The 53,239-nt window shown below is 60.0% G+C and carries 62 protein-coding genes and 3 tRNA genes (1 of these 65 cut by a window edge); 43 read left to right on the top strand and 22 right to left on the bottom strand.

Annotated features, from left to right (window positions below):
* From aac(6') to ACZM8Y_RS07585, 9 genes are all read right to left on the bottom strand, one after another.
* Positions 1–360 carry the 5' portion of an aminoglycoside 6'-N-acetyltransferase gene (gene aac(6') / locus ACZM8Y_RS07625; protein ID WP_337431080.1) on the bottom strand. 96 nt of this gene lie to the left of the window's left edge, so 360 of the gene's 456 nt are visible here — the first part of the coding sequence; it begins with the start codon at positions 358–360; its stop codon lies beyond the left edge, outside the window.
* 86 nt (positions 361–446) lie between these two features.
* Positions 447–1,082, bottom strand: a complete 636-nt coding sequence (locus ACZM8Y_RS07620; protein ID WP_302551298.1) for a tetratricopeptide repeat protein — start codon at positions 1,080–1,082, stop codon at positions 447–449.
* The gene (locus ACZM8Y_RS07615) at positions 1,075–1,212 is read right to left on the bottom strand and encodes a CcmD family protein (RefSeq protein ID WP_302551297.1); all 138 of its coding nucleotides are present in this window, start codon (positions 1,210–1,212) and stop codon (positions 1,075–1,077) included. The genes ACZM8Y_RS07620 and ACZM8Y_RS07615 overlap by 8 nt, the downstream gene beginning before the upstream one ends.
* A 279-nt stretch (positions 1,213–1,491) precedes the next feature.
* The gene (locus tag ACZM8Y_RS07610) at positions 1,492–1,950 is read right to left on the bottom strand and encodes a hypothetical protein (protein WP_487479893.1); all 459 of its coding nucleotides are present in this window, start codon (positions 1,948–1,950) and stop codon (positions 1,492–1,494) included.
* Positions 1,951–2,006: 56 nt separating this feature from the next.
* Positions 2,007–2,681 (bottom strand): cytochrome c biogenesis protein, encoded by a 675-nt coding sequence (locus ACZM8Y_RS07605; RefSeq protein WP_302551296.1) that lies wholly within the window; start codon positions 2,679–2,681, stop codon positions 2,007–2,009.
* A 4-nt stretch (positions 2,682–2,685) separates the two neighbouring features.
* The gene (locus ACZM8Y_RS07600; protein WP_482330535.1) at positions 2,686–3,363 is read right to left on the bottom strand and encodes a heme exporter protein CcmB; all 678 of its coding nucleotides are present in this window, start codon (positions 3,361–3,363) and stop codon (positions 2,686–2,688) included.
* Positions 3,357–4,016, bottom strand: coding sequence for an ABC transporter ATP-binding protein (locus tag ACZM8Y_RS07595; protein ID WP_302551294.1), 660 nt, complete (start codon positions 4,014–4,016; stop codon positions 3,357–3,359). The genes ACZM8Y_RS07600 and ACZM8Y_RS07595 overlap by 7 nt, the downstream gene beginning before the upstream one ends.
* A gap of 1 nt (position 4,017) precedes the next feature.
* On the bottom strand, positions 4,018–6,003 hold the full coding sequence (locus ACZM8Y_RS07590; protein ID WP_482330536.1) for a heme lyase CcmF/NrfE family subunit: 1,986 nt from the start codon (positions 6,001–6,003) through the stop codon (positions 4,018–4,020).
* Positions 6,004–6,150: 147 nt separating this feature from the next.
* Positions 6,151–6,561, bottom strand: coding sequence for a cytochrome c maturation protein CcmE (locus ACZM8Y_RS07585; protein ID WP_308770526.1), 411 nt, complete (start codon positions 6,559–6,561; stop codon positions 6,151–6,153).
* 483 nt (positions 6,562–7,044) lie between these two features.
* Between ACZM8Y_RS07585 and ACZM8Y_RS07580 the strand changes: the two genes are divergently transcribed.
* Positions 7,045–8,412 carry an MFS transporter gene (locus tag ACZM8Y_RS07580; protein ID WP_302551291.1) on the top strand — a complete coding sequence of 456 codons (1,368 nt, stop codon included), beginning with the start codon at positions 7,045–7,047 and terminating at the stop codon, positions 8,410–8,412.
* A 732-nt stretch (positions 8,413–9,144) separates the two neighbouring features.
* On the opposite strand, the gene ACZM8Y_RS07575 is transcribed toward ACZM8Y_RS07580, so the two are convergent.
* Positions 9,145–10,227 (bottom strand): hemolysin family protein, encoded by a 1,083-nt coding sequence (locus ACZM8Y_RS07575; RefSeq protein ID WP_308770527.1) that lies wholly within the window; start codon positions 10,225–10,227, stop codon positions 9,145–9,147.
* Between the two features lie 789 nt (positions 10,228–11,016).
* Between ACZM8Y_RS07575 and rpsJ the strand changes: the two genes are divergently transcribed.
* The 30 genes from rpsJ (at position 11,017) to ACZM8Y_RS07425 (ending at position 25,712) form a co-directional block, all read left to right on the top strand.
* Positions 11,017–11,334, top strand: a complete 318-nt coding sequence (gene rpsJ, locus ACZM8Y_RS07570; RefSeq protein ID WP_005027826.1) for a 30S ribosomal protein S10 — start codon at positions 11,017–11,019, stop codon at positions 11,332–11,334.
* Positions 11,335–11,345: 11 nt separating this feature from the next.
* Positions 11,346–11,975, top strand: coding sequence for a 50S ribosomal protein L3 (rplC, locus tag ACZM8Y_RS07565; RefSeq protein ID WP_302551289.1), 630 nt, complete (start codon positions 11,346–11,348; stop codon positions 11,973–11,975).
* Positions 11,976–11,990: 15 nt separating this feature from the next.
* Positions 11,991–12,611: a 50S ribosomal protein L4 gene (gene rplD, locus ACZM8Y_RS07560; protein WP_302551288.1), complete on the top strand. Its 621-nt coding sequence runs from the start codon at positions 11,991–11,993 to the stop codon at positions 12,609–12,611.
* 10 nt (positions 12,612–12,621) lie between these two features.
* A complete protein-coding gene (gene rplW, locus ACZM8Y_RS07555) occupies positions 12,622–12,909 on the top strand; it encodes a 50S ribosomal protein L23 (protein WP_005027822.1) in 288 nt (95 codons plus the stop codon).
* A gap of 2 nt (positions 12,910–12,911) precedes the next feature.
* On the top strand, positions 12,912–13,742 hold the full coding sequence (rplB, locus tag ACZM8Y_RS07550) for a 50S ribosomal protein L2 (RefSeq protein WP_005027821.1): 831 nt from the start codon (positions 12,912–12,914) through the stop codon (positions 13,740–13,742).
* 8 nt (positions 13,743–13,750) lie between these two features.
* Entirely contained in the window at positions 13,751–14,032 is a 282-nt protein-coding gene (rpsS, locus tag ACZM8Y_RS07545; protein WP_005027819.1) for a 30S ribosomal protein S19, read from the top strand.
* A 12-nt stretch (positions 14,033–14,044) separates the two neighbouring features.
* The gene (rplV, locus tag ACZM8Y_RS07540; protein ID WP_294512106.1) at positions 14,045–14,383 is read left to right on the top strand and encodes a 50S ribosomal protein L22; all 339 of its coding nucleotides are present in this window, start codon (positions 14,045–14,047) and stop codon (positions 14,381–14,383) included.
* 3 nt (positions 14,384–14,386) lie between these two features.
* Complete coding sequence (rpsC, locus tag ACZM8Y_RS07535; protein WP_005027817.1) at positions 14,387–15,028, top strand: 30S ribosomal protein S3; 642 nt, start codon at positions 14,387–14,389, stop codon at positions 15,026–15,028.
* On the top strand, positions 15,028–15,441 hold the full coding sequence (gene rplP / locus ACZM8Y_RS07530; RefSeq protein ID WP_302551287.1) for a 50S ribosomal protein L16: 414 nt from the start codon (positions 15,028–15,030) through the stop codon (positions 15,439–15,441). Before rpsC ends, rplP begins: the two co-directional genes overlap by 1 nt.
* Before the next feature lies 1 nt (position 15,442).
* Positions 15,443–15,628 carry a 50S ribosomal protein L29 gene (gene rpmC, locus ACZM8Y_RS07525; protein WP_005027815.1) on the top strand — a complete coding sequence of 62 codons (186 nt, stop codon included), beginning with the start codon at positions 15,443–15,445 and terminating at the stop codon, positions 15,626–15,628.
* A gap of 4 nt (positions 15,629–15,632) precedes the next feature.
* Positions 15,633–15,899 carry a 30S ribosomal protein S17 gene (gene rpsQ / locus ACZM8Y_RS07520; RefSeq protein WP_005027813.1) on the top strand — a complete coding sequence of 89 codons (267 nt, stop codon included), beginning with the start codon at positions 15,633–15,635 and terminating at the stop codon, positions 15,897–15,899.
* A 10-nt stretch (positions 15,900–15,909) separates the two neighbouring features.
* Entirely contained in the window at positions 15,910–16,278 is a 369-nt protein-coding gene (gene rplN, locus ACZM8Y_RS07515; protein ID WP_302551286.1) for a 50S ribosomal protein L14, read from the top strand.
* Positions 16,279–16,289: 11 nt separating this feature from the next.
* The gene (gene rplX, locus ACZM8Y_RS07510; protein ID WP_005027811.1) at positions 16,290–16,610 is read left to right on the top strand and encodes a 50S ribosomal protein L24; all 321 of its coding nucleotides are present in this window, start codon (positions 16,290–16,292) and stop codon (positions 16,608–16,610) included.
* 10 nt (positions 16,611–16,620) lie between these two features.
* Positions 16,621–17,160 (top strand): 50S ribosomal protein L5, encoded by a 540-nt coding sequence (gene rplE / locus ACZM8Y_RS07505; RefSeq protein ID WP_302551285.1) that lies wholly within the window; start codon positions 16,621–16,623, stop codon positions 17,158–17,160.
* A gap of 12 nt (positions 17,161–17,172) precedes the next feature.
* Positions 17,173–17,358, top strand: a complete 186-nt coding sequence (locus ACZM8Y_RS07500) for a type Z 30S ribosomal protein S14 (RefSeq protein WP_005027809.1) — start codon at positions 17,173–17,175, stop codon at positions 17,356–17,358.
* A gap of 28 nt (positions 17,359–17,386) precedes the next feature.
* Complete coding sequence (gene rpsH, locus ACZM8Y_RS07495) at positions 17,387–17,767, top strand: 30S ribosomal protein S8 (protein WP_005027808.1); 381 nt, start codon at positions 17,387–17,389, stop codon at positions 17,765–17,767.
* Positions 17,768–17,778: 11 nt separating this feature from the next.
* Entirely contained in the window at positions 17,779–18,321 is a 543-nt protein-coding gene (gene rplF, locus ACZM8Y_RS07490) for a 50S ribosomal protein L6 (protein ID WP_302551284.1), read from the top strand.
* Positions 18,322–18,333: 12 nt separating this feature from the next.
* Entirely contained in the window at positions 18,334–18,696 is a 363-nt protein-coding gene (gene rplR, locus ACZM8Y_RS07485; protein WP_308770528.1) for a 50S ribosomal protein L18, read from the top strand.
* A gap of 21 nt (positions 18,697–18,717) precedes the next feature.
* Positions 18,718–19,209: a 30S ribosomal protein S5 gene (gene rpsE, locus ACZM8Y_RS07480; protein WP_302551282.1), complete on the top strand. Its 492-nt coding sequence runs from the start codon at positions 18,718–18,720 to the stop codon at positions 19,207–19,209.
* A gap of 4 nt (positions 19,210–19,213) precedes the next feature.
* Positions 19,214–19,396 (top strand): 50S ribosomal protein L30, encoded by a 183-nt coding sequence (gene rpmD / locus ACZM8Y_RS07475; RefSeq protein WP_302551281.1) that lies wholly within the window; start codon positions 19,214–19,216, stop codon positions 19,394–19,396.
* Positions 19,393–19,848, top strand: a complete 456-nt coding sequence (rplO, locus tag ACZM8Y_RS07470) for a 50S ribosomal protein L15 (RefSeq protein ID WP_302551280.1) — start codon at positions 19,393–19,395, stop codon at positions 19,846–19,848. The genes rpmD and rplO overlap by 4 nt, the downstream gene beginning before the upstream one ends.
* Before the next feature lie 7 nt (positions 19,849–19,855).
* The gene (gene secY / locus ACZM8Y_RS07465) at positions 19,856–21,169 is read left to right on the top strand and encodes a preprotein translocase subunit SecY (protein WP_302551279.1); all 1,314 of its coding nucleotides are present in this window, start codon (positions 19,856–19,858) and stop codon (positions 21,167–21,169) included.
* Between the two features lie 2 nt (positions 21,170–21,171).
* Positions 21,172–21,939, top strand: a complete 768-nt coding sequence (gene map, locus ACZM8Y_RS07460; RefSeq protein ID WP_308770529.1) for a type I methionyl aminopeptidase — start codon at positions 21,172–21,174, stop codon at positions 21,937–21,939.
* Between the two features lie 101 nt (positions 21,940–22,040).
* Positions 22,041–22,154 (top strand): 50S ribosomal protein L36, encoded by a 114-nt coding sequence (gene rpmJ / locus ACZM8Y_RS07455; RefSeq protein ID WP_005027799.1) that lies wholly within the window; start codon positions 22,041–22,043, stop codon positions 22,152–22,154.
* Between the two features lie 17 nt (positions 22,155–22,171).
* Positions 22,172–22,540 carry a 30S ribosomal protein S13 gene (gene rpsM / locus ACZM8Y_RS07450; protein WP_294512053.1) on the top strand — a complete coding sequence of 123 codons (369 nt, stop codon included), beginning with the start codon at positions 22,172–22,174 and terminating at the stop codon, positions 22,538–22,540.
* A gap of 95 nt (positions 22,541–22,635) precedes the next feature.
* Positions 22,636–23,025 carry a 30S ribosomal protein S11 gene (gene rpsK / locus ACZM8Y_RS07445; RefSeq protein ID WP_302551277.1) on the top strand — a complete coding sequence of 130 codons (390 nt, stop codon included), beginning with the start codon at positions 22,636–22,638 and terminating at the stop codon, positions 23,023–23,025.
* A 24-nt stretch (positions 23,026–23,049) separates the two neighbouring features.
* Entirely contained in the window at positions 23,050–23,676 is a 627-nt protein-coding gene (rpsD, locus tag ACZM8Y_RS07440; protein WP_302551276.1) for a 30S ribosomal protein S4, read from the top strand.
* A gap of 12 nt (positions 23,677–23,688) precedes the next feature.
* Complete coding sequence (locus tag ACZM8Y_RS07435) at positions 23,689–24,732, top strand: DNA-directed RNA polymerase subunit alpha (RefSeq protein ID WP_302551275.1); 1,044 nt, start codon at positions 23,689–23,691, stop codon at positions 24,730–24,732.
* The gene (gene rplQ, locus ACZM8Y_RS07430; RefSeq protein ID WP_302551274.1) at positions 24,722–25,105 is read left to right on the top strand and encodes a 50S ribosomal protein L17; all 384 of its coding nucleotides are present in this window, start codon (positions 24,722–24,724) and stop codon (positions 25,103–25,105) included. The genes ACZM8Y_RS07435 and rplQ overlap by 11 nt, the downstream gene beginning before the upstream one ends.
* A gap of 280 nt (positions 25,106–25,385) precedes the next feature.
* Positions 25,386–25,712, top strand: a complete 327-nt coding sequence (locus ACZM8Y_RS07425) for a hypothetical protein (protein WP_479858383.1) — start codon at positions 25,386–25,388, stop codon at positions 25,710–25,712.
* Positions 25,713–26,433: 721 nt separating this feature from the next.
* Here the strand turns inward: ACZM8Y_RS07425 and gap are convergent.
* From gap to ACZM8Y_RS07400, 5 genes are all read right to left on the bottom strand, one after another.
* A complete protein-coding gene (gap, locus tag ACZM8Y_RS07420; RefSeq protein WP_302551272.1) occupies positions 26,434–27,450 on the bottom strand; it encodes a type I glyceraldehyde-3-phosphate dehydrogenase in 1,017 nt (338 codons plus the stop codon).
* A gap of 10 nt (positions 27,451–27,460) precedes the next feature.
* Positions 27,461–28,018: a GAF domain-containing protein gene (locus ACZM8Y_RS07415; protein WP_302551271.1), complete on the bottom strand. Its 558-nt coding sequence runs from the start codon at positions 28,016–28,018 to the stop codon at positions 27,461–27,463.
* 296 nt (positions 28,019–28,314) lie between these two features.
* Positions 28,315–29,115: a pyrroline-5-carboxylate reductase gene (gene proC, locus ACZM8Y_RS07410; RefSeq protein WP_482330538.1), complete on the bottom strand. Its 801-nt coding sequence runs from the start codon at positions 29,113–29,115 to the stop codon at positions 28,315–28,317.
* Between the two features lie 142 nt (positions 29,116–29,257).
* Positions 29,258–30,811: a divergent polysaccharide deacetylase family protein gene (locus ACZM8Y_RS07405; protein ID WP_482330539.1), complete on the bottom strand. Its 1,554-nt coding sequence runs from the start codon at positions 30,809–30,811 to the stop codon at positions 29,258–29,260.
* Between the two features lie 95 nt (positions 30,812–30,906).
* Entirely contained in the window at positions 30,907–32,238 is a 1,332-nt protein-coding gene (locus ACZM8Y_RS07400) for a S41 family peptidase (protein ID WP_302551268.1), read from the bottom strand.
* 328 nt (positions 32,239–32,566) lie between these two features.
* Here ACZM8Y_RS07400 and ACZM8Y_RS07395 point away from each other — a divergent pair.
* The 4 genes from ACZM8Y_RS07395 to ACZM8Y_RS07380 all read left to right on the top strand — a co-directional run bounded on the left by ACZM8Y_RS07395 (position 32,567) and on the right by ACZM8Y_RS07380 (position 33,785).
* Positions 32,567–32,642, top strand: a tRNA-Val gene (locus ACZM8Y_RS07395).
* Between the two features lie 5 nt (positions 32,643–32,647).
* Positions 32,648–32,724, top strand: a tRNA-Asp gene (locus tag ACZM8Y_RS07390).
* Between the two features lie 90 nt (positions 32,725–32,814).
* A tRNA-Asp gene (locus ACZM8Y_RS07385) sits at positions 32,815–32,891 on the top strand.
* 330 nt (positions 32,892–33,221) lie between these two features.
* Positions 33,222–33,785: an AAA family ATPase gene (locus tag ACZM8Y_RS07380; protein WP_482330540.1), complete on the top strand. Its 564-nt coding sequence runs from the start codon at positions 33,222–33,224 to the stop codon at positions 33,783–33,785.
* A gap of 110 nt (positions 33,786–33,895) precedes the next feature.
* Here ACZM8Y_RS07380 and ACZM8Y_RS07375 read toward each other — a convergent pair whose 3' ends face one another.
* Positions 33,896–35,206: a malic enzyme-like NAD(P)-binding protein gene (locus tag ACZM8Y_RS07375; protein ID WP_486850544.1), complete on the bottom strand. Its 1,311-nt coding sequence runs from the start codon at positions 35,204–35,206 to the stop codon at positions 33,896–33,898.
* A 190-nt stretch (positions 35,207–35,396) separates the two neighbouring features.
* On the opposite strand from ACZM8Y_RS07375, the gene ACZM8Y_RS07370 reads away from it, so the two are divergent.
* From ACZM8Y_RS07370 to ACZM8Y_RS07355, 4 genes are all read left to right on the top strand, one after another.
* Positions 35,397–36,125 carry an amino acid ABC transporter ATP-binding protein gene (locus ACZM8Y_RS07370; protein WP_302551265.1) on the top strand — a complete coding sequence of 243 codons (729 nt, stop codon included), beginning with the start codon at positions 35,397–35,399 and terminating at the stop codon, positions 36,123–36,125.
* Between the two features lie 9 nt (positions 36,126–36,134).
* Positions 36,135–36,986 (top strand): 50S ribosomal protein L11 methyltransferase, encoded by an 852-nt coding sequence (locus ACZM8Y_RS07365; protein WP_302551264.1) that lies wholly within the window; start codon positions 36,135–36,137, stop codon positions 36,984–36,986.
* A gap of 112 nt (positions 36,987–37,098) precedes the next feature.
* Positions 37,099–37,851, top strand: coding sequence for a helix-turn-helix domain-containing protein (locus tag ACZM8Y_RS07360; RefSeq protein WP_302551263.1), 753 nt, complete (start codon positions 37,099–37,101; stop codon positions 37,849–37,851).
* Positions 37,852–37,861: 10 nt separating this feature from the next.
* Positions 37,862–38,068, top strand: coding sequence for a DUF6485 family protein (locus ACZM8Y_RS07355; RefSeq protein ID WP_302551262.1), 207 nt, complete (start codon positions 37,862–37,864; stop codon positions 38,066–38,068).
* Positions 38,069–38,388: 320 nt separating this feature from the next.
* On the opposite strand, the gene ACZM8Y_RS07350 is transcribed toward ACZM8Y_RS07355, so the two are convergent.
* The 4 genes from ACZM8Y_RS07350 to ACZM8Y_RS07335 form a co-directional block, all read right to left on the bottom strand.
* Positions 38,389–39,279, bottom strand: a complete 891-nt coding sequence (locus ACZM8Y_RS07350) for a DUF2156 domain-containing protein (protein ID WP_302551261.1) — start codon at positions 39,277–39,279, stop codon at positions 38,389–38,391.
* Positions 39,280–39,291: 12 nt separating this feature from the next.
* Complete coding sequence (locus ACZM8Y_RS07345; RefSeq protein WP_479858979.1) at positions 39,292–40,665, bottom strand: MATE family efflux transporter; 1,374 nt, start codon at positions 40,663–40,665, stop codon at positions 39,292–39,294.
* Between the two features lie 697 nt (positions 40,666–41,362).
* The gene (locus tag ACZM8Y_RS07340; protein WP_302551258.1) at positions 41,363–41,818 is read right to left on the bottom strand and encodes a tRNA (cytidine(34)-2'-O)-methyltransferase; all 456 of its coding nucleotides are present in this window, start codon (positions 41,816–41,818) and stop codon (positions 41,363–41,365) included.
* Positions 41,819–41,889: 71 nt separating this feature from the next.
* Positions 41,890–42,084: a heavy-metal-associated domain-containing protein gene (locus tag ACZM8Y_RS07335; protein ID WP_308770620.1), complete on the bottom strand. Its 195-nt coding sequence runs from the start codon at positions 42,082–42,084 to the stop codon at positions 41,890–41,892.
* 107 nt (positions 42,085–42,191) lie between these two features.
* Here ACZM8Y_RS07335 and ACZM8Y_RS07330 point away from each other — a divergent pair, with 107 nt between their 5' ends.
* Both ACZM8Y_RS07330 and ACZM8Y_RS07325 read left to right on the top strand, forming a co-directional pair.
* Positions 42,192–44,531 (top strand): heavy metal translocating P-type ATPase, encoded by a 2,340-nt coding sequence (locus tag ACZM8Y_RS07330; RefSeq protein ID WP_479858980.1) that lies wholly within the window; start codon positions 42,192–42,194, stop codon positions 44,529–44,531.
* A gap of 350 nt (positions 44,532–44,881) precedes the next feature.
* Positions 44,882–45,049: a hypothetical protein gene (locus tag ACZM8Y_RS07325; protein WP_489501694.1), complete on the top strand. Its 168-nt coding sequence runs from the start codon at positions 44,882–44,884 to the stop codon at positions 45,047–45,049.
* 375 nt (positions 45,050–45,424) lie between these two features.
* Here ACZM8Y_RS07325 and lysA read toward each other — a convergent pair whose 3' ends face one another.
* Positions 45,425–46,699 carry a diaminopimelate decarboxylase gene (gene lysA / locus ACZM8Y_RS07320; protein ID WP_479859876.1) on the bottom strand — a complete coding sequence of 425 codons (1,275 nt, stop codon included), beginning with the start codon at positions 46,697–46,699 and terminating at the stop codon, positions 45,425–45,427.
* Between the two features lie 224 nt (positions 46,700–46,923).
* Here lysA and ACZM8Y_RS07315 point away from each other — a divergent pair, with 224 nt between their 5' ends.
* The gene (locus ACZM8Y_RS07315; protein ID WP_302551252.1) at positions 46,924–47,346 is read left to right on the top strand and encodes an FKBP-type peptidyl-prolyl cis-trans isomerase; all 423 of its coding nucleotides are present in this window, start codon (positions 46,924–46,926) and stop codon (positions 47,344–47,346) included.
* A 133-nt stretch (positions 47,347–47,479) separates the two neighbouring features.
* Positions 47,480–48,061: a hypothetical protein gene (locus ACZM8Y_RS07310; protein ID WP_302551251.1), complete on the top strand. Its 582-nt coding sequence runs from the start codon at positions 47,480–47,482 to the stop codon at positions 48,059–48,061.
* 484 nt (positions 48,062–48,545) lie between these two features.
* Here ACZM8Y_RS07310 and ACZM8Y_RS07305 read toward each other — a convergent pair whose 3' ends face one another.
* A complete protein-coding gene (locus tag ACZM8Y_RS07305) occupies positions 48,546–52,922 on the bottom strand; it encodes a molecular chaperone Hsp90 (RefSeq protein WP_489501692.1) in 4,377 nt (1,458 codons plus the stop codon).
* Positions 52,923–53,239: the final 317 nt, after the last annotated feature.

Genomic DNA, 53,239 nt, shown 5'->3' with positions numbered 1-53,239 from the left:
GTCGCTGGCGAACTCCGCACATCCTTTTTCTTTGGCCCACGCTTCACAGCGCCGCAGCAGCCCGGCCGCCGCGCCGCACCGCCGGAATGCCGCAGCGACAAAAATCCCTTCGAGGTAGCCTGCCGGGGATTGTTCCGTCCCCTCGACGTATTCCCACCGCAGGGCACAGGCGGCGAACCCCACGGGTACGCCGTCCGCGGAGGCGAGGAAAGCGGCGGCATCTTCGCGGGTACAAAAGGCTTCCATCTCCTGCCGCAGGGATTCCCTGCCGTGTCCCGGCCAGAGGAGCAGGGCGAGATCCGTTACGGTATCCGTGTCCCGCGGCGTTGCCTGCCGCAGAGTTATTTCTTTCTTCATCATGGATTGCCGTTCCATCCTTTCTTTTGCAAGCAAAAAGGCCGGATCCCCTTTTTTAGAGGAGCCCCGGCCTTTGGGTTCGGTGGATATTACTGTGCCTGCTGGGGCGTGTGGTTTTTGTGTTCCTTGATTTTTGTGACCTCCTCGGCCACCGCCTTCTTGAGATCCGCCGGGGTGTTCGGGTCATCGAGCGCCTTTTGGAGCTGTTCGAGGCCCTTGTCCGGCTGATCGAGGTAGTAGGCGTAGAGGATGCCGAGGCTGTAGCGCACGGAAGGATCTTCCTTGGCGGCGACGACCTTTTCGAGGCTGGCGGCGGCTTCGGCGTTGCGGTTCTGGCTGTGCTGGATGATGCCGAGCATGTAGAGGGGCTGCGTTTCGTTGGGCGCGGCGACCACGGCGCGCAGGGCGAACGTCTCGGCCCGCTGCCAGTCCTGCGTGTGCATAAAGTGCTCGGTCAGGCCGATGAGGGCTTCGAGGTCCGTGGGGTTTTTCTGGAGTTTCTGCATCAGGGCCATGATACCCTGCTGCGTGGCTTCGTCCATGCCCGCGCTTGTGGGCATCTGCTGCCCGGACGGGGCCGCGGCCTGTGTGCCGGTAGTCGTGTGGGAAACCAGTCCGGGGTTGTCCGAGAAGTAGGACAGTGTGGACGCGAGCATAAGCACCAGCCCCGCCGTGATGAGCAGCAGGATGGAGCGGCGGTTTTTTCCGAAAGTCTGATCAGTCATTGCGCAGGGTCTCCAACTGGGTAAGGCGGCGGTTGAGGGCTATCTGGTTGCGGATCAGGAACGCAAGGTAGGCGCCGAGCCCGATCCATACGGCGATATTCGCATACATGAGCCAATCCATATCGGTCATGAGGGGACTCCTTGATTTGTGGTTGGTTTGATGGCGGAGGAGGTTTTTGCAAAAGCCTCTGCCGCAGGATTTTGTTGATATGTTTACACTATATTGACTATACAGATTGTTATGCCGCTTTCATTGAAGGCTGTGCCATAGGAAATGGTTGGTACTTTCTTTTTGGCTGTGTTATAGAAAATGGTTGATGCCTTTTCCTTGAAACTCCAAAGGGATAACCGGAAAAATGCCTTAGCCGTGTATCCCGTCAAGGGGAAAGCGGGAAAAAGGCTGTCTTTTTCACCGCACTGTGGAGATGAAACAACCACATATTATAACAGAGCCTTCTTTTTTGAAGTTCCACCGGGATAACCGATACAATGCCTCAGCCATGAAGCCCGCCAATGGGAAAACTGAAAAAGGCGGTATGGTTACCAATCTGTGGAGCTGAAACAGCCACATCCTATGACAGCGCCCTGCAAAAAGCCCTCTCACCAAGCCTCCTTCCGAAAAATTCCGGCTGGTGGTGAGGTTACGCTCAGGAACCCCTGCAAATGAGGCCCCCCTATATAACCCCCGGAATCCAAAAGGCGAAAGTTCTTGGAGGAGTTTTTTCAAAGGCTGTGTCATATGGTTGATGCCTTTTTCCTTGAAGTTCGGAGGGAACAACCGATACAATGTTTCAGCCATAAAGTCCGCCAAGGGAAAACCGGAGAAAAAGGCTGTATTTTCACCGTGCTGTGGGGATGAAACAGCCACGTACCATGACAGAGCCTTCAAAAAGGCCCCTCCCCCGATCCTTTCCCTGTGGTTGACTACAACTCGCCGTGGACGGCGAGGCCGTCGAGACGTTCTTTCTGCTTAATCTGCAAGGTACGGAGGCCGACGAGGGCCGCCCAGACGAGCCCGAAACAGGCGACGGCGGCGATGGCGGCGATCTTCATTTCTGGTTCAAGCCCGCCGGACTTGTTGGCGAACACGGCGGGATGGATGGAGCGCCACAGCCGTGCGGACAGGAATACCAGCGGCACGTCCACAAAGGCCACGATGCCGACCACCGCGCACAGGTTCGCCTGGCGCTCGCGGGGCATGTCCATCTTGCGCAGGACGAGGTAGCCCGCATAGAGGAACCAGAGGATCAGCGTCGTGGTCAGGCGCGGGTCCCACGTCCACCAGACGCCCCACGAATGGCGCGCCCAGATGGAGCCGGAAACGAGCGCCAGCCCGCTGAGCACCACGCCCACCTCGGCGGCGGCCCCGGCCACGGCGTCCCAGTGGCGGCTGCGCGTCTTGAGGTAGGCCACCCCGGATACGCAGACGAGGAAGAAGCTCACAAATGACCACCACGCCAACGGCAGATGCGTGTAAAAGATCTTTTGCACCAGTCCCATCGTCTGCTCGACAGGCGCATACCGATAGATAAGCACCTGACAGGCCGCCATGAGCACGCCGCCGAGCACGGCGCAGGGGAGCATCCATGTGTACCGCATGAGATTATTCGTCTCCTGAAAAGACAAAGGGGAAAAGGACAAGCCCCGCCGCGAGGAACACCGCGTCGAAGGCTGCGGCAATGCCGAGCCATGACTCCACGCCTTCGGGCAGGGCTTCGCTGAGCCCCCCGGCGCAGACGCGGATACCCGCCAGCAGGATGGGGATGATCAGCGGGAAAAGCACGATGGACAGCAGCGATTCCCGCGCGGCCTGCCCTTGCGACAGCGCGCCGAGCAGGGAGCCGAGCGACGCCATGCCGACGTCGGTAAGGACGAGGGCGAGCAGGGCCAGAGGCCAGCCGTCGCCCAGCGACTGCCCAAGGAACACGATGGCCGCCGGAAGGAAAAGGAGCTGCGCCGTCAGGATGATGCACAACCCCGCCGCAGCCTTGCCGAGCAATACGGACTGGACCGGCGCGGGCAGGAGCAGCAGCCCCGCCCGTGAACCGTTGGCCTCTTCGAGCCCGTACAGCATATTAAAGGATAAGACCTGACAGAAGGCCGAGGACAGCCAGAAGATCGTGGCGGCCCCCTGCCCGCTCATGGTTTCCCCGGTTTCCCGTGACAGGCTGAACACGAAGATGAGCAGCAGGCCGAGCAGGAGCGCCTGCACGAGCCCGGCCCCGCGCGAAAGCACGAGGCGCAGATCCTTGCGGGCGATGAGGCAGGTGGCTTTCAGCATACGGCCCCCCCGGTGCGGGCACCTTCATACCCGGAGGCGGGGCCGCAGTAGCCGATGGTTCTGTTCTCGATGGCGATGATCCGGTCGGCGCGCTTGGCGTCCCCGGCTACATCGTGGGTGATCCAGACGATCCCCGCGCCCCGTTCACGGGCCACGGCGATTTCCCGGTGCAGGATGGCGAGGGAACGCACATCAAGCCCGGTGCCCGGTTCGTCGAGCAGCAGAAGCTGGGGCGACTGGAGGAGGATGCGGGCGAGGTTCAGCCGCTGTGCCATCCCGCGCGAGAAGGTTCCGGCCCGTTCTTCGGCAAAGGGGGCCAGCTCCACGCGGGCCAGCGCTTCGGAGAGCGCCGCCTTGTCCGTCGGCTTCCCGTGCATCCCGCTCCAGAACGCAAGGTTCTCAAGCGCGGTCAGGCCCGGATAGATGAACGTGGCGTGCCCAAGGTAGCCGAGCCCGCCGTCTTCGCAAAACCGTTCGACGGTGCCCACGGTGGGGCGGGCCAGCCCGGCCATGATCTTGAGCAGGGTGGTCTTGCCCGCGCCGTTCGCGCCGACCAGCAGCGTGACCGTGCCGGGATGCACCTCAAACGAAATGTTCCTGAGCACGGCGCGGGCGCCGAAGAGTTTTCCGATTCCGGCGAGCTTCAGCAGCATCTCAGCTTTCCCGGCCGTTGCGGCGCCTGAAGCTGATGAACGGCAGCAGGCACATCAGGATGCCGCCGATCCACAGCCAGTTGACCAGCGGGTTGGAGCTCAGGCGGAACACGGCCCGGTTCTGCTGATCCACCGCCATAAGGGTCGCATAGAACTCATTGCCCAGCGAAGGGATGACCGCGGCCTCCGCGAACTGCATCTGCCCCCACTTGGCGTAGACGCGGCGCTGCGGGGAGGCGATGCCGATGAGCTTGCCGTCCTTGCGGACTTCCAGCTCGCCCTCAAGGAAGATATAGCCGGCGCCTTCGCCTTCATACAGGTTCTTGAAGGTGACCTCAAACTGGCCGACCTTCACGGTCTCGCCCATAGCCATTGTGGGTTCGGATTCGATCTTGTAGGGGCCGGAAAAGGCGATGCCGAGCGCGATGAGGGCCACCCCGATGTGGATGCCGTAGGCGGAAAAGCTCGGAGCGTGGCTGTAGATGGGCCGCTCAAAGAGTTTCAGGCCCATGCTGACCAGCGCGGCGATGCTTGCCGACGCGCCGAGCACGGCGACGGGCAGGGTGTAGCCGATGGCGTACATCGCGGCGGCGGCCCCGATGAAGGTACACACCACGAGGAGGAGCTTGCGCATGTTGCGGACGCCGCCGTTCCAGCCGAGCCACGGGCAGATGCTCAGGATGGCGACCATGGCGGCGAACAGCGGCATACAGACGCGGTTGTAGAAGTCGGCGGTCAGGCCCACCGCGCCGCCGTGGTCATGCCCGGCCTCGTCAAGGACGACTTCACGGGCGAGCCCCATGACGGTCTCTTTCCAGAAGGCGGTGAACACGGGCCACATGGTTGCGACGAGGATGATCAGCGAAAGCGCCAGCAGGAGCCACGAGGTCAGGACAAGGAACCCTTCGCGGCTTTCGATCCCGGCCAGTTCGCCCGCATCGGAACGCCGCGCGAGCAGGGCGATCCAGAAGGAAAGGGCGACGGAAATGAGGATGAAGAGGAGCAGTGGGACGCCCACGCCGCCGGAACCGAAGGCATGCACGGACTGCACCACGCCGCTGCGGACAAGGTAGGTGGCGAAGAACGCCGAAACGGTGGTGAGCGCCATAAGGAAGACGTTCACGCCGTGCAGCTTGTTGCGGCGCGTCTGGATGAGCATGGTGTGCAGGGCCGCCGTAGCGATGAGCCACGGGATGAGGGAGGCGTTTTCCACCGGGTCCCATGCCCAGTAGCCGCCCCAGCCGAGTTCCATGTAGGCCCACCAGCCGCCGAGCACGATGCCCGCGGTAAGCATGGCCCACGCCGCCAGCGTGAAGGGCCGGGCCACATCCGTCCATGCCGCCTCATCGGCGTGCCTGCGGCTCAGCGTCTGGGCGAGGGCGAGACAGCCGGGGATCACGAACCCGCCATAACCGAGGAACAGCAGCGGGGGATGGAAGATCATGCCGGGGTTCTGGAGCAGGGGGTTCAGCCCGTTGCCGTCCTGCGGCACGGCATGGTTCATGAGGAAGGGGTTGTTCCAGGTCACGAGGATGAGCCCGAAGAAGCTCATGATGCCGAGGTAAAAGACCCAGTACCAGAGCCGCGTGTCGGGGGTCAGGCCCTTATAGGAGCGGGTAAGCTGGAACAGCCCGCCGCAGATGGCTACGGAGAAAGCCCAGAACAACATGGAGCCGGCCTGTCCCGCCCAGAAGGCCGTAATGCGGTAGAAGAGCGGCAGCAGCCGGTCGGTGTAGCTCGCCACATAGACCAGGGAGAAGTCGTAGCTCGCCAGCGCATATATAAGGATAGCGGACGCGATGACGTAACACCCCGTCAGGCACAGGTTGGCCTTTTCGATGAAGCCGAGGCCCGGAACGGAGGTGCGGCGCTGGGCCTTGCCCGCAGCCGGGGCCGTCCTCGGCCACAGCGATTTGACGGCCCACAGCGCCCCGGCGAGTGCGCAGAGCATGGAGAGCGCAAGAAGGACGAAAGCGAAATAATACATGGAAGCTCCAAGTTGTCCGGGATCTCTTCCCGAAAGAGTGGGCCGCGGTTACGGCTCCGGTACATACAAAAAGCCGCTCCGCCCGCATCACACGGGGCCCGCCGCGCTGGGCGGCAGGCCGGCCGAAGATTCGGGGCAGGGCGGCGTTCAGCCTCTGTTTTCCTTTTGATACTTGGAAGGGCACTTGGTCATGAGCGTTTTGGCCTGAAACGAACCGTCAGGCCGGAGCCCCCCTTCCACAATGACTTCCGCACCGGCCTTGAAGGTGTCCGGGATGGCGCCCGTGTACTCAACCCACAGCGTAGTAGCCTTGTTCTCCTGATCTTCCAGCCGGAACCTGACGTCCCGGCCGGTTTCGGAGCGCGAAAGCCCGTCCTCGGCAACGGTACCGAAGAGGCGGGCGGCCTTCAGCTTATCGGAGGGGGTGGCAAGCGCTTCGGAGACATTGAGGAAATAGACGCTGTTTTCGGAAAAGCCGGAATACGCAAGATAGCCGACGCCTCCCAAAAACAGGAGAAGCGCTACGAGATAGACGTTCTTGCCGGATTTTTTTGCCATGGTGGTTCCTGTTATGCTTTCCTCCTCACTTCCATCGTGCCGAATACCAGCGGGGAGGGCAAAAGTCAAATCACTTCCGGCTTCAACACACCTTCCCGTCTGTTGATTTTTCAGCCTTTTTTCCGCCGCAGCGCTTGTTTTTTTCAGCACATGAAGGGCGTTTCCCCGGATATTTCATAATGATGCATAAAAACAACTATCAGGAGCGTTTCTTAAAATCTAATCTCCCATTTGATGCATTTATTCATCAATATACCTTTTTTTTGTAGAACAAATGATGCAAATTTAGAACAATACCTTTTTTGCGCAAGCAGTATCGGCGCTTTTGGTACGTGCGGTAATCCATTTCCGGCACAGGAGAAAAAAACTCAAAAATGGACGGAAAACGAATGAAGGCGAGGGAATACACTAAAATGATGGCACAGATTGTGCTCTTTAGGGACAACAAACAGGGGCAACACCAAAGCATCCCAAGGAGCATTCATGAAAACCACAGAACAGATTGAACACGATAAAAACCTTCGCCGCGTCGTCGTTTCCTCACTCGTAGGGGCCGTTATAGAGTGGTATGACTTCTTCCTGTACGGCGTTGTCGCGGGGCTTATCTTCAATCATCTTTATTTCCCCGAATTTGACGACCGTATCGGAACCATGCTGGCATTCGCCACCTTCGCGGTGGGTTTTGTGGCCCGGCCTTTGGGCGGCCTCGTGTTTGGGCATTTCGGCGACAAAATCGGCCGCAAAAAGGTGTTGGTGCTTACCCTGATGATCATGGGGACGGGAACCGTAGCCATCGGGTGTATCCCTTCCTATGCCAGCATCGGGATTTGGGCCCCGATCCTGCTCATTTTGTGCCGTGTTGCGCAAGGCCTCGGGCTCGGCGGCGAATGGGGCGGCGCCGTGCTGATGTCTTTCGAGTCGGCTCCCGCGCACAAGCGCGCTTTTTATGCCAGCCTGCCGCAGATAGGGCTTTCCCTCGGCCTGCTGCTGGCTTCCGGCGTCATCGGCTTTTTCTCCGCGGTGCTTTCCAACGAATCCTTCATCAGTTGGGGGTGGCGCATCGCATTCATTATGAGCGCCGGGCTGCTGTTCGTCGGTTCCTATATCCGTTCCTCCGTGCATGAAACCAAGGACTTCTCGGAAGCCAAGGCCAAGATGCCGGAAGTGAAGTACCCCCTGCTCGACGCTTTCAAGCGTTACCCCAAGATGATGGTGGCCTGTATGGGTGCCCGTCTCATCGACGGCGTGGCCTTCAACACTTTTGCGGTGTTCTCCTTGAGCTACCTGACCCAGACCCGCGGGCTTGAGCGTTCCTCCGCGCTCGCGGTGGTCATGATCGCCTCTGTGGTCATGTCTTTCTTCATCCCCTTCTGGGGCTATGTCGCCGACCGTATCGGCAAGGCCCGCGTGTTCGGTTTTTGCGCCCTGCTGCTCGGCATCCTTGGTTTCCCGGCTTTCTGGGTGTTCCATAATTATTCCGACAACTATCTTTACGTCTGCCTCGCCCTGGCCCTGCCGTTCGGCGTAGTGTACGCCGCCGTGTTCGGGACCATGTCGAGCCTTTTCTCCGACAGCTTCGATCCCTCCGTCCGCTATTCCGCCATTTCCTTCGTCTATCAGTTCTCAGGCATTTTCGCCGCGGGCCTGACGCCGATGGTGGCGACCATGCTCGTGGCTTGGGATGGCGGCGAGCCTTGGTATCTCTGCGCCTATCTGGGCTCCGCTGGCATCATCAGCGCGGCCTGCACCCTGTGGATCCGTCACCTCAACAGAAAGGGCTTTCCTCCTGCCTCTTCCGTTGAGGATGAATCCCCCGTTTCGGAACCGCTTATGGAAGGCGAATCCGCCTAGCAGGGCAGGGAAATGGGTATGGAATCGGGGAGGGAGATCCTTCTGAGGAAGGTTGTTCTCCTCCCCTCCCCGAACTCCACCCTTTCTTAAAAAATGGGGCGGCCAGCCGCTCCCTCTCAAATAAAAAGGCATACGGAGCAGCGACGGCGCGGGAGGGGATCCCCGCAGCATCCGTTCTCCGTTTTCTCCCTAAGGGGAAGGCCTGTCCGCAGTATGCGGGCCCGCCCCAAAAAGGGCCTTTAGAAAGCCGTTCACCGGCCATTCTCAGGACACAAGAAAAGCCCCCGGCATGTTCCGGGGGCTTTTCTTGCTTCGAGCACTATCCATAAAAAAAGATACAGAATCCACCGTTCAAGCCGCTCAGCCTGCAACGAGGCGAACCACCTTTTTCCTATGGCTCTGTCATAGTATATGGTTGCTTCACCTTTACAACGCTGTGAAAATGCAAATTTTTTCTCAAAATTTCCCCTTGGCGGAATCCATAGCCAAGGCATTTTGTCGGTTATCCCTTTGGAACTTCAAGGAAAAAAGCATCAACCATTTTCTAGGACACAGCCTTTCCTATACAACGGAATTCCTGCACCGGTTTGGGCTTCGCCTCGAAGACGGCACCTTTTCTCCATATAAAAGGACTCCTGCCGCACAGCCTCCCCACCAGTCGAAGTTTTTGCGGGAGGGGGTTCGGGGGAGGGCGCTTTTTTCAAAAAGCGTCCTCCCCCGATTTTCTCCCCTCTACTCCTTCGCGGCCTCAGCGCGGGCGGCCTTGAGCGCGGCGTTCTGCTGGCTGCGGGCCTGCGCCAGGGCGCTGCGGCGCTGGCGTGCGGCTTCGCGCAGATCGGCGACGGCATCGGTCTCGTCGACAATTTCCCGGCCAAGCATCTCTTCAAGCACGTCTTCGAGGGATACCACGCCCGCCAATCCCCCATATTCGTCCAGCACGATGAAAAGATGGAGCCGCGACTCCAGAAATTCCAAAAGCAGCTTGTCCACCGTCTGGTTTTCAAGGACGAAGCGGACGGGCTGCATGATTTCAAACAGCGTCTTTTCACCCTGCCCCTGAGAAACATAGCGCCCGATGTCCTTGCGGAGCACGATGCCGACGATGTCCTCGTTGTCGTCGCCATAGACGGGGATACGGCTGTAGTGCCAGATCTGGGGGTGGTTGTAGGCTTCCTTGATCGAAACGCTTTCCTGGAGGGAAAAAACCATCGTGCGCGGGGTCATGATCTCGCGCACATGTTTGACATCCAGCGAGAGGATGTTCCTGATGGCGTTTTCTTCGTACTGCTGGATGCGGCCGGTCTGGCGGGAGAGGCTGGTGATCGCCCGGATGTCGTCCTCAGTGGCGGAGGGGCCGCTTTGGGGCGGGGCCACAAGGCGCGTCAACATGCTCGAAAACCAGATGAACGGCTTGAAGACGATGACCATGAGCTGGAGCGGCCGGGCCATGCAGCCGGCGACGCCGCAGGCATGGGCCACGCCGAGCGTCTTGGGGAGGATTTCACCGAACGCGAGGATGAGGACGGTCAGCCCCGCCGCGAACAATGCCGTGCTGTCCGCGCCGAGCACATTGGCGGCGACGGCGCCCGCTATGGCGGCCCCGGCCGTGTTCGCCACCGTATTGAGCGTGAGGACGGCGGCGATGGGCTGATCAATGTGGGAACGGAGCTGGTAGAGTATCTCGCCCGTAGTGGCCCCCTGCTTGCGCAGGTTTTCGATATAGGTCCAGGGGACGGAGTAGAGGGCCGCTTCGGTCATGGAGCAGATCGCGGAAATCAGCACCACGAGAAAGACGGTGAGCAGCAGAGTGATCATGAGCGGAACCTTGCCGGGCCACCGGCCCGTGCGGTTGGAAGGGATATGGATTATGAAAGTGTAGCCTTGACGGGGGCGGAAAGCAATGCCCTTGTTCGGCGGAAGGGGCGGCGGAACGCCCAGTCAGGGGCGCGGGAACCGTTCCGAAATGTTTTCCGAAAAGAGAAAAAAACGGGGAAGCGGCTGAAACGGGCAAGAAAACCCTTGACGCTCCAGACTTCTTTGTATAGATATGCGTTTCCCCACTTGATGTGGGTCATCCCTGTGCGGCAGGGAAGGGTGGATGCACTGTCCATCCTGCTATGTCGGTCGTCAGGCCGACTTTGACATTTGCAGGCGTCACTGATTGCCGAAAGGATGTCAAGAGCCGTTAGAGCTGCGGGAATCCCTCACGGATCCCAGCTGTAAAGGTCTTGTTAAGGGGCGAGAGCCCTTAGGTGACCCTGCGGGACTACCTGTCTTATTGGATGTTCATCCAATACAGGCCAGGCTGGCGAAACATGGGTTGACTTCATTATGGAAATGGAGAGCATCGGAGTGACGCCGGAATGGCCGTCCCTCCTCGTCCCAATCTCCCGCGTACATAATTGAAGTCTGCACGTAACCAAAAGGTTCGTGGCGACCCCATAGCCGCCGTCTGGTCTTTGCCAGGGTTGGCCGAAGCGTTCACGTACATACGCTTTGGAACCGGCCTTTTCAAAGGTCGGCTGCTGTGTGGAGGTTCGGTTCGTTTCGTTGCTCTTTATGAACGATACCGGACAATTGTTGCCAGATAACGGAGTAGACGCAATGACGACAGTGAGCAGTGATCGTATCCGCATCAAGCTCAAGGCTTACGATTACCGCATCCTTGACAAGGCTGTGGCGGAAATCGTCGATACGGCTCGGAATACGGGCGCGGGCGTGGCAGGGCCAATTCCTCTGCCCACCAATATCAATAAATTCACCGTGAACCGCTCTGTGCATGTGGACAAGAAGTCCCGTGAACAGTTTGAAATGCGGATCCATAAGCGGCTTATGGACATCCTGGAACCCACGCAGCAGACCGTGGATGCCCTCGGCAAGCTCAGCCTGCCTGCGGGTGTGGATGTGGAAATCAAGCTTTAGCGAGGAATGTCATGGCTGAGAAAATGGGAATTCTGGGTCGCAAGCTTGGCATGACCCGCATCTTCGCTGGAGACGGTTCTGCCGTGGCCGTGACGGTTGTTCAGGCTGGCCCTTGCCCTGTCACCCAGGTCAAGACCGCTGAAAACGACGGCTACGACGCTTTGCAGATCGCCTTCGAAGAAGCCAAGGAAAAGCATGTGACCAAGCCTATGAAGGGTCACTTTGCCAAAGCCGGAACGGCTCTTTACCGCAAGGTCCGCGAAATCCGCCTCGACGGCCCGGCCACTTATGAAGTGGGCGCCGTGCTGACCGCGGACGTGTTCGCCGCCGGCGACAAGATTAAAGTAACTGGTACGAGCCTCGGTAAGGGGTACCAGGGCGTCATGCGCCGCTGGAACTTCAAGGGCTCCAAGGACACGCACGGTTGTGAAAAGGTGCATCGTTCCGGTGGCTCCATCGGTAACAACACCTTCCCCGGTCACGTGTTCAAGGGCAGAAAAATGGCGGGCCACTGGGGTGCCGAACAGGTTACCGTGCAGGGCCTTGAAATCGTGGACGTGCGGGCGGAAGACAACGTCATCCTCATCCGCGGTTCCGTGCCCGGCCCCAAAAACGGCCTCGTTCTGGTGCGTAAGCAGTAGGTAGGGAGAGAAACAATGGCTGTCGTGAAAGTATACGATCAGGACAAGACGGAACAGGGCGAACTCACCCTGGCTCCCGAAGTGTTCGAGGTCGCTGTGAGGCCGGAGATTCTCCACCTCGTGGTGCGGGCTCAGCTCGCTGCCAAGCGTGCGGGCACTCACTCGACCAAGACCCGGGCGATGGTTTCCGGCGGCGGCGTGAAGCCGTGGCGCCAGAAGGGCACCGGCCGCGCCCGCGCCGGTTCCAACCGTTCCCCCGTATGGCGTGGCGGCGCGATCCTCTTCGGACCCCAGCCCCGCAAGTACGATTTTAAGGTGAACAAGAAGATCCGCAAGCTGGCCCTGCGCATGGCGCTCTCTTCGCGCCTCGCCGGTGAAAACCTGCTCGTGGTCAAGGGCTTTGACCTGCCCGAAGCGAAGACCAAGGTGTTCGCCAAGATCGCAGGCAATCTGGGCCTTTCCAAGGCTCTCATCATCGCTCCCGAAGAATCGCGCAATCTTGTGCTTTCTTCCCGGAACCTGCCCGGCATCACCCTGACCACCCCGGATCAGCTCAGTGTGTACGAGATCCTGAAGCACAAGCAGCTCGTGCTTCTGGAAGGCGCCGTGGAACCCGTTGAAACGCGGCTGAAATAAGAGGTTGGCCATGGATCATACGCAGATTCTCTTGCGGCCCGTGGTGACCGAAAAGGCGACCTTCCTGCGCGACGGCGCGAATCAGGTTGCTTTCTTCGTCCACCCCGACGCCAACAAGATTGAGATCAAGAAGGCCGTGGAAACCGCCTTCAATGTGAAAGTGACTGACGTGAACGTGGTTACCCGTAAGCCCACGGAACGCGTGCGGAACCGCAAGGTAAGCCGCGTCCCCGGATGGCGCAAGGCCTATGTGACCCTCGCGTCCGGTGAAAAGATCGAGTTCTTTGAGGGAGTGTAAACATGGCTGTGCGCAAGCTGAAACCCACCTCGGCGGGCCGTCGCTTCCAGACGGTTTCCGACTTTGAGGAAATCACCAGAACCACGCCTGAGAAATCCCTTACGGAAGGTCTCACGAAAAAGGCTGGTCGTAACAACCATGGTCGTGTCACCAGCCGCCGCCGCGGCGGTGGCGTGAAGCGCCTGTATCGCATCATCGACTTCAAGCGCAACAAGCTCGATATCCCGGCCACCGTCGCCCATATCGAGTACGACCCGAACCGTACCGCCCGCATCGCGCTGCTGCACTATGCCGACGGTGAAAAACGCTATATCCTTGCACCCTTGGGCGTGAAGCAGGGCGACGTGATCGTGTCCGGCGAAAAGGCCGACATCAAGCCCGGCAACGCGCTTCCCATGGCCCGCATCCCTGTGGGCACGGTGCTGCACAATATCGAACTGAACCCCGGTCGCGGCGGTCAGTTCTGCCGCGCCGCTGGCACCTATGCCCAGCTCGTGGCCAAGGAAGGCAAGTACGCCCTGCTGCGTATGCCCTCCGGTGAAGTCCGCAAGGTGCTGGCCACCTGCCTCGCCACCATCGGCCAGGTCGGCAACATCCAGCATGAGAACATCTCCCTGGGCAAGGCTGGCCGTAATCGCTGGCTCGGTCGTCGTCCCAAGGTTCGCGGCGTGGCCATGAACCCGGTCGACCATCCGCTCGGCGGTGGTGAAGGCAGAAGCTCCGGCGGCCGTCACCCCGTTTCCCCGTGGGGTATGCCCACCAAGGGCTACAAGACCCGCGATAAGAAGAAGCCCTCGTCGCGTCTCATCGTTAAGCGCCGCGGCCAGAAGTAGGAGCTGTTATGCCCAGATCACTGAAAAAAGGTCCCTTTGTGGACGACCATCTGATGAAAAAGGTGGAAACGGCCGTCGAAACCAACGACCGCCGTGTGGTGAAGACCTGGTCGCGCCGGTCCACCGTCCTGCCCGAAATGGTGGGGATCACCTTCGCCGTGCACAACGGCAAGAAGTTCCTGCCCGTTTTCGTCACCGAAAACATGGTGGGACACAAGCTTGGGGAATTCGCGCCGACGCGCACCTTCCACGGCCATGCCGCCGACAAGAAGACCAAGGCCAAGAAATAACGGGTGCCAATCATGGAATCGAAAGCTACTGCCAAATTCGTGCGCGTTGCTCCGCGCAAGACCAGGCTGGTCGCCCGCAACGTGAAGGGTATGCCTGTCGAGGCTGCCATGAACCTGCTGCGCTTCACGCCTAACAAGCCCGCCGGCGTTATTCTCGGTGTGGTCCGTTCGGCCCTCGCCAACGCGGAACACAACGCCAGCATGGACGTGGATGCTCTGGTCGTTAAGGAAATTCTGGTGAACGAAGGCCCCACCTGGAAGCGGTTCATGCCGCGCGCCCAGGGCCGCGCCACCAACATCCACAAGCGTACCAGTCACATTACCGTGATACTCGCAGAAGGGCAGGAATAAGTCATGGGTCAGAAAGTTCATCCGTACGGATTCCGGCTTGGGTATAACAAGAACTGGCAGTCCCGCTGGTTCAGCAAGAAAGACTACCCTGCCTTTGTGTATGAAGACCACGAAGTCCGCAAGTATGTGAAGAAGCTCCTCTACAGCGCCGGCATCTCCAAGATCGAGATCGAACGCGCCGGGGGCAAGATCCGCCTCATCCTTTCCACCGCCCGCCCCGGCATCGTCATCGGCCGCAAAGGTGTGGAAATTGAAAAGCTTCGCAATGACTTGCGCGCCAAGTTCGGACGCGAGTTCTCTCTTGAAGTGAACGAAATCCGCCGTCCTGAAGTGGATTCCCAGCTGGTGGCCGAAAACATCGCCCAGCAGCTCGAACGCCGCGTCGCTTTCCGTCGCGCCATGAAGCGCACGGTGACGATGGCCCGCAAGTTTGGTGCCGAAGGCATCAAGGTGACCTGCTCCGGCCGTCTCGCCGGTGCGGAAATCGCCCGTACCGAATGGTACCGCGACGGCCGCGTGCCGCTGCAGACCCTGCGTGCCGACATCGATTACGGCTTCGCCGAAGCGCGTACCACGTACGGCATCATCGGCGTCAAGGCGTGGATCTACAAAGGTGAAATCCTTGACAAAGAGGTTGAAAGGTAATGCTCGCTCCCAAAAGAGTTAAATTCCGCAAGTGGCAGAAAGGCCGCCTGCGTGGTCCCGCCCTCCGCGGTGCCACCATCGCCTTCGGCGATATCGGTTTGAAGACTGTGGAGCACGGAAAGCTGACCAACCAGCAGATTGAAGCCGCCCGTATCGCCATGATGCGCCACATCAAGCGCGGCGGGAAAGTGTGGATCCGCGTGTTCCCCGACCATCCGATCACCGCGAAGCCTCTCGAAACCCGTCAGGGTTCCGGTAAGGGCGCCCCGGTGGGCTGGTGCGCTCCGGTCAAGCCCGGCCGCATCCTGTACGAAATCAAGGGCGTCAGCATCGAGCTGGCCAAGGAAGCCCTCACCCGCGCCGCGCACAAGCTGCCGGTCAAGACAGTGATTGTGGTGAGAGAGGGTCTGTAGTATGAAAGCAAAAGAACTGAAAGAACTCGGCGTGGAAGAGCTCAAGGCCAAACTCGCCGAACAGCGGCAGGAACTTTTTAATCTGCGCTTCCAACATACGACCGCTCAGCTGGAAAAGACCTCGTCCATTCCCGCCGCCCGGAAGAACATCGCGCGGATTCTGACCGTCCTGAAGGAAAAGGAATAGCACCATGTCTCAAGCCATGGAAAACCGCAAGGGCCGCATGCTTATCGGTACCGTGGTCAGCGACAAGAACGACAAGACCATCGTCGTTCGCGTTGAGACCCTGGTGAAGCATCCGCTCCTGAAGAAGTTCGTGCGTCGCCGCAAGAAGTTTACCGCTCATGATCCCATGAACGAATGCGGCATCGGTGATAAAGTGAAAATCGTGGAATTCCGTCCCATGAGCCGCAACAAGCGCTGGCATCTGGTGACCATCCTCGAAAAGGCCGTGTAGGAGTTACGTCATGATCCAGGTTGAATCCACGCTTCAGGTTGCCGATAACTCCGGCGCCAAGAAAGTGGCCTGCATCAAGGTGCTGGGCGGCTCTCATCGGCGTTACGCCACCGTGGGCGATATCATCATGGTTGCCGTCAAGGAAGCCATCCCCCACAGCAAGGTGAAGAAGGGCGACGTGATGCAGGCCGTAATCGTGCGCACCGCGAAAGAAGTGCGCCGCATTGACGGTTCCTACATCAAGTTTGACTCCAATGCCGCCGTGCTGCTTTCCAAGCAGGGCGAACCCGTGGGTACCCGCATCTTCGGACCCGTGGCCCGTGAACTGCGTGCCAAGAACTTCATGAAGATCGTGTCCCTCGCGCCTGAGGTTCTGTAGGAGTCATTGCCATGAAACAGTTTCGTATCCGCAAGGATGACAAAGTTATGGTCATCGCCGGCAAGGATCAGGGCAAGATCGGCAAGGTCTTGAAGGTCCTTCACAAGCATGACTCTGTTGTGGTGGAAAAGGTCAACGTGGCCAAGCGCCATGTGAAGCCCAACCCCTATCGGCGCGAGCCCGGCGGGATCGTGGACAAGGAAATGCCCATCCACGTCTCCAACCTCATGGTCGTGTGCCCCGCCTGCGCCGCTCCCACCCGCGTGGGCTACCGCTACGCGGAGGACGGCAAGAAAATCCGCTTCTGCAAGAAGTGCAACGAAACGCTGTAGGTGAACCACCATGACCCGTCTTGAAAACGTGTACCGCGAGAAAGTGGTCCCGGTATTGCAGAAGGAGTTTGCGTACAGCTCTCCCATGCAGATTCCCGGGATTGTCAAAATTTCGCTGAACATCGGCCTCGGTTCTGCCAGCCAGAACAACAAGCTGATGGAAGAGGCCATGAACGAACTGTCCGCCATCGCCGGGCAGAAGGCCGTGATGACCCGCGCCAAGAAGTCCATCGCCGCGTTCAAGCTGCGTGAAGGCATGCCCATCGGTTGCCGCGTGACGCTCCGCAAGGAACGTATGTGGGACTTCCTGGACAAGCTCATGAACTTCGCCCTGCCCCGCGTGCGCGACTTCCGCGGCATCCCGGATCGTGGCTTCGACGGCCGTGGCAACTTCACCCTCGGGATCAAGGAACATGCGATCTTCCCTGAAATGGAAGCCGACCGCATCGAAAACCCGAAGGGCATGAATATTACCATCGTGACCACCGCCACCACGGACAAGGAAGGCAAGTTCCTGCTCGAACAGCTGGGCATGCCTTTCAGAAAGTAAGGAGTTAGGATAGTGTCGCGTACTTCTCTTGAAGTAAAGGCCGCCCGGAAACCCAAGTTTTCCAGCCGCGCCTACAACCGCTGCCCCATCTGCGGCAGACCCCACGCTTACATGCGTAAGTTTGGACTGTGCCGTATCTGCTTCCGCAATATGGCCCTCCGCGGGGATCTTCCCGGCGTTCGCAAGTCCAGCTGGTAACCGTGAAAGGGTATAAGGAGACCATTCGATGATGACTGATCCTATTGCAGATATGCTGACGCGTATCCGCAACGCGCACTTGGCCCTGCACAAGGAAGTGAGTGTGCCGAGCTCGAAGATGAAGGAAGCCATTGCTGCCATCCTCAAGCAGGAAGGGTACGTCGATGACGTAACCGTGGAAGACCGCAACATCAACATCCAGTTGAAGTACTTCAAGGGCAAACCCGCCATTGAAGGCCTGAAGCGGATGAGCAAGCCCGGCCGCCGGGTGTATGTGGGCGCCCACGAAATCCCCCGCGTGCAGAACGGCCTCGGCATCTGCATCCTGTCCACTTCGCACGGGGTGCTCGCTGGCGACAAGGCTCACCAGATGAAGGTGGGCGGCGAACTTTTGTGTGAAATCTGGTAGGCGGGTGTAGCATGTCGAGAATCGGAAAACTGCCCATCGCCATTCCCTCCGGTGTCGAGGTGAAGGTCGGGGCTGATGTCGTTGAAGTGAAGGGAGCGAAGGCTGCGCTCACCACCCCGGTGTGCGACCTTCTTTCCTATGAAGTGGCCGACGGCCACGTCACGCTGACCCGCAAGGCCGAAACGCGCGAAGCCCGCGCTCAGCACGGCCTGCGCCGCACCCTCCTTGCCAACTGCATCGAGGGCGTGACCAAAGGGTTCTCCAAGACCCTCGAAGTCATCGGCGTCGGTTACCGCGTCGCTGTGAAAGGTAATGTGATTGAACTTCAGGTGGGCTTCTCCCACCCTGTTCTCGTGGAACTGCCTGCTGGACTGTCCGCGAAGGCCGAAGGTCAGAAGCTCACCATCATGGGCGCTGACAAGGTCCTCGTGGGCGAAATGGCCGCTCGCATTCGCCGCATCCGCAAGCCTGAACCCTATAAGGGCAAGGGCATCAAGTACGAAACCGAAACCATCCTGCGCAAGGCCGGCAAGTCCGGCGGCAAGGGTAAATAATCGGGGCGCGCTATGAGCACTATGACCAAGAATGAAGCCAGACAGCGCAGAAAGATCCGCATCCGCAAAAAGATTTCCGGTACGGCCGAACGGCCTCGCCTGGTGATCTTCCGCTCCAACCTGCATATGTATGCGCAGGTCGTGGACGACCTCACCGGCGCCACGCTTGCCGCTACCTCCACCTTGGCGCTCTCCAAGGGCGGGGAAAAGGTCGGCTGCAACAAGGCCGGCGCTGAAGCGGTGGGTAAGGAAATTGCCCGTCTGGCCAAGGAGAAGAGCATCGAAAAGGTGGTCTTCGACCGTAACGGATATCTCTACCACGGCAAGATCAAGGCCGTGGCCGATGGCGCCCGCGAAGGCGGCCTCGAGTTCTAACCCGGAGAGGATAGCACTGTCATGGAACAGAATGAACTGGGTTTCATCGAGAAGATCGTCTCCCTGAACCGGGTTGCCAAAGTCGTGAAAGGCGGTCGTCGCTTCAGCTTCAGCGCCCTGATGGTCGTTGGCGACGGTAACGGGAACGTAGGATTCGGCCTCGGCAAGGCTCAGGAAGTCCCTGAAGCCCTGCGCAAGGCTACGGAACACGCTCGCAAGAACATGGTGAAGGTGCCCCTGATCGAAGGGACCCTCCCCTATGAAATCCTTGGCGAGTTCGGCGCTGGCCGCGTCATGCTCAAGCCCGCCTCCCGCGGTACCGGCATCATCGCCGGTGGCGCCGTGCGCGCTGTCATGGAAGCGGCCGGGGTGAACGATGTGCTTGCGAAGGCCATCGGGACCAACAACCCCCACAACGTGCTGCGGGCCACCATGGCCGGCCTCGCTGCCCTGCGCAGCGCGGAAGCCGTGAGCGAAATCCGCGGCATGAAACTGGAAGCCCCCAGGAAGTAGCGCCATGTCTGAAATTACGATTAAAGTCGTTAAGAGCCGCATCGGCTGCACGCCCAACCAGAAGAAGGTTCTGGACGCGCTCGGGCTGCGCCGCCGCGAAATGGTTAAGACCTTTCCGGATAACCCTGCCGTCCGCGGCATGATCGCCAAGGTGTCCCACCTGGTTGTTGAGGTTGCCAAAGCATGAATCTGAACGAACTCTATCCCTTCGCGGAAGATCGCAAGTCCCGCAAGCGCGTGGGCCGCGGTTCCGGTTCCGGCTTGGGATGTACGTCCGGCAAGGGTAACAAGGGCCAGAACGCCCGCTCCGGCGGCGGCGTCCGTCCCGGCTTTGAAGGCGGCCAGATGCCCCTTCAGCGCCGCCTGCCCAAGCGTGGTTTCAAGAACTACCTCTTCAAGGTCGAATACGAAGTGATCAACCTCGCTCGCCTCGTGGCCGCCTTTGAAGGCAAAAGCGAAATCTCCCTTGATGACATCTATGATCGCGGCCTCTGCCCCTTCGGCGCTCCGGTGAAAATCCTGGGCGAAGGGGACGTTTCCGCCGCCATCAAGGTGGAAGCGCACAAGTTCAGCCAGTCCGCTGCGGAGAAGATCCGCGCCGCTGGCGGTGAAGTCAAAGAACTGGAAGTGAAAGGGTAGGTGACTCGTGGCTCTTGGTGGTGCGGATAACCTTGCCCGTTCGCCTGAACTGCGTACAAAGCTGCTCTGGACGCTGGGCCTTCTCTGCGCGTACCGGATCGGGGTGCATATCCCGGTTCCGGGCGTCGACGGGGGGGCCCTCGCCCACTTCTTTGAAAGCGTGGCAGGCACCCTGTTTGGTCTGTTCGACATGTTCTCCGGCGGCGGCCTGCGGAATGTTTCCGTGTTCGCCCTCGGCATCATGCCGTACATTTCGGCCTCAATCATCCTTCAACTCCTGCAGGTGGTCAGCCCCGAGCTGAAGCGCATGGCCAAGGAAGAGGGTGCGGCAGGTCGCCGTAAAATCACCCAGTACACGCGCTACAGCACGGTTCTTATCACCATCATTCAGGGCTTCGGCATTGCCGTGGGCCTCGAAACCATGTACAGCCCCGGCGGCCTTCCCGTCGTCCTCGAACCGGGCTGGACTTTCCGCATCATGACCATGCTGACCCTGACCGCTGGCACCGTGCTCATCATGTGGCTCGGCGAACAGATTACGGAAAAGGGCATTGGCAACGGTATTTCCCTGATCATTTTCTCAGGTATCGTTGTGGGCATTCCCGGTGCGTTGGTGAAGTCCTTCCAGCTCATCAAGCTGGGCGACATGAGCCTGTTCATCGCCCTTGCCCTCGTGATCTTGATGGTTGCGGTGCTCGTCGGCGTTGTCTTCATGGAACGCGCCCAGCGGCGTATTCCCATCCAGTACGCCAAGCGCCAGGTCGGGCGGAAGATGTACGGCGGGCAGTCCACGCACTTGCCGCTGCGCGTGAATACGGCCGGGGTTATCCCGCCCATTTTCGCGTCGAGCTTGTTGCTGTTCCCGGCCACGATGGCGAACTTCGACATCGCGGATTGGCTGAAAACGGCGGCTTCGTGGTTTACGCCTTCTTCCATCCTGTATAATGTGATCTTCATCGCCCTGATTTTCTTCTTCTGCTTCTTCTATACGGCCATCATCTTCGATCCGAAGGATGTCGCCGAGAACCTGAAGAAGGCTGGCGGCTTCATCCCCGGCATCCGTCCCGGTGAGAAGACGCAGGAATATCTGGACGCTGTCCTGTCTCGCCTGACCCTTTGGGGCGGCGTGTATATCTCGGTTATTTCAGTGCTTCCCATGCTCCTCATTGCGGAGTTCAACGTGCCGTTCTATTTCGGCGGCACAAGCATCCTCATCCTTGTGGGTGTCGCAATGGACTTCATGTCGCAGATCGAGTCCCATCTCATCTCGCGCCAGTATGAAGGGCTGATGGGCAAGACCCGAATGAAGGGGCGGAGCTGATCGTGAAGAAGTACCGCGGCGTTTTCCTCAAAAACGAGAGGGAAATAGGCCTTCTGCGCGAAGCGAACAGAATGGTCGCGATGATTTTGGACGAGTTGGGCAGGCAGGTTCGCCCCGGCCTCCCGACCATGTACTTTGAAGAAATCGTCCAAAAGATGTGTCGCGAATTCAAGGTGAAGCCCGCGTTCCAGGGCATGTACGGTTTTCCGTACGGCCTGTGCTGCTCGGTGAACGAAGTCATCGTGCACGGGTTCCCTTCCGAAGACGTCATCCTCAAAGAAGGCGACATCGTCAGCTTTGACGTGGGGACTGTCTACGAGGGGTTCTATGGGGACGCGGCCCGTACCTTCGCCGTGGGGGAGGTTTCCCCTGAGGCGGCCCGCTTGCTGCGGGTGACGGAAGAAAGTCTCGCCTTGGCTGTGGCCGAAGCGAGATCCGGTAATGAACTCAACGACATCGCTGGCGCTGTGCAAAAGCACGCCGAAGGTGCCGGGTTCCATGTGGTAAGGCGTTTTGTTGGGCACGGCATCGGTTCGACGTTGCACGAAAAGCCCGAAGTTCCCAACTACGTTGTAACCACGAAACCGGCGTTGCCGCTTAAGACCGGCATGGTGCTGTGTATTGAGCCCATGATCACGGTGGGAACACCGGAAGTGGAGATTCTGGACGACAAGTGGTCGGCGGTGACCCGAGACAGGAGCCTCGCCGCCCATTTTGAGCATTGTGTGGCTATCCTTCCGGGTGGACCCCAGATACTGGACCTTCCTTGAAGAAAACCATGTCGTGCATTGACAGCATGTAAAAAAAGAGCTAAGGCTTCCTGTTCCGGCAGTATTTTGCACTGCCGAGGAAACCTGTGGAGAGACTTGTCATGAAAGTCAGGCCATCCGTAAAAAAGATTTGCCCGAAGTGCAAAGTCATCCGGCGTAAGGGCGTACTCAGGGTTATCTGCGAAAATCCCCGGCACAAGCAGCGCCAGGGCTAGCCTTCAGGAGAAAGACTGTGGCCAGAATAGCTGGTGTTGACCTGCCCAGAGGCAAGCGCGCGGACATCGCGTTGACTTACATCTACGGCATCGGCCGTGTAACGGCCTTGAAAATTCTTGACGCTTCGGGCGTCAACTGGACTCGCGGCATCGACGATCTCACCGCTGAAGAACTGAACGAAGTCCGTAAGGAACTCGAACAGAACTATAAAGTGGAAGGCGACCTGCGCCGCGAAATTTCGATGAACATCAAGCGTCTCATGGACATCGGCTGCTACCGTGGCCTGCGTCACCGCAAGGGCCTGCCCGTTCATGGACAGCGTACCCACACCAACGCCCGTACCCGCAAGGGCCCCCGCCGTGGTGCTGTAGGTAAGAAGAAGTAAAGGAACCTTCCGGCATGACCAGCTTCCGTTTCGGGGGCTGACTATGCGAAACGTTCACTGATACGACCGGATACGCCCGGTTACGGAAGCAAATCATGGCTAGACCAAAACGCGTTGCCAAGAAAAGAGAAAAGAAGAACGTGCCCCTTGGTGTGGCTCACATCCAGGCCTCGTTCAATAATACCATCATCACTTTTACCGATACTCGCGGAAACACCGTGAGCTGGGCGAGTGCCGGACAGAGCGGGTTCAAGGGTTCCCGCAAGTCCACGCCCTTTGCCGCGCAGGTTGCCGCCGAACAGGCTGCCCGCAAGGCTCAGGACAACGGCATGCGCACTGTGGGTGTCTACGTGAAGGGGCCGGGCTCCGGTCGTGAAGCCGCCATGCGCGCCATCAACGCCGCCGGCTTCAAGGTCGCCTTCATCCGTGACGTCACCCCCATTCCCCACAACGGCTGCCGCCCGCCGAAACGGCGTCGCGTCTAGTCGCGCTCACAGGAGGACACCGCCTTGGCCAAATATAATGATGCCAAATGTCGTTTGTGCCGTCGTGAAGGCACGAAGCTCTTGTTGAAGGGCGACCGTTGCTTCACCGACAAGTGCGCCTTTGACCGCCGCCCCTATGCGCCCGGTCAGCATGGCCGCGCCCGTAAAAAACTGAGCGACTACGCCGTCCAGCTGCGTGAAAAGCAGAAGGTGCGTCGCGTTTATGGCGTTCTGGAAAAGCAGTTCCACGGTTATTTCGTCCGCGCCGATATGGCGAAGGGCGTGACCGGCGCGAACCTGCTCGCCTTCCTCGAACGCCGCCTGGACAACGTCGTGTATCGCCTCGGCTTTGCCAACTCCCGGACTCAGGCCCGCCAGTTGGTTCGCCACGGCGTCTTTACGCTGAACGGTCATAAGGTCACCATTCCTTCCCTTCAGGTGAAGGTTGGCGACAGCGTTGAAGTTCCCGAAAAGAGCAGAACCATCCCCGTTCTCGCCGAAGCTCAGGAAGCCGTGGCCCGTCGCGGCTGCCCCTCCTGGCTGGAAGTGGACGCTCCCAACTTCAAGGGTATTGTGAAAGCACTGCCGCAGCGCGACGACATTCAGTTCCCCATCAACGAGCACCTCATCGTCGAGCTCTACTCCAAATAAGCGGGGGCTTACATGCTCTTCAGACAAGGCAACAGGCTTATCAATTCACGCAACTGGGCCAAACTCGTTCGGCCGGAACAGATTGTGTGCGACAGCGATCCCAACGATACCATGTACGGGAAGTTCACCTACGAACCTCTCGAACGCGGTTATGGGGTCACCATCGGCAATGCCTTGCGTCGGGTACTGCTTTCGTCCCTTCAGGGCGCAGCCTTCGTGGCTGTGAAGATCTCCGGCGTACAGCATGAGTTTACCACCATCCCCGGAGTGCTGGAAGATATTACGGATGTCATCCTGAATATCAAACAGGTTCGTCTGGGTATGACGACTGACGAGCCCCAGCATCTGACGCTTTCCGTGTCGAAGAAAGGCCCGGTGACAGCCGCGGATATCATGACCAACGCCAATGTGGAAGTCTTGAACCCGGAACTGCACATCGCGACCCTCACCGAAGACATGGAGCTCAGCATGGAGTTCGAGGTGCGCATGGGCAAGGGCTATGTGCCCGCTGATATGCACGAAGGTCTTCCTGACACGATCGGGCTTATCAAGCTGGACGCGAGCTTCTCTCCCGTGCGTAAGGTGGCGTATACCGTGGAACAGGCCCGCGTGGGCCAGATGACAAACTACGACAAGCTGATTCTTGAAGTATGGACGGACGGTTCCGTCCTTCCCGAAGACGCTATCGCGTATAGCGCCAAGATTATTAAGGATCAGATTTCGGTCTTCATCAGTTTCGATGAACGTATCTCCGGCGAAAGCGGAGGGGAAGGCGGCGGCAGCACCGACATCAACGATAACCTCTTCAAGGGGATCGATGAGCTGGAACTGTCCGTGCGGGCGACCAACTGCCTGCGCAGCGCCAATATCGCCACAGTCGGCGAACTGGTGCAGCGGCCCGAAGCCGAAATGCTGAAGACGAAGAACTTTGGGAAGAAGTCCCTTGACGAAATCAAGGCCGTGCTCGAAAGCATGGGGCTGGATTTCGGCATGAAGATCGACAACTTCGAGAAGAAATATCAGGAATGGAAGAGGAAACAACACCATGAGGCATAGCAATTCCGGCAAAAAGCTCGGCAGAACGCCTTCGCATCGCAAGGCTCTGTTCCGCAACATGGCTTCCGCAATGATCACGTATGGCAAGATCCGCACGACGGAAGTGAAGGCCAAAGAACTGCGCCGGGTGGTGGAACCTCTGATCACCTTGGCTCTTCGCAACGATCTGCACTCCCGCCGTCTGGCTTATGAAACCTTGAACGACCACAAGCTCGTGCAGCGTCTTTTTGACGTGGTCGCTCCCATGTTCGCCGGCGTCCCCGGCGGCTACACCCGGATCACCAAGCTGGCGCTTCCCCGTAAGGGCGACTGTGCTCCTATGGCGATCCTCGAATTCACCCGTCAGCCTGAAGCTGCGGCTGAAAAGAACTAAGTCCGGCTCACACCGGCCCGCTTCGGCGGAATGCTTGACCGATTCTTGCTGTTCTCAGGCAGGATATGGAAAGGCCGTCTGGATTTCAGGCGGCCTTTCGTGGTTTTTGGAGGAGATGCACCGGGGGAGAGAGCTTTCTGAAGAAAGCCCTCTCCCCCGAACCCCCTCTCCCAAAGACTTTTGACCTTATAGAATCCCTTTTCGCAGCTTGTCTTTTCCTGATAGTATCCGGCCTTCCGCCGGATTTTTTATGGGATAGGCTGGGCTATAGAAATGGTTGATGCTTTTTTCCTTGAAGTTCCAAAGGGATAACCGGAAAAATGCCTTAGCCGTGGATCCCTTCAAGGGGAGAACTGGAAAAAAGCTCTATTTTTCACCGCACTGTGGAGATGAGAAACAACCACATACTATAACAAAGCCCAACTATATGCTTTTTCTTCAATTTTCCGCAGGCGGGCTCCATGATCGGGGGATTTTATTGGTTATTTCTTTGGAGTTTCAAGGAAAAGAGCATCAACCGTTTTCTTATGGCACAGCCTTTTCCTTAAGCTATGTCTGGGAAACGGTTGATGCTTCCTTTTTTGAAATTCCATCGGAAGAACCGTAAAAAGGCCCCTACGAAAAAGGCCCCACGCAAGAAATGAGAGTATTGCACAGATATAAAAGACGATGGAAAATTGAACGCTTTTTTGCATGGCTTAACAGATTTAAAAAGGCAATAACTCGCTGGGAACATTGCGCTGAACAATATTACCGTTCTTGTTTATCCTGCTTTTTCTATGATTTTGCTTTGCCGTATTATAACAAGTGGATTCCAATTATGAAATGAGTTTTGATAAAATACCCAATCATGGATTCCAGCAGCGAGAAAAACGGAGAAAAAGTCTACATTTTAGTATATTATAAAAATAAAACAATCATATACTCTGACAGGGCCTTTCCTTGAAGTTCCAAAGGAGCAATCAATAAAAGGTCTCAGCCATAGAGTCCGCCAACGGAAAAACCAGGAAAAAGGGAGGTATATTTCAGCATTCTGTGGGGTTGGAGCAACCACATGCTATGACAGGGGCATAGGGTAGAGAATTCCCGCCTTCTGATTTTTCTATTCCCATCATACCTTTCATTGAACCCTTGACCGCCTCCATCCCTGCTCTATCCCTGACAGGGGCAAGGGGAGCGCTATTCCTGTCATGCTGCCATTTCAAAACTGCGAATAGGGATTCAATAAGGGGGAAAGTCTTGGAAGGGAGAGAGGAGGGGGCGTGGGGGAGGAGAGAGGGAAACTTTCTCCAGAAAGTTTCCCTCTCTCCTCCCCCACATTGATTGTTCTAGAATCCCTTTTCCTTCATCCACATGATGAGGTCGGCGACGCGGTTGGAGTAGCCCCATTCGTTGTCGTACCACGAGACGATCTTGGCGAGCTTGCCGTCCTGTACGGTGGTATACTCGGCTTCCACGATGGAGGAGTGCGGGTTGCCCTTGAAGTCCATCGAAACGAGCGGGGCGTCGCTGTAGGCGAGGATGCCCTTGAGCTCACCTTCGGCGGCTTCCTTGAGCGCGGCGCGCATCGTGTCGGTGTCGGTGTCCTTGTTCAGGATGGCGGTGAAGTCCACCACGGAGACGGTGGGGGTGGGCACGCGCAGTGACCATCCGGTGAACTTGCCCTTGAGCGAGGGGATGACCTTGGCTACGGCCTGAGCCGCACCGGTAGAGGTGGGGATGATGTTGCAGGCGGCGGCACGCGCCCGGCGCAGATCCTTGTGGGGCAGATCGAGGATGCGCTGGTCGTTGGTGTAGGCGTGCACGGTGGTCATGGTGCCGGAAACGATCCCGAAGAGGCGTTCCACGACGAGGGCTACCGGAGCGAGGCAGTTCGTGGTGCACGAGGCGTTGGAAACGACATGGTGCTTGGCAGGATCGTAGTCGTTGTGGTTTACGCCCATGACGATGGTAAGATCTTCTTCCTTCGCCGGGGCGGTGATGATGACCTTCTTGGCGCCGTTTTCAATGTGCACATGGGCTTGTTTGGCGGAACGGAAAATACCCGTGGATTCGACCACCACATCGACGCCGTAGGCCCCCCAGGTGAGGAGCTTGGGATCGCGCTCCGCGAAGCAATGGATCTTCCAGTCGCCCACGGTGGCGTTGTCGCCTTCCACCACGGCGTCAAGATGGGCACGGCCGTAGTTCGTATCGTATTCGAGCAGATGGAAGTTGGTTTCCGCATCGAAGAGGTCGTTGATGGCGACGACTTCCACTGTATCCTGATATTTGGCGTGCAGGGCGCGGAAGACCTGTCTGCCGATGCGGCCGAAACCGTTGATGCCGACTCGTACTTTTTGCATGTGGAATCCTTTAGTCTTCAAAGACCTGATAGTTGTAGGACGTCAGCAACTCGTAGTTGAGGCGGGTCGCTTCGTGCATGCGGGCGTTTTCGATGGCGATGGCGGAAATGTTCGCCACGCCGAGCATGAAATCGCATTCGTCCGGGGTGAAATCGCGCTCTTCGCTGGAATAGACGCGCAGGATGCCGATGGCCTTGCCGTTCACCATCAGCGGGGCGGACAGGACGGAAACAAGCCCTTCGGCCTTGGCGCTGTCGGGGTACTGGAACCGTCCGTCGCTGCATGCATCGCGCAGGTGGATGAGCTTGCCCTTGAGGACTTCGCCGTCCAGCCCGCTCTTGGACACTTCAACGGGGCCTTTGCGCATGTAGCCGGAGGAGAGGCCCCACGCCGCGCTGGCGAGCAGAACCTTGCCCGTGCGGTCAAGCAGGCGAAGCGTGCTCGCCTTGCAGTTCATGGCTTTGGCGGTCTGTTCCGTGATCTTGTGCAGCACCACGGTGGGCTCCAGACTGGAATTGATCACCGTCGCCACTTCCAGCAGAGCACGAAAATAATCATGACCTGTCATTGTGTTTCTCCTTTGCCGCCGCCCGCCATGCCGGGCATGGCCGCGGCGCGTTACGGAATTACGGGGAGACGCGCTTCGCAAGCGTTTGCGGAACGGCGCTTCGCCGTGTAAATCTCTTGGACTTTTTCGAGCGGACCGTTTTCCTTCCACCGTGAACGCGGAAAACTGAGCGAAGATCAGATGAAAACCTCCGTATCCGCTTTCCTTTCACCGGGAAAATCCCTCCCGTTCAGGGCCAGTTCTTCGCGTGGGCGGTGAGAGCCGGCGCAGGGGCAAGAAGGTTTGGGATGAGCCGGCTAGCCCTTCGCGTAGGCGGCGAGAACCGCGTCGATAAGGTGGCCGCGCACGGCGGTGCGATCGAGGTGGTTGACCGCCGCGATGGTCACGCCCGCCGGAGAGCATACCTGCTCACGCAGGATGGCGGGGTGGCTCCCCGGCAGCGCCGCCAGCTTGGCGGAACCGAGAACCAACTGCGTCACCAGATCAAGCGCCTCCTGACGGGTAAAGCCCATGGTGACGCCCGCCTCGGCGAGTGCGTCCATGAAGTGGAAGACATAGGCCGGGCCGCAGCCCACCAGCGCCATGAACGCGTTGAATTTCTTTTCCGGCAGCACGATGGTGGAGCCCAGCAGCCCGAACAGATCGAGAATCATGCAGAACACGTCTTTGGGCAGTGCAGGGTCTTCCTGAATGCCGAACACGCCGGCCCCCACGAGGGCGGGGGTATTCGGCATGACGCGCGCCACATGGCAGCGGCCCTGCACCGCATCGCGCAGCTCGTACAGCGTAACCCCGGCGGCGATGGAAATGACGACGGTTTCCGGTTTCAGGGAGGGCAGGGCTTCGGCGAGCACGCCGCCGACGAGGTAGGGCTTCACCCCAATGATGAGGATGTCGCAGCGGGCGGCGATGCCGGGGATATCCGGTACGGCGGTCACACCCTTGGCGCAGAGGGGCTCAAGGCGCTGGGGCGTGCGGTTGTAGCCATAGAGTTCCAGGCCGGGAACTTCGGTGAGCCCGCCGAGGATGGCCCCGCCCATGTTGCCGCAGCCGATGCAGCCGATACGCTTGCTGGTGAGGGATGCCGGTGTGTTCATGGTTTTCCTTTTCTGAAAAAGTCGCGTGCGGGATATACCCGGCACAGGGAGATGAGGAGAGCGTTTTTTTCTCTGCCGCCATGCGGGAAAGCGCCGCCCCTCGGAACCGTACCCGGAAAGCCGGTGAGCTTCAGGAAGGCGTTTACGGCTGGTATCCGACAGACGGTGCGGAATCCTCCTGCCGTTCGGAGGGGAAGTCCGGGGCAAGCGTTTCTTCCTCGACGGGCTGGAGCCGTAGGGGAACCAGACGGATGCCTTTGTCCCGTTCCTGTGACCACTGTTTGAGCGCCGCCAGGACATGCGGGCCGGGGGTGGCGATGGCTACGGCGTGCCCTTTGGCCCGCGCCGTTTCCTCCGCCTTTTTCAGGCCCGCGAGCACGGCGCCTTCGGTTTTGGGGCCGTCGTCCAGCGCAAGCGTCCTGCGCCACGCCGGAAGCCCACGCCTCCGCGCTTCCGCGTATAGAATTGACCCCTGATGGGTCACGTCGTCAAGCACATATAGCCCGGAACGTGCCAGAATTTCACAGAAACGCCGCGTCGCCGCCGTATCCGTGGTCAGCCGGGAGCCCATAAAGCTGCTCGCGCCCGCGGCATAGGGCACATGGCCGAGGGCGTCATCCATCAGGATCCGCATGTCTTCCTCGGACATCTTCGTGGTGATTTCGCCGGGGCCCGCCTTGACGAATGGGGACTGCATCGGCTCCATCGGCATATCCACAAGGACTTCCTGCCCGGCCTCGTGCGCGGCCGCCGCCGTCGCCGCCGCATCCTTGGCAAAGGGCAGCACGGAAAACGTAATCGGCAGCTTCAGGGCCAGCAGCGAGGCCGTAACGGCCTTATCATCGCCCAGTTCGTTCATGACGATGGTCAGGCGCGGGGCCTTGTCCGTGGGCGGCAGGATGGGGAATGTCTCGTCCGTGGCTTCAAACCAGATTTCGTGCGTCAGTACGCCCTTGGCCGCCAAGGTGAGCTTGCCCGGCGATTCGGTGAGTACGGCACGGTCGGCCCATATGTCGAGGCTTTCGGCCAGCGCGTTGAGGAAGCGGAACACCGGTTCCGGGGGGCCTTTCACATCGCCCGTTTCGGCGGACGGCGCATGCCCGTTTTCGCCCCTCGCCGTTTGCGGGGCCGGGGTTGGGGCAACGGGGGGCAGATAGATGCGCATCCGCTGGAGGTGGTAGATATCCTTGCCTTGCGTGCGGTAGTCGGACGTCAGGAGGAGGATGCGCCCCTTGTCGAGCTTGAGCCGCAATACGGTCTGGAGCAGGGCGAAATCGATCTGCCGGGCCGCGTCGGTCAGGGTTCCCGAACCCTCCTGATAGGGCAGGGTATTCTGCCGGATGGCGTCCTTCATCCGGTTCCCCAGATGGCTGTTGGGCGGGAGGATGGATTCGAGGGAGGCTTCGGCAGGCGGGGCCGGTTTGGGGAACAGGGACTCTACGGCCTGTTCCGCTTTCTCGGCAACCAGCCGGGACGTTGCCGCCGTCGTTTCAATGGTCATGAACGCAGTCCGCTGTACGCTGCGCGCCGTGTAACTGGCGGCTTCCCATACCGCGTAGGCGATGAGGAAGAGGAGAGCCGTCAACAGGGTAGCCAGAACCGAACCCTTGAATGTCCTGACCGTGTATGGATACGGATCAGGCAGGCGCACGCCGCGCGCGGCCAGCCGTTTCCGCAGTGCGGGAAACCACTCCATGAAACTCCAATGGCATCGGGCAGGGGACTGCCGCTGTACATACGGACAGGAGGGATCGCGGGAAAACCGGCGATCCCTCCTGCCGGGGATTGCTGTTAGTGGATGGTACGGATCTTGGGAAGGCTCTTCACGAACTGGAGGCTCATGCGGAGCTGGTTGTCACGTTCAAGGAATTCCTTCGCATCGGGCAGCGGCTCGTTCGCCGCCGGAGCGGGCGTTTCCACCTTCTTGCCGGACGCCTTGCCCTTGTCGCCGTCGGTCTTTTCAAGGTGCTTGTTCAGATCCTTCTCGCGGATCATGCGCAGGGAGCTGAGCGGCGCGGGCTTTTCCTTCGGCGCTTCAAAGGGCACTTCCAGATCGGGCATGATGCCTTCGGCCTGGATGGAGCGGCCGGACGGCGTGTAATAGAGCGCCACAGTCAGCTTGAGGCCCGAACCGTCGGACAGCGGGATGATGTTCTGCACCGATCCCTTGCCGAAGGTGCGTTCGCCAACGAGCAGGGCCCGCTTCTGGTCGCCGAGCGCCCCGGCTACGATTTCGGAGGCCGAGGCCGATCCGCCGTTTACGAGCACGACGAGGGGCGTGTCGATGATGTCGGTATCCTGCGGCTTGGCGGAGAATTCGCGGGCGGTCTCTTCCTGGCGGCCGCGCATGGAGACGATGACGCCCTTGTTCAGGAACGTGTCGGAGACGCTGACGGCCTGATCCAGCAGCCCGCCGGGGTTGTTGCGCAGGTCGAGGACAATGCCCTTGATGGGGCCCTTGCGCTTGGCGTCGGACAGGGCGTCGAGCAGCTCCTGCGTGGTGCGTTCGCTGAAGCGGGTAAGGCGAACCCAGTAGTAGCCGGGCTCAAGCTCGCGGGACTTCACGCTGATGAGCGGGATGGCGTCGCGTTTGATGCGCAGGTCCACGGGCTCCTTGGAGTCGCGGTGCAGGATGGTGAGCACCACTTCGGAACCCTTGGGGCCGCGGATATGCGAGACGGCTTCCTGGAGCGTCATTTCCAGCGTGGGCTTGCCGCCCACGGCAAGGATGATGTCGCCGGACTTCATGCCGCCCTTGTCGGCGGGCGTGTCTTCGATGGGGGTCACGACGGTGAGCTGGTTGTTCTCCATCGTGATTTCGATGCCGATGCCGAAGAATTCGCCGGACGTGCTTTCCTGCATATCCTTGAACTCTTCCTTCGAGAGCATGGTTGAGTGGGGATCGAGGGATTCGAGCATCCCCTTGAGCGCGCCGTTCACCAGATCGGGGCGCGGGGTCTCCTTCACATAATACCGCTCGACGATGTCGAGGACTTGGCTGAACCGTTTGAGCGCATCGAAGCGGCTGTTTTCCCCGGCGGCGAAGGCCTGTCCGAACGTCAACGAACCGACGGTCAGAAGTGAGAACAAAAAGAGCGCGGCGGCCCGTGGCTTCCTATACATAACAACAGCCTCCGAAGCTGAAACAGTAGCTGGAACAATGGGGGTGAAGATACCGGGGTTCCTTTGAAAACGCAAATGTTCCGAAAGGGTGCATTTCCTGCGTTTTTCCCTTCATCCGGGATGGGGCGGCGGGCGGGCGCGGGCATGCCGCCGGGAAAAACTTGGAGATTCATTTCCAGCCCTTACCATAAGAGTGGGCGGGGCAATGTAAAGGGGGGCGGATGGCGGAAAAGGCATGATGGATATGAGGCCGCGGATCTTTTTTTCTCAGGAGGGCATTTTTTCTGTTGACAGATCAGGGCAGGCCGGGTAAATACCTCTCCTGCATGGGCAGTTAGCTCAGTTGGTAGAGCATCGCCTTCACACGGCGGGGGTCACAGGTTCAAGTCCTGTACTGCCCACCATGCACGGAGCGGTAGTTAAGACGGTTATAACGCCGGCCTGTCACGCCGGAGGCCGAGGGTTCAAGTCCCTTCCGCTCCGCCATTCAGCCTATGTCGGATTTTTCCGATATCCATATTCGACAGCCTTCACGGGTTGTCAGGCGACCGAAGCGATTCGGGAAGCCGCCTCTGCGGAGCGGTAGTTAAGTCGGTTATAACGCCGGCCTGTCACGCCGGAGGCCGAGGGTTCAAGTCCCTTCCGCTCCGCCATTTTTTAGGACATCCTTATTGAGGGTGTCCTTTTTTTGTGCCGTAGCCGCCGTTGAGACGGGTGCCCCTGTACACGGTACCTTTTCAGGGGGTGCCGTCCCTTCCGGCCTGTTCCTTTCATGATGGAGCTTGCTTTTCAGACAGTTTCCCCTCCATAGGGTTTTCCCGGAAAGGGAGCCGCGTGCTTGAACGCCTTCGGGAGATGCCGCCTTGCTCTTTTCCCTTCCCTGATGGCCGCTTTTCCTGCCGTTGGGATTCTGTTGCTTCCCGTTTATCGGGGCATCCGGGCTGTTCCATGCAAAAAAAGCATAATTTTTTTAGGGAGGAGACATGAAGAAACAGCTCATCCTCGTAGGCGGGGCAATGGGCGTGGGGAAAAGCGCCGTCTGCCGGGAGCTGTTGCGGCAGCTCACGCCGGGCGTCTGGCTGGACGGCGACTGGTGCTGGAACATGAATCCTTTTGTCGTTTCGGAAGAAAACAAACGGATGGTGCTGTCCAACATCACGCATCTGCTCCGAGCCTATTTAAACAATTCGAGTTACCGCTACGTGCTGTTCTGCTGGGTCATGGATCAGCCCCTCCTTTTCGAGGCCGTGCTCGGCCCGCTTCGGGATATTCCCTTTACGTCGCACAGCTTTTCACTCGTCTGCACGGAGCAGGCTTTGCGGGAACGGCTGGAACGCGATGTACGGGACGGCATCCGGGAGGCTGACGTCATCCCGCGAAGCCTCCGGCGGCTGCCTGCCTACGCCGCACTGCCGACATGCAAACTGGATGTGACGTCCCTGACGCCCTATGAAGCCGCCTGCGCAATCGCCGCATCCGTAGGAAGGGCGTCTTCTCGAGGCGCGCCGGATCTCTCCGGGGCTGGCGAAAGCTGGCACGGGGCCTGACGGCGCCGGACGTCTTGGAAGAAAAAGGAAGGGCGTTCCGGCAACAGAGAAGGGGAAGGAATCCCCTCTCCAGAAAGGCTTCCTTCCCCCGTTCTCTTTTTCAGCAACCCTTACTTGTAGCTTTCGATCAGCGCGTTGGCGCGGCCCTGCGCCTTCTGGATGCGGACGCGGAGGCTGGCTTTGTAGGCAGCCATGTCCTCAATGGGCTTGCGGGCGACGCCGGTGTCCATCGCGGCCTGCGCGACGGCCGGGGGCAGCCATTCGATGAGGCGGGGATCGAAGGGCTTCGGGATGACGTAGCCCTGCCCGAAGCTGAAGGTCTGGCCCTGATAGGCGGCGGAAACTTCGGCGGGCACCGGCTCCTTGGCGAGCGCGGCGAGGGCGCGGGCGGCGGCGAGCTTCATGGCCTCGTTGATTTCCGTGGCGTGTACGTCCAGCGCCCCGCGGAAAATATAGGGGAAGCCGGAGAGGTTGTTGATCTGGTTCGGGAAGTCGGTGCGGCCCGTGCCCATGATGCAGTCGGGGCGGGTTTCCATCGCCAGCGGATAGGCGATTTCGGGATCGGGGTTCGCGCAGGCGAAAATGACCGGATGCTCGGCCATGCCCTTGATCATGTCGGGCGTGAGGAGATCCTTTTTGGACAGGCCGAGGAAGAGATCCGCGCCCTTGAGGGCTTCGGCCATGGTCATGTCTTCGGACAGGGCGAACTGCGCCTTATATTTGTTCAGATCCGTGCGCCCCTTGTGCAGAATGCCCTTGGAGTCGAACATGCGGATGTTCGCGGGATCGATGCCGAGCTCGGTGTAGAACTTGGCGCAGGCGATGGCCGCCGCTCCCGCCCCGGACACGACCACGATGAAGTCTTCGGCCTTCTTGCCGGTGATTTCCAGCGCGTTGATGAGGCCCGCTCCGGAAATGATGGCCGTGCCGTGCTGGTCGTCATGGAACACCGGGATGTTCATTTCCTTCTTGAGCACCTCTTCGATGTAGAAGCATTCAGGGGCCTTGATGTCCTCAAGGTTGATGCCGCCGAAGGTGGGCTCAAGGGCCTTCACCACTTCGATGATCTTGTCGGGATCGGTGAGGGCAAGGTTGATGTCATAGGCGTTCACGTCCGCAAACGCCTTGAAGAGCACGCTCTTGCCTTCCATGACCGGCTTGCCCGCGAGGGGGCCGATGTTGCCGAGCCCGAGGACGGCGGTGCCGTTGGAAACGACGGCCACGAGGTTGCCGCGCCCGGTGTAGGCGTTGGCGAGGGAAGGATCGTCGGCGATGGCGAGGCAGGCGTTGGCGACGCCGGGGGAATAGGCCATCGACAGGTCTTTCTGGGTAAAGCAGGGTTTGACGGGAAGGACTTCAAGCTTTCCCGGGCGGGGTTCCTCATGGTAGGCGAGGGACTCTTCCTTGGTGAACAACGCCATGACGATCTCCTGTGGTTTGGGTTCAAATGAGGTGCAAAAGCGATAGCATAAGGAGGAATGGGGGGCAATGGCGGCTTCCCTGTTCATGGAATTCCTGTTATGCTGAAACGGTATGCCGGGAAGAGAGCTGTCGGCGGCCAGCAGTGCAGCCCCGCGCCCCGGATGGAAGTCAACGAGAAAGGATGAAATTATGTCGCTGATCGAAATCAGGGATGTCCATAAATGGTATGGCGAGTTCCATGTGCTCAAAGGTATTTCGGAGCAGGTCGAGAAGGGCGAGGTGCTGGTCATCTGCGGGCCCTCCGGCTCCGGCAAGAGCTCGCTCATCCGCTGCCTGAACCGTCTGGAGCCGATCCAGAAAGGGGACATCCTCTTTGAAGGGACGAGCATCTACGCCCCGGAAGTGGACGTGAACGCCCTGCGCGCCGAGGTGGGCATGGTCTTCCAGCAGTTCAACCTCTACCCGCACCTGACCGTGCTTGAGAACGTGACCCTTGCGCCGATCAAGGTTCGGGGCATGGGCAAGAAGGAAGCCACGGATCTGGCGATGGAACTGCTTGGCCGCGTGGGGATCGCGCGTCAGGCCGCCAAGCGTCCGAGCGAGATTTCCGGCGGGCAGCAGCAGCGCGTCGCCATCGCCCGTTCGCTCGCCATGCAGCCCCGCGCCATGCTGTTTGACGAACCCACCTCCGCCCTCGACCCGGAAATGATCAACGAAGTGTTGAGCTGTATGAAGGATCTGGCAAAGGACGGCATGACCATGCTGTGCGTCACGCATGAAATGGGCTTTGCCCGCGAAGTCTCCGACCGCGTCATCTTCATGGATCATGGAGTGATCCTCGAAGAGGGCACCCCGGAACAGTTCTTCACCAACCCGCAGCATGAGCGCACCAAGGCGTTCCTCCGCGAAATTCTCTAAGGATACGGCATGTCCACACCCGATCTTATCCGCCTCGACATCGTGGTCGACGAGGAGCAGTACGATACCGTCGCCGGGCTTCTGGTTCGGAACATTTCCTACGGCTGGGAGGAGGACAGCCTCCCTACCGGCGAAACCCGTTTCCGCGTGCACTGCGACAACGCCATCGTGCAGGAGAACCTCCTCAGCGCGCTGCGGGCATGGCTGCCGGGCCTCGACGTCGAGCAGTCCAGCGTCCCGCGCCAGGACTGGACTGTGGCGTGGCGCGAGTTCTTCACGCCCGTCCGCGCCGGGCAATTCATTGTGCTCCCGCCGTGGCTGCTTGAATCAACGCCGCCGGAAGGCCGCAAGCCCATCGTCATCGAGCCGAAATCCGCGTTCGGGACCGGGCACCACAACACGACGGTGCTGTGCCTCGAAGCGATTACCGAACTCTTGGCATCGGGCCGCCTCAAGGCCGGACAGCGTTTCTTCGACGTGGGCACCGGATCGGGCATCCTCGGCATCGCCTGTTGCCTGAACGGGCTTACCGGGCTCGGCTCGGACATCGATCCGGTCGCCGTGGACAACGCCCTTGAGAACGTGGCCATCAACAAGGTGGCCGACGGTTTCCGCATTGTCCCCGGCAGTGCCGAGGCGGGCGAAGGCGAGCGGTTCGATCTGGTGGTCGCCAACATCCTCGCGGGCCCGCTCCGCGAACTGGCCCCGGCGCTCATGGCCCGGATGAAGCCGGGCGCGTGCCTTGTGCTTTCCGGCCTGCTGGACGTGCAGGCCGACGCGGTCGAGGCGGCGTATGCCGAACTCGGCAAGGCGCGGCGCGTGCAGTCCGGGGACTGGGTGGCGCTGGTCTGGGGCGAATAGCTTCTGAAGGCGGTAGGGCGGGGGGTCCCGCCCTTTTTCTTGCCTCGGCGGAACCTGTGGCAAAATCGGCGGCCTGCGGAATATGTCGCCCGCTGCCGCTGCGGATGACGCTATGCGGAACGACGTTGACAACTGGCATTATTGGCGTCCGGGAGAAAGCGCCATTGTGGAAATGGGGACTGTCCACGGGCTGGACGTGGGCTTGCCGCCGCATTTCCATGAAGAGGATCAGATCACGTTTGTCTTTTCGGGAAGGCGGCGGTTCATAGTCGGCAATGCGCCGATGGAAATCGGCCCCGGAGAGGCCATGCGGATACCTTCCTGGACGCCGCACCGCTCATTGCCCGACATCCATGAGCTTTCATGCTTCAATGTCTATCTGAACCCCGGCAGATACGATGTGGACGGGGTTTTGTCGGCCTTGAGGGGCCTCTGCCGCCGGAGGGGGTATGCGGTTTGCTGGCCCGACATCGAAGCCGCCATTGCCCGGTATTGCGGCAATGCGCCAAGGCCGCCCCTGCCAAGGCGCCCGCCCGATCTTGACGAAACCGTTGCCCGGCTGGCCCAACTGTCGGGCATGAGCCGGGAAGGGTTTTCGCGGCATTTTAAAAGGGCGTACGGGCTTCCCCCTCAGGCTTTTCAGATCATGGCAAGGCTGAATTCGGCAAGGGAATTGCTGCGGGAAGGGAAATCCCCAATCATCGCCGCATCGGAGGCGGGGTTTGCGGATCAAAGCCATATGGGCCGCCATTTCCGCCGTTTTTTTGGAGTCACCCCCGGCCGGTATCGGATCGGGAAAGTCACATCCGTTCTAGAAATCCTCCCCCGATCAGGTATCGTCCGAAACAACGATACCCTTTATTGAGGAGGCTGTTATGGAAAACCTGAGCACGTTCTGTTCGTGTACGAACCTCGCCTGTCCCCTTCACCCCACAAAGCACGATAAAGGCTGTGCCCCCTGCATCCAAAAGAACTTGAGGCTCAAAGAAATGCCCAACTGTTTCTTCAACCTTGTGGAAGGGACGGAAAACAGGGCCGGCGATTCCTTTGAGGATTTCGCGAAATACGTTTTGCGGAAGTGAAACCCGTTTCAAGGATGCCGCCTAAGGGATGTTTTTTGTCGGTACGCTTTTCTTAACGATGCGTTCTGGAAAAGCGTTCATGGGCAGGCTTGCTTGAAGGAAGGCAAACGGGCCGTCGGCATATGTGCCGACGGCCCGTTTGCCTTTGGTTCCCTCTTTCGTGGTGCCCGGCCCGGCCGGTACGGCGAAGAGGATGCCAAGAAGCCTTAGGTCGTGTCGTCGTTTGACATGGAACTATTTGAAGTTATTGAAAACAATCTTTTTGTAGCCTAAAAGTAATTATGTAATTTCAATAAATTATATCTAATTGACGGCACGGCCTAGGCAATAATCCTGACGGTGTTCTTTTTCAGATACCCGGACGGCATATAGCTTTCCTTGGCCTGGCGGAGCCCTTCCTCATCGGCGTCCTGTTCGCGGTTGATGAACAGGAAGTCCTTGGCTGAATGCTTGGCGAAACAGAAATTGATGGCCTGATAGACGCCGCGGTATTCAGGGCGGCCCTTTTCAAAGTGGACGACGATGGTCTGATCGTCGAGCGGTTCGCCCACGGCGAAGGCGGCCATTTCCCCGCCCACGTAGAGCGCGCCGCCGATAAGCCCGGGCAGGGCGTCCCAGTTGCGGAGCACGGAACAGACCACGTCGCTTTCGGCCAGCAGCGAAGCGGACTTCTCGCATTCCCGCCATTTGCACCAGTCGTTTTGGAGCGCCAGCACCTGCGGCATGATTTCGCCGTTCAGGGTGCGGTAGTCCTCCCCATAGGCCTTCATGTACCCGTTGACGTGGTTCTTCTTCTTGTGGAGCTTGCTGCCCGCGAGGGTCGAGAGCGCTTGCTGCGTGTACAGGTATTCCCACTGGCCCGGCGTTTCTTCGATTTGCACGCGGCCCGGCAGACGTTCGAGCAACAGTTCGCACAGCGGCTCAGGGGCGCGGAGGATGGTCGTGCCCGGCACGAGTTCGGGCATGGCGGCCCAGTCGGCGGCGTGCCAGTCGCCCACCGGAGCCCACAGGCGTTCGACGGGCAGGTCGTTGCGCTTCTGGCGGATCCAGCAAAGCCCGTGCGCCGTGCGCCACTCAAGGTTGTAATGGGTTCCCCAGCCCCAAAGGTTGGTGAAGGTATAGTCGGCGGCGTGCAGGGGCAGCGCGCGGAAGTAGGGGGCATACGCGGCGGCGTCGCCGAGTTCGATGGAAGAGAAGTTTTCCGTAAGCATGTGAACCTCTGGTTAACGGGATGCGCAGGTATGGGGGCGCACGGTCAGGGCGAAACGGGTCCAGTTGCAGCGCAGCGTGACCCATAAGAGCGAAAGCGACATGACCACCTGCGAAACGAAGGTGGAGAGGAAGACCCCTGAGGCGTCCTGCCAGATGATGTGGCCGAACAGCCATGCGATGGGCAGGCGTACCGCCCAGACCGCGAAGCTGAACGAGACCATCGGGTAGACCGTGGCTCCGGCGCCGTTGAGCCCGCCAGCCAGCACGACGCTGGCGACGGTGAACGGCACGGCCATGATGTTGAAGGAAAGGTATTTGACGGTTTCGGTCTGCACGGCGGGATCAGGGGCGATCAGGCCCGCGAGTTCCATGCGCCAGGGCCATATGGCGGCCCCCACGCAGCACATCCCCGCGCAGGCGATGCCGAGCGTGGCGAGCAGGGTGCGTTTGGCCTCGCGGCGGTTGCCCTCGCCGAGCGCGTGCCCCACGAGCACCGAGGCGGTCATGCTGAACGCCACGGCGGGCAAAAACAAAATGGATTCCACCCGCAGCCCCGTGGTCAGCCCCGCAAGGGCGTTGACCCTGCCGAAGGGCAGGGAGGCCGTGATGACGTACAGGACCATATAGCCGGTCTGCCACAGGAAGGACGTGCCGAACGCGGGCCCGGCGACCTTGAGCAGGTACGGGGCCCCCGCCTTGATCCAGCGCCAGCCGGGGAAGCTGTCGCGTGTGAACAGCCCGTGGCGCATGAGCAGGAACAGCATGAGCGCGGCCCCGACGGTGACCGAGATGAGCGTGGAGTAGGCGAGCCCCGCTGCTCCGTAGGCCGGGAACCCCCACCAGCCGAGCCCGAAGGCCAGATCGCCGAAGACGTTGAGCAGGCAGGCCGTGCCGGTCACGTACAGCGGGATGAGCACCATCTTGGCGGAACGGAACACGGCCGCGCCGATGGTGAGGGTGTATTGTCCGGGGATGCCCCAAATCGTCGCCGTCAGGAACATGATCGCCACGGGCATGATGCTCTCAGGCGTCTGGATGAGGCGCAGGAGCGGTTCCCGCCACACCGAGGCCGCCACCGCAATGGCTGAGCCGACGGCGATGCAGCCGATGGTCACGAGCCCCACATACCTCCTCGCCCGGACGAATTTGCACGCGCCGAGCGACTGGCTGATGGAGGCCACCGCGCCGTTCACGGCGGCCATCGCCAGCGCCATGAACATCATATGGCACTGGGTGATCAGGCCGATGGAGGCCTGCACCTCCGAGCCGATGCGCCCGCCCGCCCACACGTCGGTGATGCCGATGACGAATTGACAGAGCAGCATGATGCATTGCGGCCAGGTCAGGTGCCAGATGGTGTGGATGCGTTCGGTGTTCAGTTTCATATGGCATGGGGGTTGGGGGTCCGATGGAAGCATACGCCCCATGCCGTCCGGCACAAGGCGATGAGAGAAGGAAGGCCCGCGGCAGGGGAACTCTTTCCTATGGAAAGGGGGAACCGTTAAGCTCCTCCCTTTTGCAAAATGTCCTCATCCGTTCCGCTGCTTTCAAAGAATGGGGCGGTGCGGCGGTGAGCCCGTACCGGCTGATTTTTCCGCAGCGGGGGATCCCTGATGCCGGATCTGCCGTCCTGTTCGCGGCGGTCTGGGCTGGGGTGTCAAAAAAGGGTTGAATTGGGGGGCCGCCGCGTTTTTTCAGGGGGACACAGGGCGCTCCCTCCAAAATGCTGGCAGTGCTTCAGTAATACGGTTTGCGGGGGATGAGGCAATGCCCCCATCTTCTTCCTGTGGCTGTGCCATAGAAAGTGGTTGGTGCTTTATTCTTTGAAATGCCAAACGGATAACCAATAAAATATCCCAGGCATGGAGCCCATCGACGGAAAAACTGGAGAAAACGCCTGTGGTTTCGCCATACTGTGGAGATAAAACGGCCACATCCTCCGGCAGGGCCCTTCCTGTTCCTTCCCCCCTCCCCGAACCTCTTGTCAGGGGGCGGCTAGGCCGTGCGGACGTTGTGGAGGGAGGGGGCCCTTTTCAGGGCGGTTCCCCTCCCTCCACAGATGTCCTTCGATGGCCTTTGCGCTTACTCCCCAACCATCCCGGCGGAGGCGAGCGCCTGAAACAGGACGATGCCCACGGCGGTGGAAAGGTTGATGCTGCGGACTTCGCCCTTGATGGGGATGCGGACGTGATGCGGCGAGAGCGCAATCACTTCCGGCGGCAGCCCTGAGGTTTCGCGCCCGAAAACGAGGGAATCGTTTTCCGTGAACGCGAAACGGTGCAGGGCGACACCCCGCCGGGCGCTGGTGAGGACGAGCCGCCTGCCCGCCCCGGCGTTTCGGAGGTAGGCGTCGAGGCCGGGCCATACCGTCATGTCCACATGGGGCCAATAGTCAAGGCCCGCCCGTTTGAGGTAGCGATCCTCAAGTTTGAAGCCCAAAGGCTCGATGAGATGCAGCGAAACCTGCATGGCGGCGCACAGTCGGGCCACATTGCCCGTATTCGGAGGTATTTCCGGCTGAAAGAGAACGACATGCATACAGGTCGGCATCCGTGTAATAGGTGAAATGGGTTTTCAATAAAGGTGGACAGAAGAACGCGGGATGCTTATTAGGCTTCAAAGCCCAGTTTGTTGATGGCCTTCTTCACTTCCGCGATGTCGAGGGGCTGGGATTCCTTCCAGGTGGCTTCGCCCTTTTGGAGGTCGACGTTTACGTCGGTCACGCCGGGAAGCGCTTCCAGAGCCTGGGTTACGGCCTGCTTGCAATGGTTGCAGGACATGCCTTTCACGGTGAGAGTGGGCATAATCGTATCCTTTCTGGGTAAGAAGGTGGATGATGAAGGGGCAGCCGTGCTGCCCGCCCTTCATATCATAAGAGCTTAGCCGATATTGGCAAGCAGAGGAGAGGCACATGGATCAGCAGAAAGAAGTTCTTTTCACCGTGGGCGGCATGCACTGCGCCGCCTGCTCATCGCGGCTTGAGCGCGTCCTGAACGGCATGGACGGCGTACAGTCCGCCACCGTCAGCCTTGCCGCCAACAGCGCCACCGTCGTGCCTGATCCTGCGCTTTCCGAATCAGACACCGAAGCCCTTATCCAACAGATTGGGGAGCGGGCCGTGGATATGGGGTTCACCGCAACGCCCGTGGCCCCGGAAGCCGATATGGTGGACACATGGGAAGCGCAGCAGCAGGAAACCATTGGGCGGCTCGCGATGCTGAAGGCCCGGCTGTGGCCCGAATTCGGATTCACCATCCTGCTGCTTCTGGTGTCGATGGGGCATATGTGGGGGCTTCCGCTGCCCGCAATCATCGATCCCATGCATTCGCCGGAGTCCGCCCTCAACCACGCGCTGTTGCAGCTTGTGCTGACCTTGCCGGTCATCTGGTCGGGACGCCATTTTTACCTGACCGGCCTGCCGAACCTGTGGCGGCTCACCCCGAACATGGACAGCCTCGTGGCGGTGGGCACGGGCGCGGCGTTCCTGTACAGCCTGTGGAATACGGCCGAGGTTGCGCTTGGGCATACGGGCAAGGTGATGGATCTGTATTATGAGTCCTCCGCCGTGCTGATTTCGCTCATTTCGTTCGGCAAGTACCTTGAGGCCGTTTCGCGGTTCCGCATGTCCGACGCCATCGGTGCCCTCATGAACCTGACCCCGGAAACGGCCCTGCGCCTGCCCGCCCCCGACAAGGCGGATCAGGCCGAAGAGGTTCCGGTCAAGGCCGTGCGCGTGGGGGACTATTTGCAGGTGAAGCCCGGTGGGAGGATTCCTGTTGACGGGGTAGTAACAATCGGCACGTCCAGCGTGGACGCCTCCATGCTGACCGGCGAGTCCATGCCCGTCCCTGTGGGCGTGGGCAGTTCGGTGGCGGGCGGCACGATGAACACGACCGGTTCTTTCATCATGCGGGCCGAGCGCGTTGGTGCGGATACGGCCTTGTCGCGGATCATCAAGCTGGTGCGCGAGGCGCAGAGCTCCAAGGCGCCCATCGCCCGGCTGGCCGACGACGTGAGCCTTGTTTTCGTGCCCACGGTCATGGCGCTGGCGGTCATCGCCGGTGCCGGGTGGCTGTTCTTGGGGCATGTGCCGGTTTCGGAAGCCTTCCGTATTTTTGTAGCCGTGCTGGTGGTGGCTTGCCCGTGTGCGCTCGGCCTTGCTACGCCCATTTCCATCATGGTGGCTACGGGCCGGGGCGCGCAGATGGGCGTGCTCGTCAAGAACGGTACGGCCCTTGAACTCGCGGGCCGTCTGGATGTGCTCGTCTTCGACAAGACCGGGACGCTGACCGAAGGCAAGCCCCGCCTGCTTGCCGCCGAGTCCTTTGATCCGCTGTTCGACGAGGAGCGCATCTTGGGATACGCCGCCTCGCTTGAGGGCGTGTCCGAACATCCGCTTGCGCTGGCCGTGACGTCCGCCGCCGAGGAGCGGAACCTCCGCCTGTATCCCGTCAGCGGCTTTGCCAGCGTTTCCGGCCTCGGCGTATCCGGTAATGTGGATCTGGAAAACGAGTCCATACCGTTGTTGCTCGGTAACAAGCGGTTGATGGAAGAGCGGCAGGTTGCTTTTGATGCGGTAAAGGATCTGGATGCCCGTTTGGCTGGGCTGTCGGATTCCGGCGCGACGCCCCTCTTGCTTGCCGTGAGTGGCCGCCTTGTGGGGATGCTTGCCGTAGCTGACGCTATCCGCCCGGAAACGGCGGGCGTGGTGAAGGAGCTCCGCCAGCTTGGTTTGCGGGTGATCATGCTCAGCGGCGACAACCGCCGCACGGCTGAAGCCATCGCGAAGGCTGCGGGCATAGATGAGGTGATTGCCGATGTGTTGCCGGATGGTAAGGAGAAGGTGATCAGCGAACTGCAGGCCTCTGGGCTGCGGGTGGGGATGATCGGCGACGGCATCAACGATGCCCCCGCGCTGGCCCGTGCCGATGTCGGCATGGCGATGGGCAACGGCATCGACGTTGCCGTGGAAGCCGGGGACATCGTCCTTCTCGGCAGCGACACCCGTTCTGGCAAGGGGCTGCGCGGCGTGGTGACGGCGCTGGAGCTGAGCCGGGCAGCCTTGCGGAACATCCGGGAGAATCTCGGCTGGGCCTTCGGCTACAACATCCTTTGCCTGCCCATTGCCGCCGGGGTGCTCAAGATTTTCGGCGGCCCCTCGCTTTCACCCATGATCGCGGGTACGGCGATGGCCTTCTCGTCCGTCTCCGTTGTGCTCAACGCGCTGCGCTTGCGGCGGTTTGGAAAGTAGGGGGGATGAATCGGGGAGGGGAGGAAGAACCTTTCTGAAGAAAGGCTTCTTCCTCCCCTCCCCGAACCCCTCCCCTCCATCTCCAAAGACTTTCGATTGGTGGGGAGGTGGCACGGCGGGAGTCCCGCTGTATGATGGGCTATAAAAATGTAGGCAAGCCCGGAAATATCAGTTTCCGGGCTTGCCCGCATTTTATTTTTGGGGCTCTGTCATAACTATGTGTTTTTATCTCCACAGTATGGTGAAAATACGGACTTTTTCTCCAGTTTTTACCGTCGAAGGACTCCACGGTTGGGGCACTTATTGGTTACTTTTTGGGGGCTCAAGAAATGAAGCCTTAACCATTTCCTATGGCACAGCCATTTCCTTTTGATGCCTTGCCGGGAGACGCGTGGTGGAGGTTCAGCCGCCTTGCCGCCCGTCTCGGCATCAGCCTTTACGAAAAAACTCCATCTCCAAAGACTTTTGATTGGTGGGGAGGCGGCATGGTGGGAGTCCCGCTGTATGATGGGCTATAAAAATGTAGGCAAGCCCGGAAACCGACGTTTCCGGGCTTGCCCGCATTTTATTTTTTTGGCTCTGTCATAAATATGTGTTTTTATCTCCACAGTATGGTGAAAATACGGACTTTTTCTCCAATTTTTTCCGTCGATGGGCTCCACGGTTAGGGCATTTATTGGTTACTTTTTGGGAGGCTCAAGAAATGAAGCCTTAACCATTTCCTATGGCACAGCCATTTCCTTTTGATGCCTTGCCGGGAGACGTGCGGTGGAGGTTCAGCCGCCTTGCCTCCCGTCTCGGCATCGACCTTTACAAAAGTCTTGGGAGGGAGAGGGGAGGTTTGGAGGGGGGAGGGAACCTTTCTTTAGAAAGGTTCCCTCCCCCCTCCAATCTTACTCTTCGACAAAACACCGCGTCAGATCGTCCAGCGTCTCGCGGCGGCGGATGAGCTTGGGCGTGCCGTCGCTGGTGATGAGCACTTCGGCGGCGCGGGGGCGCTGGTTGTAGCTGGAAGACATCACGAAGCCGTAGGCCCCGGCGTCGAGCGCGGCGACGATGTCGCCTTCCTTGATGAGCGGCAGTATACGCTTCTTGGCGAGGATGTCGCCGCTTTCGCAGATGTTGCCGACGATGCTCTGTTCGACAAGTTCGGCATCGGGTTCGCCGCCGTCGCGGAAAATTTCGATGTCGTGGAACGAGTCGTACATGGCGGGGCGCACAAGCACGTTGAAACCGAGGTCGGTGCCCACATAACGGTTCTCGCCGTTGAACTTGGTCGCGTGTACGGTGCCGAGCAGCACGCCGCATTCCGCGACGACATAACGGCCGGGCTCGATGAAGAACTTCCCTTTGTAGCCGGTTTCCCCGACCCATGCGGACAGCAGGGCGTGAAGCCGGCGGCCCAGTTCCTGCATGTCGAGGCGGGGCTCTTCTTCATACTTGCGGTAGGGGATGCCGAGGCCGCCCCCGAAGTCGATGATCTCAATGCCGGGGAACAGATCGGCGAGATCCGACTGGATGAAGTGCAGCAGGAATTCGATGGCGTTGAGATAATTGTCCGGCTCCATGAACAGCGAGCCGATGTGCTGGTTCACCCCGGCGAGCGTCAGCCCGTGTTTTTTGAGCAGGGCGCGGACTTCATCCAGCGAGGTGGGATCGATGCCGAATTTGGTTTCCTTTCCGGCGGTGATGACCTTTTTGTGATGCCCGGCCCCGATGCCGGGGTTGATGCGGATCATCACCTTGCCGCCGGGGTTGACCTTGCCATACTGGTCGAGCTGCGACAGGGAATCCACGCTGACGATGAGGCCGTTGTCCACGGCGTTTTTCATTTCTTCGGCGGAAACATTGTTACAGACGTACAGGAGGCGGTCGGGCGTGAACCCGGCCAGCTTGTTGATATGCAGTTCGCCGGGCGACATGGCGTCGGCGTGGCAGCCTTCTTCACGGATGATGCGCAGGAGGGCGGGGTTCGTGTTGGCTTTGGCGGAATAGTTTACATGGAACCCCGGAAGGCTGGAAAGGCCGAGCAGATCCCGGCAGCGCTGGCGCAGCACGTCTTCATTATAGACGTAGAGCGGGGTGCCGTACTGGGCGGCAAGTTCCTGCGGCGTCGTGTTTCCAAAAAAGCGGGCCTTGTCGGTCTGGACGGAGCGAACGTTTGGCATGGATTGTCCTCTGAATGGCAAAAGATTACGGGGTAAAAGTAACAGGCTGTACGGTGCTGTCAATAGAAAAGGGGGATGGGATAAAATACAATGTATTTTCGTATGTTAAGGATATACAAGATTGTCATGCCCGCAGGGACGGCGGGAATCCCTTGAAAGGGTATTTGACTTTCCGCCTTTCTGGGGACATGGTGGAATATCAAAACTACATTAAGGAGCCTTTCATGGCAGTCAAAGACGGCAACACCGTTCGCGTGCACTATACGGGAACCTTTTCCGACGGGGAGGTATTCGACTCTTCCAGAGAGCGTGAGCCGCTGGAATTTACCATTGGCGACGGAAGCCTGATCCCCGGCTTTGAGGATGCATTGCTCGGGCACAATGCGGGCGACCGTTTTACAGTCACCATCCCCGCTGATGAAGCCTATGGGGAGCATCTGGAAGAACTCCTCATGGAAGTGCCTGTGAGCGAAGTTCCGGAAGACATCAAGCCCGAAGTGGGCATGATGTTGCAGATCGCCACCGATGAAGGCGATATGGAAGTGCAGATCGTCGAAGTGAACGATAAGGCCGTGGTGCTTGACGCCAACCATCCGTTGGCCGGGGAAGACCTGACCTTTGACATTGAAGTTATCGACGTCAAATAGGCTTTGCGCATAAGCTCCGATTCGGTTATTCTGAATCGGAGCTTTTTTCTGAAGGCGTTTTTCACAGAGAAAGGGCAGAGGGAACGACTGAGCGGGTCGCCTTTTGCTTCGGACATCAGGCCCTGGAGGAGACATGAAAGTTGTTTTCGAGATCACCGGGTTGAGTTGTGACCTTGCGCTTCATCCCATCTCGCCCCAGACGGCGGAGAGCATGCGTGAGGGCGGGCGCGACATCTACAGCCAGAAGTACATGAACTGGTGGCGCAGGGGCAATACGCGCACGTTCGGCATGCGCCTCAACGAGTCTTCCGAGATCCGTTTGCAGGTGGATGGGAAGGACGTTTCGTTTAACGCCAACCTCCTGTACCGCAACGTGTACACGTTGCGCCAGCGTATGTACCTTTCCAGCAAGGCCCAGTTCCTGGCGGTTCTGGGCTATGACAACGAAACGTGCACGTTCCGCTGGATTTGGGAGAATATTGAAGAATTCGACGCTTCCAAGTTCAACTTTGTCGTGACGGACTGGGACAACGTCCTCGGCACCAAGGGCTATCGCGTGCTCGACAACGTGTTCTATGACGACAAGCACGCCGACGATGAGGAATGGCTGAATCCGAGCGGCTTCACCCTGATGGACCCCATCGTCATCGACCTCGACGATGTCCGCCGCGAGATCGAAGAAGAACTCAAGGGAACCGCCGACTACGGACGGTAAGATGTGCGCCGGGGGAAATTTTTCCCGGCAGCTTGGGAAGGGAAAGCCTCCGTGCCTGCGGGGGCTTTTTTTATGGCTGGCGGGAAGGAAAAGGGCGGCGGCACGCCGGGCGCTCTGTGGGGTGGCGCAGTTTTTCCGCCGGGACGGGAGCCTTGTGGGATGTTTTTGATGCTGTGGGGGGCAGTAAAGCCCTATCCAAGGGCTGTAGATATGAAACAGCCACGTACTATGACAGGGCCAAATAGTTCAACTATTTTTTCAGGGTATAAAAATATTTTTAATAGTTTAAAATAGTTATGTGTATCATGATGATGCGGCTCAAAAAAGGCCGCAGGCTCCACAGTAAGGGAGAGCGGCTTGGGAAGGGCTGGATAGCTCTTGCTTCGGTGGGAGCATGAAAGGGGAACTTCCTGATAAAGAAGTTCCCCTTTCACAATGTTTCTTGCGCGTTTAAAAGATGTTTGCTTTGGAATGCGTTGCTGTCTTATCCTTCCCGCTCCGTTTCTTCAAAGGAAGCCCGGTTCCGATTGATGGCGGAAACCAGATCCGGCATGAGCTGCGCGATTTCGTCCATATTGCCGGAGCAGGCGACCTCTTCAAGGCAGCGGGCCGGATCGTCCAGCACGCGCAGATCATAGGTTTCGGCAAGGCGTCCGATATGGGCGGCGGCTTCACAGACCATTTGCGCGTTGCCCGATTGTTCGCCTTGGATGGCGCGCTCCAAAGCTTCATCAAGTTCCGCGAGCAGGGTGCGGATGGCTTCGTCCGATGCCTCGCTTTCCTGTTCCGCGTGCTGGGGCGTGGCTTTCCGTCCGTCCGCAGCGGGAAGGGCGGGTTCTTGTCCCGGTGTTTCGGGAGTGGCTGCGGGCTGCTCCTGCGCAGCCGTTTCGCCGTCTTCTGCCGGAAGCACGGGGGGGAGGGGGGCCTCCTGAGGTTCGGGGAGGGCGGCGTTTTTTTCGGGGAGCGGCTGGGCGGCCTGATCCATCGGTGCGCCGAGTTCCACAATATCGTCAATGGCCAGCCCGCCCGTGTTTGCCGTCGGGCGGGAGCCTTGTTCACAGGGGGCGAGACAGGCCGCTTCATCCAGCAGCGAACGCGGGCCTGAGTGCTGGGCTGTCCGGGGAGCCCCAAACAGATCGGGAATGCCCTTCTCCGCAGGTTGCGCCGGGGTGGGGGTACGGACGGGCTCGGTCAGGTTGATGACCTGCGGTTCAAGCTCAAGCCCGGTCAACGGAAGCTCCCGCCGGTTGCCCAGCGGTTCGGCCAGCATCAGGGCGTCGTTGGAAAGGGAGGTTTTCCCGTCCGGCAGCGGCGTGCCGAGCATGAGCGGCTCCTCCTTGTCGGCTTGGGCCGTCAGCGTCAGCGGTTCTTCGCCGACAGGATCAAGCGTCAAAGGGGCGCTGTCCCGCTTTTGGGGGGAAGCGGCTTGTTTCGGCTCCAGCGTCAACGAGGCCTCCCCGGAAGCCGTCAGCGGATCCGATAACGTCAGCGGCTTGGTGATGGGGGTGGGTTCGCCTACCCACTCATCAAGGTCGAGCGCAGGCATGGCATTCAGGGGAGCGGGCGTTTCGGAACGCCGCGGCACGGGATCGGGTTCGGAATCGGGCTGCTTTTCCGCTTCTTTTTCCTGTGTGGGCATTTCGAGCGGAGCTTCAACCTGTAGAGCCGTTTTCTGATCGCCGTCCTTTTTCTTGATGATGGGCATGGGTTCCCCGACCCATTCCGCGGCATCTTTCGGGGCGCTCGGCTGGGCGGGCATATGCTTGGCGCGTTCTTCCAGCGGGTTCGGGCGCTCAGGGCGCGTCTTGGGGGCGGGGGCTTCCTCGGAGGGCGCTTTGCTGATGGGCATGGGTTCGCCCACGCTGGACAGCTTGATCGGCTTTTCGGGGGCCTTTTCCGTAAGCGTCATGACGGGCTCGTCAACCGGGGCGGCCACGGCGGGCGTTTCGGGTGCGGCTGGCTTGGCCTGCTTGCGGAACGGCGCGAACAGGGAGGCGAAGAGCCCTTTCTTGGCAGGCGCCGGTTCGGCGGCGTGGCTGTTCCCGTCCGTGGAAAGGGCCGGGAGCGGCTTTGCCGGTTCCGGGAATTCCGGAAGGTTGGGAATATCCGGCGAGACGCGCGGCGGACTCTTGGGCGCAGCCGCCTGCGGCTTGGGCGCGGGTTTTGGGGATGCGCCGCCCGTATCCTTGAAGCGGCGCGAAACAGGCGCGAGGCGCAGGGTCAGGACGCGCAGATCCTTGCGCGTGATCGGCTTCTTGAGGAAATGGGTACACCCGGCCCGGCGCAGGGCGTCGATCTGTTCGTCGCTGCCGGCCAGCGCAAGGATGGAGGCCAGCGGGAAATTGTGCTCGCCTTCAAAAATGCGGATGGAGGCCACGGCTTCGGCGATGCTTTCCTCCGGCATGTCGTCATCGAAAATGATCAGGGCTCCGGGGGTGCGGCGGTAAAGGGCTTTCGCTTCCCCGGCGCTCCGGGCTTCGATGATTTCATGGGGCAGTTCATCCAGATAGTAGGACAACATCTGCCGGTTCGCCGGGACGCTGCTCGCCACGATGATGCGCAGGGAGCTCGCGGGCAGGCGGGACAGCGTTTCCCTGTCCGGTTCGGGCGCGGCGGGGACGGGCTGTTGTTCGACGTGGGCGGCGAGCCTCATGCTGAACGAAACGGTGGTTCCCTTGGGGCCGCTTTCGAGGGAAACGAGTTCCCCGTCAGGGCCTACGAGTTCCCATGTGCGGACAAGGGCCAGCGTGCTGCGTTCAAGGGGCGGCATACCGGAACCCGTATCCGAAACGGTGAACAGCAGATGTCCGGGATCGGTGCTTTCGGGCAGGCGCTGGGCACGGATCTGTACCATGCCGCGATCGGTGGCGAGTACCGCGCTCTCGACCAGCAGGGCCAGCACATTGGCGAGCTGGGCGCGCCGCCCTTCATAACAGCGGGGCAGGTAGGGGGCGATGAACCACGACAGGCCGAGGTTCTTGGATTCGGCGAGGCTGGAGACCGCTTCATGGGTTTCCAGCAGAAGCTGGTTCAAATCGAACCGTTCCTTGCGGTCGAAATCCTGAGCGTGGGAAACGCCCCTGCCCATGTTGCCGATGGCTGTGGCAAGGTTGCGCCCGGCCACGCCGAGGGCGTCGGTGCGGCGGCGGGCTTCGGCGGAGAGCTGCGATTGATCCACGGCGCTGATGGCCCGGAGCAGGGCATCCAGCGGGGCGCGGAGCGATTCCTCCACCATCCCGGCGGAAAGGGGCGCTTGCAGGGCCTGCGGATACGGGCTTTTTTCCGGGGTGCGGGATGTGGGCCGGGAGGCTTCGGCGGCCCGCGCGGGCTCAGGCCGCACGTTGGCGGCGGCAGGTTTCCTCTTCGGAAAGTCTGCGAGTTCAAGGCCCTCCGGCTCGGCGGAAAGCGGGGGGAGCCGGTCGAACGAGGTTTCGGAAACCTTGGAGGCCCCGCCCAATTCCAACGCGGCGGTTCCCGCCCTGCCGTTTTTGGCGTCCCGTGTGCTGCGGTTCGGGGCGGGGAGCGGCTTCGGGCTTGGGCAGAGCGCGGCGAGCAGGGCGCTCAAGGCCAGCCCGGTCAGCGGGATGAGGCTGACCACGCCCGGCGTCATGAAGCTTTCCAGCGCGCGTGGCAGCAGGCTGATGATCGGTTCGGGGAGCAGGCGGGGGAGCGGGAACAGCGCCAGCATCCCCAGAGGCGGCAGGATGCAGATCAGCAGGAAGCGTTTTGCGCCGGGGAGCTTGCGGATGCAGGCCGCGAGGGTGCCGGGCAGGAGCAGGAGCATGAACAGGGGCCACAGCGGGAGGAATTGCAGCGTCCACGTATAGCCGGGGATCAGCGGCGCGGCGGAAAGGGCGATGCCGAAGAGGGCCAGCAGGACGAACTGCATATCAATGAAGGGGGCGTGGTGGCGCGTCCGCAGCATATGCCTGCCGACATGCGGCAGGATGAGCAGGGCGACGCCGGGCGCGAGCAGCCCCGGCATGTCCCAGCGGCTGACTTCCCCGGCGGGCGTCGTGGGCAAGCCCCAGAAGGCCTGTACCCAGACGGCGGCGATATAGAGCGCGGCCCACATGCGCCATTCGCGGCGTTCTGCGACCCCGCGCAGCAAACACAGGAACAGCAGCACGGCCAATGCGACAAGCTGGGGCTGTGTCCCCAGTTCGTCCACAAGGGTCAGGCTCGCCGCATTGCGGAGCGTGGGAGCGAAGCCGGGAGCCGGAATGCCGTTGACCCGGATATAGATGCTTGTTTGATCCGGCAGCGGGTTCGGCAGGGAATAAAGCCCTTCGCTGGTGGGGCGCACCGGCGTTCCGTTGCTCTCGCCGGGGCGGGCCAGCCAGACTTGCGGGATGCCGGGAAGCTGCGAGGCAATGCGGGTATTCAGATCCAGCACGAGCGGGAAGGCCGGAGCCTTGCCCTCAAGATCGAGGCGTATCCAGATGGTTCCCGCCTGATGCGGGAGGGATTCCGGCTCGTAGGGCTTGAATTCCTTTTGGGCGTCTGGAGAAAGGACGTCGGTCAGCGTGTGGGTGCCTTTGGGATCCAGCAGCCACGCCGCCTGAAGGGGAGCGGAGGCGCCCTCTTTGTCCAGGGCGGAGGCGGCTTCGCCGGAAACCGCTGGGAGGGCCGAAGCCGTCTGCACCACCGGGGAGGCGGGCGTTTCCGGTGCCGTCTGCTCGGCCACGGCCTGGAGCGCCTCTTGAACGACGGAGGGCGTCGCCGTGGAAACTTCCGGGGTGGGAGACGCGGGCGCGGGATCGGCCCCGCCGGTACCGGGGATCAGGAAGAACAGCAGCGCGGCAAAGAGCGGCATGCACACACGGAGGCGGGAATGTTTGAACGGCAAGAAAGAGTGCATAGGCGATGTGGGGTTCGGGTGACGGGAAGGCAAACTAAAGGATGGAAAAGCCTGCATCAGGACACGCCGTTGCCGTACGGGACGGGGACGTGGTCGCTTTCACAGGGCGACAACTGTAAATACGCCGCTCCGGAGCCGTCGGCAAGTTATTAAAGAAAGTATATGATATCCCCAGATTAAACGCCAGACGACACGGGGGCGTTATCGGGGGTGGAGAAAAAAATCAGGAAAAAAATAAAAAGTCGTTGACAGGAGTCGCGCAGAGGTGCATAACCCGTTCTCGCCGCTGCGGGACAAAGCGTCCCGTTGAGCCGGGC

It is taken from the genome of Bilophila sp., from assembly GCF_057864385.1.
Note: the sequence above shows the minus strand (reverse complement) of the source record. Positions and strands in the feature narration are given on the sequence as shown.

Excerpts from the sequence above, each read along its gene's own strand:
- ACZM8Y_RS07620 (WP_302551298.1), bottom strand. The coding sequence starts at position 1,082 with ATGACTGATCAGACTTTCGGAAAAAACCGCCGCTCCATCCTGCTGCTC.
- ACZM8Y_RS07615 (WP_302551297.1), bottom strand. The coding sequence starts at position 1,212 with ATGACCGATATGGATTGGCTCATGTATGCGAATATCGCCGTATGGATC.
- ACZM8Y_RS07605 (WP_302551296.1), bottom strand. The coding sequence starts at position 2,681 with ATGCGGTACACATGGATGCTCCCCTGCGCCGTGCTCGGCGGCGTGCTC.
- ACZM8Y_RS07600 (WP_482330535.1), bottom strand. The coding sequence starts at position 3,363 with ATGCTGAAAGCCACCTGCCTCATCGCCCGCAAGGATCTGCGCCTCGTG.
- ACZM8Y_RS07595 (WP_302551294.1), bottom strand. The coding sequence starts at position 4,016 with ATGCTGCTGAAGCTCGCCGGAATCGGAAAACTCTTCGGCGCCCGCGCC.
- ACZM8Y_RS07590 (WP_482330536.1), bottom strand. The coding sequence starts at position 6,003 with ATGTATTATTTCGCTTTCGTCCTTCTTGCGCTCTCCATGCTCTGCGCA.
- ACZM8Y_RS07585 (WP_308770526.1), bottom strand. The coding sequence starts at position 6,561 with ATGGCAAAAAAATCCGGCAAGAACGTCTATCTCGTAGCGCTTCTCCTG.
- ACZM8Y_RS07580 (WP_302551291.1), top strand. The coding sequence starts at position 7,045 with ATGAAAACCACAGAACAGATTGAACACGATAAAAACCTTCGCCGCGTC.
- ACZM8Y_RS07575 (WP_308770527.1), bottom strand. The coding sequence starts at position 10,227 with ATGATCACTCTGCTGCTCACCGTCTTTCTCGTGGTGCTGATTTCCGCG.
- rpsJ (WP_005027826.1), top strand. The coding sequence starts at position 11,017 with ATGACGACAGTGAGCAGTGATCGTATCCGCATCAAGCTCAAGGCTTAC.
- rplC (WP_302551289.1), top strand. The coding sequence starts at position 11,346 with ATGGCTGAGAAAATGGGAATTCTGGGTCGCAAGCTTGGCATGACCCGC.
- rplD (WP_302551288.1), top strand. The coding sequence starts at position 11,991 with ATGGCTGTCGTGAAAGTATACGATCAGGACAAGACGGAACAGGGCGAA.
- rplW (WP_005027822.1), top strand. The coding sequence starts at position 12,622 with ATGGATCATACGCAGATTCTCTTGCGGCCCGTGGTGACCGAAAAGGCG.
- rplB (WP_005027821.1), top strand. The coding sequence starts at position 12,912 with ATGGCTGTGCGCAAGCTGAAACCCACCTCGGCGGGCCGTCGCTTCCAG.
- rpsS (WP_005027819.1), top strand. The coding sequence starts at position 13,751 with ATGCCCAGATCACTGAAAAAAGGTCCCTTTGTGGACGACCATCTGATG.
- rplV (WP_294512106.1), top strand. The coding sequence starts at position 14,045 with ATGGAATCGAAAGCTACTGCCAAATTCGTGCGCGTTGCTCCGCGCAAG.
- rpsC (WP_005027817.1), top strand. The coding sequence starts at position 14,387 with ATGGGTCAGAAAGTTCATCCGTACGGATTCCGGCTTGGGTATAACAAG.
- rplP (WP_302551287.1), top strand. The coding sequence starts at position 15,028 with ATGCTCGCTCCCAAAAGAGTTAAATTCCGCAAGTGGCAGAAAGGCCGC.
- rpmC (WP_005027815.1), top strand. The coding sequence starts at position 15,443 with ATGAAAGCAAAAGAACTGAAAGAACTCGGCGTGGAAGAGCTCAAGGCC.
- rpsQ (WP_005027813.1), top strand. The coding sequence starts at position 15,633 with ATGTCTCAAGCCATGGAAAACCGCAAGGGCCGCATGCTTATCGGTACC.
- rplN (WP_302551286.1), top strand. The coding sequence starts at position 15,910 with ATGATCCAGGTTGAATCCACGCTTCAGGTTGCCGATAACTCCGGCGCC.
- rplX (WP_005027811.1), top strand. The coding sequence starts at position 16,290 with ATGAAACAGTTTCGTATCCGCAAGGATGACAAAGTTATGGTCATCGCC.
- rplE (WP_302551285.1), top strand. The coding sequence starts at position 16,621 with ATGACCCGTCTTGAAAACGTGTACCGCGAGAAAGTGGTCCCGGTATTG.
- rpsH (WP_005027808.1), top strand. The coding sequence starts at position 17,387 with ATGATGACTGATCCTATTGCAGATATGCTGACGCGTATCCGCAACGCG.
- rplF (WP_302551284.1), top strand. The coding sequence starts at position 17,779 with ATGTCGAGAATCGGAAAACTGCCCATCGCCATTCCCTCCGGTGTCGAG.
- rplR (WP_308770528.1), top strand. The coding sequence starts at position 18,334 with ATGAGCACTATGACCAAGAATGAAGCCAGACAGCGCAGAAAGATCCGC.
- rpsE (WP_302551282.1), top strand. The coding sequence starts at position 18,718 with ATGGAACAGAATGAACTGGGTTTCATCGAGAAGATCGTCTCCCTGAAC.
- rpmD (WP_302551281.1), top strand. The coding sequence starts at position 19,214 with ATGTCTGAAATTACGATTAAAGTCGTTAAGAGCCGCATCGGCTGCACG.
- rplO (WP_302551280.1), top strand. The coding sequence starts at position 19,393 with ATGAATCTGAACGAACTCTATCCCTTCGCGGAAGATCGCAAGTCCCGC.
- rpmJ (WP_005027799.1), top strand. The coding sequence starts at position 22,041 with ATGAAAGTCAGGCCATCCGTAAAAAAGATTTGCCCGAAGTGCAAAGTC.
- rpsK (WP_302551277.1), top strand. The coding sequence starts at position 22,636 with ATGGCTAGACCAAAACGCGTTGCCAAGAAAAGAGAAAAGAAGAACGTG.
- ACZM8Y_RS07435 (WP_302551275.1), top strand. The coding sequence starts at position 23,689 with ATGCTCTTCAGACAAGGCAACAGGCTTATCAATTCACGCAACTGGGCC.
- rplQ (WP_302551274.1), top strand. The coding sequence starts at position 24,722 with ATGAGGCATAGCAATTCCGGCAAAAAGCTCGGCAGAACGCCTTCGCAT.
- ACZM8Y_RS07425 (WP_479858383.1), top strand. The coding sequence starts at position 25,386 with ATGCTTTTTTCCTTGAAGTTCCAAAGGGATAACCGGAAAAATGCCTTA.
- gap (WP_302551272.1), bottom strand. The coding sequence starts at position 27,450 with ATGCAAAAAGTACGAGTCGGCATCAACGGTTTCGGCCGCATCGGCAGA.
- ACZM8Y_RS07415 (WP_302551271.1), bottom strand. The coding sequence starts at position 28,018 with ATGACAGGTCATGATTATTTTCGTGCTCTGCTGGAAGTGGCGACGGTG.
- proC (WP_482330538.1), bottom strand. The coding sequence starts at position 29,115 with ATGAACACACCGGCATCCCTCACCAGCAAGCGTATCGGCTGCATCGGC.
- ACZM8Y_RS07405 (WP_482330539.1), bottom strand. The coding sequence starts at position 30,811 with ATGGAGTGGTTTCCCGCACTGCGGAAACGGCTGGCCGCGCGCGGCGTG.
- ACZM8Y_RS07400 (WP_302551268.1), bottom strand. The coding sequence starts at position 32,238 with ATGTATAGGAAGCCACGGGCCGCCGCGCTCTTTTTGTTCTCACTTCTG.
- ACZM8Y_RS07380 (WP_482330540.1), top strand. The coding sequence starts at position 33,222 with ATGAAGAAACAGCTCATCCTCGTAGGCGGGGCAATGGGCGTGGGGAAA.
- ACZM8Y_RS07375 (WP_486850544.1), bottom strand. The coding sequence starts at position 35,206 with ATGGCGTTGTTCACCAAGGAAGAGTCCCTCGCCTACCATGAGGAACCC.
- ACZM8Y_RS07370 (WP_302551265.1), top strand. The coding sequence starts at position 35,397 with ATGTCGCTGATCGAAATCAGGGATGTCCATAAATGGTATGGCGAGTTC.
- ACZM8Y_RS07365 (WP_302551264.1), top strand. The coding sequence starts at position 36,135 with ATGTCCACACCCGATCTTATCCGCCTCGACATCGTGGTCGACGAGGAG.
- ACZM8Y_RS07360 (WP_302551263.1), top strand. The coding sequence starts at position 37,099 with ATGCGGAACGACGTTGACAACTGGCATTATTGGCGTCCGGGAGAAAGC.
- ACZM8Y_RS07355 (WP_302551262.1), top strand. The coding sequence starts at position 37,862 with ATGGAAAACCTGAGCACGTTCTGTTCGTGTACGAACCTCGCCTGTCCC.
- ACZM8Y_RS07350 (WP_302551261.1), bottom strand. The coding sequence starts at position 39,279 with ATGCTTACGGAAAACTTCTCTTCCATCGAACTCGGCGACGCCGCCGCG.
- ACZM8Y_RS07345 (WP_479858979.1), bottom strand. The coding sequence starts at position 40,665 with ATGAAACTGAACACCGAACGCATCCACACCATCTGGCACCTGACCTGG.
- ACZM8Y_RS07340 (WP_302551258.1), bottom strand. The coding sequence starts at position 41,818 with ATGCATGTCGTTCTCTTTCAGCCGGAAATACCTCCGAATACGGGCAAT.
- ACZM8Y_RS07335 (WP_308770620.1), bottom strand. The coding sequence starts at position 42,084 with ATGCCCACTCTCACCGTGAAAGGCATGTCCTGCAACCATTGCAAGCAG.
- ACZM8Y_RS07330 (WP_479858980.1), top strand. The coding sequence starts at position 42,192 with ATGGATCAGCAGAAAGAAGTTCTTTTCACCGTGGGCGGCATGCACTGC.
- ACZM8Y_RS07325 (WP_489501694.1), top strand. The coding sequence starts at position 44,882 with ATGGCACAGCCATTTCCTTTTGATGCCTTGCCGGGAGACGCGTGGTGG.
- lysA (WP_479859876.1), bottom strand. The coding sequence starts at position 46,699 with ATGCCAAACGTTCGCTCCGTCCAGACCGACAAGGCCCGCTTTTTTGGA.
- ACZM8Y_RS07315 (WP_302551252.1), top strand. The coding sequence starts at position 46,924 with ATGGCAGTCAAAGACGGCAACACCGTTCGCGTGCACTATACGGGAACC.
- ACZM8Y_RS07310 (WP_302551251.1), top strand. The coding sequence starts at position 47,480 with ATGAAAGTTGTTTTCGAGATCACCGGGTTGAGTTGTGACCTTGCGCTT.
- ACZM8Y_RS07305 (WP_489501692.1), bottom strand. The coding sequence starts at position 52,922 with ATGCACTCTTTCTTGCCGTTCAAACATTCCCGCCTCCGTGTGTGCATG.